Genomic DNA, 57,671 nt, shown 5'->3' with positions numbered 1-57,671 from the left:
TTAGAATGCCGCTGGGGTCGAGCAAGCGTTTGAGCTGCCACATCAACTGGTAGGCATCTCTGCCCCATTCCAGCTCAACGAATGGCGCCATGTTGCGCCCGGTGCCGTGTTCGGCCTTCAGCGAGCCGCCGAACTCGACCGCGACCAGTTGCGCCACGTCGTCCATGAATGCTTGATAGCGTGCGACTTCTTCCGGGTTGTTGAAGCCTTGGGTGAAGACGAAGTGCAAATTGCCTTCCAGTGCGTGTCCGAAAAGGATCGCCTCGTCGTAGTGATGTTTGTCGAACAACTCGATCAGGCGATTCACGCCAATGGCCAGTTGTTCCACCGGGAACGTCACGTCTTCGATGATCACCGTGGTGCCGGTTTTGCGCACCGCACCGACCGCGGGGAAGGTGTCCTTGCGGATCGCCCAGAGACGGGCGTTTTCCAATGGGTCTTCGGTGAAGTCGATTTGCTTCTCCACCGGGAACGAGGCGAGTGACGCCATGATCTGCGCCAGTTGTTCCTGCAACAAGGTGGACGATGCCGCGCGGGATTCGATCAACAAGGCGCAGGCATTGTTCGACAGGTGTTGTACGAAAGCGGGCATGCCGGGTTTGTTCTGCACCGAACGCAGGCTTCGGCGATCCAGCAACTCAACGGCCGACACGGGCTGGCTTTTCAGTACGGTGACCGCGTTGCAGCAGGTTTCCACATCCGGGAACACGATCAGCGCAGAGGCCTTGTTCGGATGGTCGATCACCGTGTCGTAAGTCACCGCGCTGATGAAGCCGAGGGTGCCTTCGGAGCCCACCAGCAAGTGGCTCAAGATATCCACAGGGTCGTCGAAATCCACCAGGGCATTGAGTGACAGGCCGGTGGTATTTTTCAGACGGTATTTGTGGCGAATCTTTGCGGCCAGTTCGGCATTGGCGCGGGTCTCACGGCCCAAGGTCGCCAGACGCTCCAGCAGTGTTGCGTGGCTTTGGCGAAACGCGGCGACACTGGCGGCATCTTCGGTATCGAGAAGGCTGCCATCGGCCAGCACCAGACGGATGCCGGCCAGCGTGTGATAAGTATTTTGCGCCGTGCCACAGCACATGCCACTGGCGTTGTTGGCGACGATGCCGCCGATCTTGCAGGCATTGATCGAGGCCGGGTCCGGTCCGATCTTGCGACCGAAAGGTGCCAGCCAGGCATTGGCCTGAGCGCCGATCACACCCGGTTGCAGACGAATCTGCGTACCCTGGCCACGGATCTCGCGACCGTTCCAGTTATCCCCAAGCACGATCAGCACCGAGTCGCTGATAGCCTGGCCGGAAAGGCTGGTGCCGGCGGCGCGGAAGGTCACTGGGACCTGATCGCGCTGCGCCAGTTTCAGTAGCGCCACCACTTCATCTTCGGACTCGACGCGAATCACCAGTTGCGGAATCAAACGATAGAAACTGGCGTCTGTGCCGAAGGCCAAGGTCGACAAGGGATCGTCGAAACGACGCTCTTGAGGAATCAGTTTTTGCGCATCACGCAGGAACGCTGCCGGTAGACTCATTGGTCCTCCAGGATCAACACAACCAGGTCCTTCGGACCGTGAGCGCCGTAGGCCAGCACTTGTTCAATGTCAGCGGTTTTCGACGGGCCCGACACCAGCAAGGCGTTGGTCGGCATGCCTTGGGCCCATTCGAACTCCTGCTGCACCTGATAGAAGTTGTCGCGGATTTCGCTGGCCTTAAGCAGGGCGAAGTGCACCGGTGGCGCCAGGCTCATCATGCGCGGCTCTTCCCTTGTCGGCCAGATAATCAGGCTGCCCGTTGCAGCGATGGCGCCGAGGGTGCCGGTCAGGCTGGCCGGGGTGTCGTTGAACAACTCGGCTTTCCATTCCTCGATCGGACGATCGTAGGATTTGAGCGTCGGCAGGTCGGGATTTTTCGCCCAGTGCTGTGCGACACGCTGCCCGTGAGATGTGGTCGGCGCGATCAGCAGGCTTGGCAACTGCCGATCCCGGAGTAATTGCGCGAGCAGTTCTGGCCAGCCTTCACCGGATGTCAGATGGATTTCCGTGTGCACCGCTTCCATCAGTTTGCGCAACTGCGGGATGCGTTGTTCGGCGGTGTAGGTGTAAGGCTGAGTCACCAGTTCGACGTCGAAGTTGTCAGCTACCGGCTTGGTGCCTGTCAGGCTTTTCCGCAGTTTTGCCATGATTTTTTGCTTGGCGCTCATCAACGATCTCCCTGTTTGGCCAGATGCTCGCGGGCCATGTCATGCAGTGAGCGGGCGGCGGGTTTCGGTGCGCTGTGGTTTTGCGTCCACGGGCCGACATTGCTCGGCGTCAGGGTGCGCAGGCGCGTGGCGAAGAAACCGAACAGGCGATACAGCGTCGGCGAGCTGTTCAGCTTCGCCCAGGCGTTCCAGATGAAGCGCTCCTTGCGCGAATACTTGCTGCCTTGGCCGCGCATCACTTGATCCGTGCTGTCGGGTGCTTTGACGTTCTCCTCACGCAAGCGGCGCAACAACGCAGGAATGGGGATTTTCACCGGGCACACTTCACCGCAGGCACCGCACAACGAAGAGGCGCTCGGATGATCCGGGACTTTCGCCAGGCCAACCATGTGCGGGGTAATGATTTTTCCGATAGGCCCTGGGTAAACCTCCCCATAGGCATGACCGCCGATTCGCGTATAGACCGGGCAATGATTCATACAAGCGCCGCAGCGGATGCAGTTCAGGGTCTGGCGCAATTCGCTGTCGGCAAAGGCCTGGCTGCGTCCGTTGTCGAGCAGCACCAGGTGCACTTCCTGCGGGCCGTCGAGTTCATGTTCCTTGCGCGGGCCGGAGATCATGTTGACGTAGGTGGTGATCGGGATGCCCAGGGCAGAGCGGGTCAACAGCGACAGCAGCGGCACCACATCGCGCAGGTTTTCCACGACTTTTTCGATGCCGGTGACGGCGATGTGCACCGGTGGCACCGTGGTGGTCATGCGTCCGTTGCCTTCGTTTTCCACCAGCAGCAAGGTGCCGGTTTCGGCCACGGCGAAGTTGACACCGGAAACGCCGATGTCCGCTTCGAAGAATTTCTGCCGCAGGACCCTGCGGCCGATCTGAATGAGTTGGTCTACGTCCTTGGTGTATTCCACGCCAAGTTTGTCGTGGAACAAGGACGCGACCTGACCGGCGTTCTTGTGGATTGCCGGCATGATTATGTGTGAAGGCTTCTCGTGGTCGAGCTGGACGATGTACTCGCCCATGTCCGATTCCAGGCATTCAATGCCCTGATCAGCAAGGACATGGTTCATCTCCATCTCTTCGCTGACCATCGATTTGCCCTTGATCACTTGCCGCCCCTCGTGAGCGCGGATGATCGAGAGGACGATGCCATTGGCCTCGTCCACCGTTTCCGCCCAGTGCACTTTCACACCGTTGCGGGTCAGGTTCTGTTCAAGTTGCTCAAGCAGGTCGGGCAACTTGGAAAGCGCGCGGGCGCGGACAGTATTGCCCAGCGCTCGCAGATGTTCTCTTTCATGGGCATCGCTGAAGGACGCTGCCCGTTTTGTCATCAGTGAATCCATCGCCTTGCGAAAGTTGCCTCGCAATTGCGTGTCACCCAAAGCCTCGTGAGCCCGAGTGCGGAAGTCTTCTTCTACGGCGACCGTAGGAATAATCTCGGCGGCGCTCATCGGGCACCCCCGGTACGCTGCCAGAGGAAACTGGCCAGATGTTGGCCGCGAAGTGCTTCCTTCTGCTTCTCCAGAGAACCGTTGATGTTCATCAGGCAACCGCAGTCGGCACTCAGTACCTTGTGTGCGCCGGATTCCTTCAACGACCGGGTCTTGTCAGCCACCATCGCGCCGGAAATGTCTGGCATACGGACGCTGAAAGTCCCACCGAAGCCACAGCATTCGCTCTCGTGGCTGTGGTCCACGCGTTCCACGTTGCTCAACTGCGCCAACAACTCGCGACCATGCAAATGGGTGTTCATTTCACGGCGTGCCGAGCACGACGTGTGTAGCGCCACTTTTACCGGCTCGCCGTCGTCCTTGAGCTGCACTTTGCAGACAAACAACAGGAACTCAGCGAGTTCGTAGGTTCTGGCCGCCAATGCCTGAACCTGTTTCAACGTGTCCGGCTCGTCCTTGAACAAGTCGGCATAGTGTTCGCGCAACATGCCCGCGCAGGAGCCCGAAGGCACCACCACCGGATAATCCCCGGCGAACAACGCCAGTTGCGAGCGCGCCACGGTCCTTGCCTGCTCGGTGTAACCCGAGGTGTAGGCCGGTTGACCGCAGCAGCTTTGCCCTTGCGGGTACTCGACGCGGATGCCTTCGCGTTCCAGCAAGTGGATCGCGTCCATTCCGGCTTCCGGGTAGAACAAATCCACTACGCAGGTTCCGAACAGGTACACCCGTTGCGGTTTCTCGCCGGGGTATTGCCGAGGCTCGGGCAGTGGCGGGGCGACACGGGTCGCATTCGGCACAGCGTTGTAAAAAAGCTCGCTCATCAGGCGTGTCTCCGGGTGGTCCCGGTTATCCGTCCGCTGAGGCCGCTGAATATAGAGGGAGATTCTTTCAGCAGCCTTGCAGACCGGGTTGTGAATAGCTGACGCCGGAATCGTGGTCCGGCGTCGGTTTTTTCCATATTGGGTGTGGCTCTTAGTGCACCAGCATGCCGGTGAACCAGTAGGCCTGAGCGAGGGTGATCAGGCCGACGATCGTTGCGAAAAACAGACTGTGCTTGAGCGTGAAGCGGAACAGATCCGACTCCTTGCCCACCAAGCCGGTCGCCGCGCAAGCCACGGCGATCGATTGAGGCGAGATCATCTTGCCGGTCACACCGCCACTGGTGTTCGCCGCCACCAGCAAGGTGTCGTTGACGCCGATCTGGTGTGCTGTGGTCGCTTGCAACGAACTGAACAGCGCGTTGGACGAGGTATCGGAACCGGTAAGGAACACGCCCAGCCAGCCGAGGAACGGCGAGAAGAACGGGAACGCAGCGCCGGTGCCGGCCAGTACCAGGGCCATGGTCGACGACATACCCGAATAGTTGGTGACGAAGGCGAAGGCCAGCACCATACCGATAGACAGGATCGGCCAGCGCAGCTCGTAGAAGGTCTCTTTCAAAGTGGTCAGACCAGTTTTGATATTGATCTTCAGGACCAGCATCGAGATCAGTGCCGAGAAGAAAATCGCCGTGCCGGTCGCGGAAATCGGATCAAGCTTGAACACGGCTGGAATGGCGGTCGGGTTGGCCACGATCGGCGCAACCTTGATCACCATTTGATCCAGGTGCGGAATGGCGAAGTTGAACACGAAGTTGTACATCGAACCGCCGGCGGCAAACATGGCCTTGAACGGTTTAAGGGTCCAGATCGTCACCAGTACAGTGAGGATTAGGAATGGCGACCAGGCTTTGAAAATTTCACCCAGGCTGTAAGGCGAAGCTACGGTGGTGCGCTTCTGGCCGAAACCACCAACGCTGGCGCTCACCACAGAGGCCGAGACGGCACCAACGATGTGTTGGCCGGCGGCGCGTTTTGGCTGCCAGACTTTCAGGAACAGCGTCAGGGAGATCAGGCTGGCCAGGGCCGAGGTGATGTCCGGCAGTTCCGGGCCGATGAAGTTTGACGTGAAGTACTGGGTGACGGCAAAGCTCAAACCGGCTACCAGCGCGGCAGGCCAGGTTTCGCGGACGCCGCGCAGGCCATCCATCATGAACACCAGCCAGAACGGCACGAACAGCGACAGCAGCGGCAGTTGGCGACCGGTCATGGCGCCGATCTTGAACGCGTCGATGCCGGTTACTTGCCCCGCAACAATGATCGGAATCCCCAGAGCGCCGAACGCCACTGGGGCGGTGTTGGCGATCAGACACAGGCCTGCGGCATAGAGCGGGTTGAAACCCAGTCCTACCAACAGCGCCGCGGTAATCGCTACCGGTGCCCCGAAACCGGCCGCACCTTCGAGGAAGGCGCCGAAGCAGAAACCGATCAGCAGCACTTGCAGGCGTTGGTCGTCGGTGATCGACAGCACCGAGCTGCGGATTACCTCGAACTGGCCGCTCTTGACCGTCAGTTTGTAGAGGAACACAGCCGCCACGATGATCCAGGCGATTGGCCACAGACCGTAGGCGAAACCATACCCGGCGGCGGCGAACGCCATGTCGACAGGCATCTGGAAGGCAAAGATCGCCACCAGAATCGACAAGGCCAGCGTGATGCTACCGGCGACGTGTCCTTTGAGGCGGAACACGGCCAGGGCCAGGAAGAAAAACACGATGGGAATAACGGCCGCGAGCGCGGACAGGCCAAGGCTGCCGAGCGGGCTGTAGAGCTGTTGCCAGGTTTGCATATGGGGTGGCCCCTAATTGTTGTTGGTCAGGCACTGATCAGCGTTCTTGGATAATTGGTAATACCAATTTACAATCGCTGTTGGCTAGGGTAAAAGCGTTGTAGGTGGTGTGTCAATTTGCCGCCCTAGAACTTTTGTCGAATGCCCGGTCCTTCAAGCCATTTTCCGGGTTTGGATAAATGTTGTGTGGCAGGTGCTGGTGCAGCATCAATAGGCCAGAATAGAGGCCCGGCGAGCGGTCGGGATCGTGGAGAAATCGAGTTATGGGGTTTGATCAAATACGTCAGCGCCGTTTGTCTGACGATATTGTCGAGCAGCTTGAGGGCATGATCCTCGAGGGCACGCTGAAGGCGGGTGAACGCTTGCCGGCCGAGCGCGTATTGGCCGAGCAGTTCGGCGTATCTCGCCCTTCGCTGCGCGAAGCCATCCAGAAATTGGCGGCCAAGGGTTTGTTGGTCAGTCGTCAGGGCGGTGGCAATTACGTGGTGGAATCCCTGGGCACGACCTTCAGTGATCCCTTGCTGCATCTACTGGAAAGCAATCCCGAGGCGCAGCGCGACCTGCTGGAATTTCGCCATACGCTGGAGGCGTCCTGCGCCTATTACGCAGCATTGCGGGCTACGGACGTTGATCGCGAGCGGCTGACCGCGGCGTTCAACGAATTGCAGGACTGCTATTCGCGCCACGACGAAGTGAGCCGGGCGGAGGAGGGTGCGGCGGATGCGAAATTTCATCTGGCAATCGCCGAAGCCAGTCACAACGCCGTGTTGTTGCACACCATTCGCGGGTTGTTCGACCTGCTTAAGCGCAACGTGGTGACCAACATTGGCGGTATGTACAAACAGCGCACCGAAACTCGCGACATGCTGATCACGCAGCACCGGGAGTTGTATCAAGCGATTATCGAGGGGCGGGCGGAGCAGGCGCGGGAAGTGTCCAGTCGACACATTCTGTATGTGCAGGAAGTGCTGGAAGAAGTGCGTCAGGAAGTGCAGCGCATGGCCCGGGCGGAGCGGCGCAAGGGGATGTGATCAGGTTTAGAAACAAAAGATCGCAGCCTGCGGCAGCTCCTACTGAGGTTCATGTGACCCTGTAGGAGCTGTCGCAGGCTGCGATCTTTTCGCTAGCGCCACGAACTCAAGCGGGAAGATTAATCTTCCTTGCCCTTGTTCCGCACCGCACGCTGCAACTCACGACCGGCATCGCGCTCGCGCTCGGTATCACGCTTGTCGTATTCCTTCTTGCCCTTGCCCAGAGCGATCTCGCACTTGACCATGTGCTTGCTCCAGTACCAGGACAGGCAGACGCAGGCATAGCCTTTCTGCTGCACGGCCGCGGCGAGCTTTTCCAGCTCGCGCCGATTGAGCAGCAATTTGCGCGTGCGGACCGGGTCGGCAATGACGTGGGTGCTGGCGGTCGTCAGAGGCGTGATGTGGCTGCCGAGCAGCCAGGCTTCGCCATCCTTGAGGAGCACGTAACTGTCGACCAGTTGCAGCTTGCTCGCCCGCAGACTTTTTACTTCCCAGCCGGCCAGGACCAGACCAGCCTCGAACTTATGCTCGATGAAGTAATCGTGTCGCGCCTTTTTATTTTGCGCGATGGTCCCTGTTGGGTGTTTCTTCTGTTTAGCCATAGGGGCGGCATTATAGGGAGTTGCAAGCGAGTCGGCTACGGTGTTGCTGCGTGCTTGAGCAGGTTGATTGAATCCCGGACAATGCGCGCTCTTTTTTGAACGGTTGGACGTGACAACGATGTCGACAGACAAGGTTTCAGTCCACGGTAGTTGGGCTAGCCGCTGGGTCTTCATACTCGCCGCGACCGGTTCGGCCGTGGGTCTGGGTAGTATCTGGAAGTTCCCGTACATGGTCGGCGTATATGGCGGCGGCGCTTTCGTGCTGATGTTCCTGGCCTGTATCGCGCTGATCGGTGTGCCGGTGATGCTGGCGGAAACCCTGATCGGTCGGCGCGCCCGGCAGAGCCCGGCCAATGCCCTGAAGGTGTTGGCGCTGGAGGCGGGGCATTCAGGTAAATGGTCCTGGGGCGCGTTTGCCGGGATGATCACTGCATTGCTGATTCTGTCTTTCTACAGTGTCGTTGGCGGCTGGTCGCTGGACTACATCATCGACATGGGGCGGGGCGACTTCCAGGGGGCGACGCCCGATCAGGTGGGCGCGTACTTCAGTAATGTGATCGCCGATCCATGGCGCCTGACACTCTGGCACACAATTTTTATGCTGCTGTCGGCGGTGGTGATCGCCAAAGGCGTGGTCGCCGGGCTTGAGCGCAGTCTGCGAATCATGATGCCGCTGCTGTTCGTGATGGTGCTGGTGTTGCTGGGCTACAGCATGACCACCGGCCACTTCATGGAGGGCGTGCATTTCATGTTCGACTTCCAGCCGGAAAAAGTCCTCGGCGGGTTGCTGCCGGCGATGGGGCATGCGTTCTTTTCCCTGAGTGTGGGCGTCGGCTCGATCATGATCTACGGCGCTTATATGCCGAAGACTTCGTCGATCTCAGGCACCATCGTCGGTGTGGCGCTGCTCGATACCTTCGTTTCCCTGGTGGCCGGCCTGGCACTGTTTCCGATTGTGTTCGCCGCGGGCCTGAACCCAAGCGAAGGCCCAGGCCTGATGTTCGTGAGCCTGCCCTTTGCCTTTGGTAACGTAGCGCTCGGACAGTTGATGGGCGTAGTGTTCTTTGTGCTGGTCGCGATTGCAGCCTGGAGTTCGGCTATTTCGCTACTGGAACCGATGGTGGCGTACCTGGTCGAGCGCACGAAGGTGAGCCGGGCCTGGGTTACGTTCTGGTTGGCGTTCACCTGCTGGTTTGTTGGCTTGGGCACCGTGTTCTCCTTCAATATCTGGAAGGAGGCGAAGTTCTTCGTGAACGAAGGCGGTTTGTTCCACCTCTACCAATGGGGCGCGACCGGCGGCCTGGATTTCTTTGGTGTGATCGATTTCTTTACCTCGCGAATCATGTTGCCACTCGGTGGTTTGTGTTTCGTGGTGTTTGCAGGCTGGGTGATGGGTCGTGATGCGGTGCGCGACGAACTGTCTATCCGCAATCCCCTGTTGTTCGCCCTGTCTTTGTTCTTGATGCGCTATGTGGCGCCCATCGGCATTCTTGTAGTGTTTGCCGCCCAGCTGTGGAAGTGACGCTTACATGACGACACACATTGCACGTTCTGCCCTGCTGCCGTATCCGGCACAAGCGCTGTACGACCTGGTCAACGACGTGGCCCGCTATCCGGAATTCCTGCCGTGGTGTTCAACGGCCGAAGTGCTCGAAAGCTCTCCTGAGCATATGCGGGCCAGCGTGGGTGTGGCCAAGGGCGGACTCAGTCAGCATTTCGTGACGCGTAATACCCTGGTTCCCGGACAGTCGATCGAGATGAATCTCGAAGAGGGGCCATTCACTCAGTTGCATGGCGTCTGGGTGTTCAAAGCGTTGACCGATAAGGCTTGCAAGATCAGCCTGGACCTTTCGTTCGATTACGCTGGGCCGATTGTTCGCGCGACCTTGGGGCCATTGTTCAATCAGGCGGCCAATACGCTGATGGATGCTTTCTGCCAGCGGGCCAAGCAAATACATGGTTGATGCGTTGATTGAGATTGAGGTGGTGTATGCCGCCGTTGATCGCCAGGTGCTTTTGCCGGTGGTGGTGCCAGCAGGGACGACCGTTCGAGGGGTGTTGCTGAAATCCGGGATAAGCCAGGCATTTCCTGAGCTGGATGTGGCCCGGTGCACGGTGGGGATCTTCGGGAAGGTAGTCGTCGATCCCGACAGTCATTTGGTTCGATCGGGGGATCGCATCGAGATTTATCGACCTTTGCTGGCCGATCCCAAAGAGATTCGCCGGTTGCGGGCGGCCAAGGCTGCCGAGGCGAAGGCGCGCAATCAATAAGTCGCCAATCACCAGGCAATAAAAAACCCGGCACGCCGGGTTTTTTATTGCGTCGCAAATTATTGCGGCGAGGTGTCCAACGGTTCTGGTGTCGGGACTGGAACGGTTTCTACGCCGTCCACGTCCTTCTGGATCTGATCCAGCAACGAACCTGGCTTGACCGGTTTTTCCGGCTTCGGCTTCTCGACGTTTTCTGCAGGAGCGGTCACTGTCGTGCCACTGTCCTTGCCGAGAATGGCTTCGTCGCGGCTCACGCCGGGCATGAAATCACCAGAGAGGCTGACAAGCTGGTCATTTGGGTTGAAGATAACGCTAATGCGTTCTTGTTGGCGTTCACCGCCACCCGGTTGCAGGCTGTACAGATAATCCCAGCGATCGGCATGGAACGTGTCAGTCAGCAGAGGGTTGCCCATGATAAACCTTACTTGCTTACGGGTCATTCCCGGGCGTAACTGGTCTATCATGTCCTGCGTGACGACATTGCCCTGCTGGATGTCGATTTTGTAAACCCCGGGGAATGAACAACCGGCGAGTGCGAGCAGTCCCACAAAGGTGAAACTGGTTAGCAAGAGCTTGGTGTTTTGCATCGGTGGGCGACTTCCACTATCTTGGCTGGGACAACGTAAACGCCGATCATACCCGCATTAAGAGAAGCTGCGAAGCAGCATCGCGAGAAAGCTGACCATGGTTGAAAATAGCGAACTACGCAAAGCCGGCCTCAAAGTGACCCTTCCACGGGTCAAAATTCTGCAAATGCTCGATTCCGCCGAGCAACGCCACATGAGTGCCGAGGATGTCTACAAGGCACTGATGGAGGCTGGCGAGGACGTCGGTCTGGCCACGGTTTACCGTGTACTGACTCAGTTCGAGGCAGCTGGGCTTGTGGTGCGGCACAACTTCGACGGAGGCCATGCGGTCTTCGAACTGGACGACGGCAAGCATCACGACCATATGGTCAACGTCGAAACCAGCGAAGTGATCGAATTCTTCGACGAAGAAATCGAGCGCCTGCAGAAAGCCATCGTCGACAAGTACGGTTTCGAGATGGTTGATCACAATCTGGTGCTGTACGTACGCAAGAAAAAGTAAGCATGTCGCGCGAACGCAAGGTTCGCGAAACGAACAAAGGCGACCTCAGGGTCGCCTTTGTGCTTTTTGCCTGATGTAGGAGCTGCCGCAGGCTGCGATCTTTTGATCTTGCTTTTTATAAGGTCAAGATCAAAAGATCGCCGCCTGCGGCAGCTCCTACAGGGGAATGCGTACCTTTGTAGGAGCCGGCTTGCTGGCGATGGTCGTTAACGATAACTCGTAGGAGCAGGTTGACCGCGGTGTAGCCATCGCCAGCAAGCCGGCTCCTGCATACACGCGTTTCACGATCCCAAAGCTTTTGCCGCCACCACCATTTTCTTGGCGTGAGCCAGGGACTCCTTGGTCAGATCGATGCCGCCCAGCATTCGCGCCACCTCTTCGACGCGATCGTTCTTGCTGAGTTTGGAGACGGCCGTACGAGTGGCATCCTCGCCGCGCACTTTATGTACAAACAAATGCTGATGTCCCTGCGCCGCCACCTGTGGCAAGTGCGTTACTGTCAGAACCTGTCCGCGCTCCCCTAGTCGACGCAGCAACTGGCCGACGATCTCGGCGGTGGGGCCGCCGATACCTACGTCCACTTCGTCGAACACCAGGGTTGGGACGCGGGAGGTTTGTGCAGTGATGACCTGGATGGCCAGGCTGATTCGCGACAGTTCGCCACCCGATGCCACCTTCGCCAGCGCTTTTAAAGGCTGCCCCGGGTTGGCACTGACCAACAGCTCTACCTGTTCAAGTCCGTTCGGTAGCAATTCATTGCTGCTGTTCGGTCGCAGTTCAATGGCAAAACGCCCGCCGGGCATGCCAAGGCGCTGGATTTCCTGTTCCACGGCGCTGGCCAGGCTGCTGGAAGCTTGGTGGCGCAGGTCGCTCAACTCCCGAGCCTTCTCCTGATAATGACGGGCGTAAGACGCCAGCTCATCACTCAGTCGCCCGATGGATTCATCGTTGGCATTCAGGGTTTCGATTTCATCCAGCAACCGCTGTTGCATCTCGGCGACCTCGGTCGGCTGGATGCGGTGCTTGCGAGCCATGGTGTAGATCGCATCGAGGCGCTCTTCCAGGTATTGAAGACGCGCCGGGTCTGCGTCGAAGTTATCCAGGAAGCGGTTCAGCTCGCCCACGGCTTCTTCAACCTGGATCTGCGCGCTGGTCAGCAAGCTGCTGGCTTCGCCAAGCGCGCCAATCGAGCTGTTCACGCTCGACAGGCGATTGAGGCTGGCAGTCAGGGCGTTCAGCACATTGCCGGAATCACTTTCGCTGCATTGCTCGACGACTTGTCGGCAGATACCCAGCAAGGTTTCAGCATTGGTCAGGTTCTTGTGTTCCTGTTCCAGCTGCTCCAGTTCGTTTTCGCCGAGGCCGAGATTTTCCAGTTCTTCAAGCTGATAGCTGAGCAACTGATGGCGCGCGCGCTGCTCATCACCGGAGTTGGAAAGCCGCTCCAGCTCCTGGTGCGTCTGGCGCCAGCGCTGGGCGGCCAGTTGCACCTGGCGAGCGAGGTCCGTAGCGCCGGCATACTCGTCGAGCAGGCGCCGATGGGTATCGGTCTTGAGCAGGGATTGGTGTTCATGCTGGCTGTGGATATCGATAAGCAGCTCGCCCAATGCCTTGAGGTCGCCAAGCGGGCAGGGCGTGCCATTGATGTAGCCGCGTGAGCGTCCTTCAGCGGTGATCACTCGCCGCAGGATGCATGGGCCGTCAATCTCGAGGTCGCGCTCGGCCAGCCAGGCGCTCGCTTCGGGAATGTCCGCCAGATCGAAGGTTGCGAGGATGTCGGCCTTGTCAGCGCCGGGACGAACCACGCCGCTGTCGGCGCGATCGCCCAGGGTCAGGCCCAGGGCGTCGAGCATGATCGACTTGCCGGCGCCGGTTTCCCCCGTGATCACGCTCATTCCGCGATCGAGTTCGAGATCGAGATGTTCAACGATGGCGTAGTTGTGTACGGACAGGTGCACCAGCATAAAGGCCGCTCCCAGGCTTTAGGTCTGGTTATTTATACAGTGTTTTGTTTCTGGCTGACAATGCCCCTCGTTAGCTCGATTGGCTTGATCCGACGAAATCCTTAGTGCGCCCTGCAATGACAATGCATGTGTTTTTTGTAGGGTTAATGCGTAGGCACCCCTTGAAGCCGGATTTTGCGGCCCCATATAGCTGGGCAGAAGCGCGAGTTGAGCTCGCGGACGATATTGAAAGGAGAATTCTATGGCTGACGAACAGACAGTGGATACGCAAAATCTAGACGCCGATCAGGCTCCCCAGGCTTCGGGTGATGATCTGGCGGCTCGTGTACAAGTGCTCGAAGAGCAACTGGCAGGCGCGCAGGATCAGGCTTTGCGTGTAGCTGCCGATCTGCAGAACGTCCGCCGTCGCGCCGAGCAGGACGTGGAAAAGGCTCACAAATTCGCGCTGGAAAAATTCGCTAGCGACTTGCTGCCGATCATCGACAGTCTCGAGCGCGGCTTGGAGTTGTCGAACCCGGATGACGAGAGCATCCGTCCGATGCGCGAAGGTATCGAGCTGACCCTGAAAATGTTCCAGGACACCCTGAAGCGTTATCAGCTGGAAGCGATCGATCCGCATGGCGAACCGTTCAACGCCGTTCTTCATCAGGCAATGGCCATGCAGGAAAGCGCTGACCTCGAGCCGAACAGCGTGCTCAAGGTGTTCCAGAAGGGCTACCAGCTCAATGGTCGCCTGCTGCGCCCGGCGATGGTCGTGGTCAGCAAGGCGCCTGCGCCAGTTTCGCCTTCGATTGATGAGCAGGCTTGAAATTAGCCGCAAGGCCCCCATTTAGAAGTCAAGCGTTTAAGTGCTACCGCAGTTAGCCACCACTGCTGCGGCAACCAAATCCAAAGTTTCGGGAGAGTGAACATGGGCAAAATTATCGGTATCGACCTGGGGACTACCAACTCCTGCGTCTCCGTACTTGAAAACGGCGTAGCCAAAGTAATCGAAAACGCCGAAGGCGCGCGTACCACGCCGTCGATCATCGCTTACGCCAACGATGGCGAAATCCTGGTTGGCCAGTCGGCCAAGCGTCAGGCGGTGACCAATCCGCACAACACCCTGTACGCGGTGAAGCGTCTGATCGGTCGTCGCTTTGAAGAAGAAGTTGTACAGAAAGACATCCAGATGGTGCCTTACAAGATCGCCAAGGCTGACAACGGCGACGCTTGGGTTGAAGTGAACGGCCAGAAAATGGCGCCGCCACAAATCTCGGCTGAAATTCTGAAGAAAATGAAGAAGACCGCCGAAGACTACCTCGGCGAGCCAGTGACCGAAGCGGTGATCACCGTTCCGGCCTACTTCAACGACAGCCAGCGTCAAGCCACCAAAGACGCCGGCCGCATCGCGGGCCTGGACGTAAAACGTATCATCAACGAACCAACCGCAGCCGCTCTGGCTTACGGTATGGACAAGGCCAAGGGCGATCACACCGTGATCGTTTATGACCTGGGTGGCGGTACTTTCGACGTTTCCGTGATCGAAATCGCTGAAGTCGATGGCGAGCACCAGTTTGAAGTGTTGGCCACCAACGGCGACACCTTCCTGGGTGGTGAAGACTTTGACATTCGTCTGATCGACTACCTCGTTGACGAATTCAAGAAAGAAAGCGGCATGAACCTCAAGGGTGATCCGCTGGCCATGCAGCGCCTGAAAGAGGCCGCTGAAAAAGCCAAGATCGAGCTGTCTTCCGCTCAGTCGACCGACGTGAACCTGCCGTACATCACTGCAGACGCCACCGGTCCTAAGCACTTGAACGTGAAGATCTCGCGCGCCAAGCTGGAAGCGCTGGTTGAAGACCTGGTTCAACGCACCATCGAGCCATGCCGCATCGCTCTGAAAGACTCCGGTATCGACGTTGGCGCAATCAACGACGTGATCCTGGTCGGCGGTCAGACCCGTATGCCACTGGTTCAAAAGCTGGTTACCGAGTTCTTCGGTAAAGAAGCTCGAAAAGACGTGAACCCGGACGAAGCCGTTGCCATGGGTGCTGCCATTCAGGGCGCTGTTCTGGCCGGTGACGTTAAAGACGTTCTGCTGCTCGACGTCAGCCCGCTGACCCTGGGTATCGAAACCATGGGTGGCGTGATGACCGCGCTGATCGAGAAAAACACCACGATTCCTACCAAGAAATCGCAAGTGTTCTCGACTGCCGACGACAACCAGGGCGCAGTGACCATTCACGTGCTGCAAGGTGAGCGTAAGCAAGCGGCGCAGAACAAGTCCTTGGGCAAGTTCGACCTGGCCGAGATTCCACCAGCACCACGTGGCGTGCCACAAATCGAAGTAACCTTCGACATCGACGCCAACGGCATTCTGCACGTAGGCGCCAAGGACAAGGCCACCGGCAAGACTCAGTCGATCGTGATCAAGGCCAACTCCGGTCTGTCCGACGAAGAGATCGAGCGCATGGTGCGTGATGCCGAGGCTAACGCCGAGGAAGACCGCAAGTTCGAAGAGCTGGCCGCTGCCCGTAACCAGGGTGATGCACTGGTTCACTCGACGCGCAAAATGGTCGCTGATGCTGGCGATAAAGTGAGCGCTGAAGAGAAGACTGCAATCGAAGCTGCTGTAGTTGCCCTGGAAGCCGCCGTAAAAGGCGACGATAAGGCCGCTATTGAAGCCAAGGTTGAGGAGCTGTCGAAGGTTTCCGCGCCAGTGGCTCAGAAGATGTACGCCGAACAGGCTCAGCCTGCTGAAGGCGCGGCACCGCACGACGAAAAAGCTGAAAAGGCTGACGACGTTGTTGATGCCGAGTTCGAAGAAGTCAAAGACCACAAGTAAGTTGTTGGTCGGCCGGTTGACTGCCTTGCGGCGGTGACTGGTAGGATGTCGCCGCGCGGGAGCTTGCTCCCGCGTTGGCGTGTCTGGAGTTAGCGAATTTTTTCAGCATGCGACAACGCTCGCGTGTTGATGGCATGGCCGGAAATGCTCCTGCTTTCCGGGCCGAAAGTGCCGATCGAATCAAAGACCAGGATCGTTGAATTGACGTGAGTTGGGTCCGGGCCTGTATTGGGGCTCAACGAGTTTGACGAGGCTCAGGAGAGGTTTGTCGAACGTCCTCAAGAGTGCAAAAGACTTATGGCAAAGCGTGACTATTACGAAGTATTGGGTGTTGAACGAGGCTCAAGCGAAGCGGACCTGAAAAAGGCCTACCGTCGCCTGGCGATGAAGCATCACCCGGACCGTAATCCCGATGACAAAGCGTCGGAAGAGATGTTCAAGGAGGCCAACGAGGCCTACGAAGTGCTGTCCGATTCCAGCAAGCGTGCGGCGTACGACCAGTACGGCCATGCCGGTGTCGACCCGAGCATGGGTGGCGGCGGTGCCGGTTTCGGTGGTCAGAACTTCTCCGACATCTTTGGCGATGTCTTCAGTGACTTCTTCGGTGGCGGTCGCGGCGGTTCTCGTGGCGGTGCCCAGCGCGGCAGCGACCTGCGTTACACCCTGGAGTTGAACCTGGAAGAAGCGGTGCGCGGCACGACCGTGAATATCCGTGTTCCGACGCTGGTCAACTGCAATCCATGCGAAGGCTCGGGAGCCAAGAAAGGTTCGTCGCCGTCCACGTGCCCGACCTGTGGCGGTATCGGCCAGGTGCGCATGCAGCAAGGGTTCTTCTCGGTGCAGCAGACCTGCCCGCGCTGCCATGGCCAAGGCAAGATCATTTCCGATCCATGCGACTCCTGCCATGGCGAAGGCCGTATCGAAGAGTACAAGACTCTGTCGGTGAAAGTGCCGGCCGGTGTCGATACCGGTGACCGCATTCGCCTGTCCGGCGAAGGCGAGGCGGGTGCTCAGGGTGGTCCGACTGGTGACCTGTACGTGGTGATCAACGTGCGCGAGCACGCGATCTTCCAGCGTGACGGCAAGCACCTGTTCTGCGAAGTGCCGATCAGCTTTGTTGATGCAGCGCTGGGTGGCGAGTTGGAGATTCCGACCCTCGATGGTCGGGTCAAGCTGAAGATCCCTGAAGGCACTCAGACCGGCAAGCAGTTCCGCGTTCGCGGTAAAGGCGTTGCGCCAGTGCGTGGTGGCGGTGCCGGTGACTTGATGTGCCGTGTGGCGGTCGAGACCCCGGTTAACCTGAGCCGTCGTCAGCGCGAAATGCTGGAAGAGTTCCGCAGCTCGCTGGCGGACGACAACAGCCATTCGCCGAAAACCACAGGCTGGTTCGAAGGCGTGAAGCGCTTCTTCGGCGATTTGTAAGGAGGCAGGCATGCGACGTATAGCTGTGATGGGCGCCGCCGGGCGCATGGGCAAAACCCTGATCGAAGCCGTTCAGCAAGCGCCGGGCGCCGGTCTGACCGCTGCGGTCGATCGTCCTGACAGTACGCTGGTCGGCGCGGATGCCGGTGAACTGGCTGCGCTGGGCCGTATTGGCGTGCCGCTGTCTGGTGATCTTGATCGTGTAGTTGACGAGTTCGACGTGCTGATCGACTTCACGCATCCGACCGTGACCCTGAAGAACCTCGCCTTCTGCCGTAAGCACAACAAGGCGATGATCATCGGAACTACCGGCTTCAGCGTTGAAGAGAAGCAGTTGCTGGCGGAAGCGGGCAAGGATATTCCGATCGTCTTCGCGGCCAACTTCAGCGTGGGTGTAAACCTGTGCCTGAAGCTGCTCGACACCGCTGCTCGCGTGCTGGGTGATGATGTCGATATCGAGATCATGGAAGCTCACCATCGGCATAAAGTCGATGCGCCGTCCGGTACGGCCGTGCGCATGGGCGAAGTGATTGCTGATGCCCTGGGGCGCGACCTGAAGAAGGTTGCGGTTTATGGTCGTGAGGGTCAGACCGGTGCTCGTGATCGCGAGACGATCGGTTTCGCCACTGTGCGTGCTGGCGACATCGTCGGTGATCATACCGTGCTGTTCGCCGCCGACGGTGAACGTGTCGAGATCACTCACAAGGCTTCCAGTCGCATGACCTTCGCCAAGGGTGCGGTACGTGCTGCATTGTGGCTGGACGGGCGCGAGCCTGGTCTTTACGACATGCAAGACGTGCTCGACCTGCGTTAAGATGCACCCGAAATCGGGCTCGCGCACAGCGTTTGAGCCCGGTTTTATTCCGCCAAGCGACGTCCTGTCGCATTCTCCAGCCTTTAAGGCTCATTGGCGGTAGACCAAAAATGCCTTTTTCTGTAAGCTACAGCTTTAGTGTGTCCACTAAAAGCGCGCAGAATAATTCAGTGAAGAAGCGGGGTGACGTGTCCATACGTCACTCCGCTTTTTTACAACCTGCGATCGCCCTTTCAGGCTTTATTTACGGGAGGTCTTCTTGACTAAGCCAGCCATACTCGCCCTTGCTGATGGCAGCATTTTTCGCGGCGAAGCCATTGGAGCCGACGGTCAAACCGTTGGTGAGGTGGTGTTCAACACCGCAATGACCGGCTATCAGGAAATCCTTACCGATCCTTCCTACGCCCAACAGATCGTTACCCTGACTTACCCGCACATCGGCAACACCGGCACTACGCCGGAAGACGCCGAGTCCAACCGTGTCTGGTCGGCTGGCCTGGTCATTCGTGACCTGCCACTGGTTGCGAGCAACTGGCGTAACACGATGTCCCTGTCCGACTACCTGAAGGCCAACAATGTTGTGGCCATCGCCGGTATCGACACCCGTCGCCTGACGCGCATCCTGCGTGAAAAAGGCGCACAGAACGGCTGCATCATGGCCGGTGACAACATTTCCGAAGAAGCCGCCATCGCCGCCGCCCAGGGTTTCCCTGGCCTGAAAGGCATGGACCTGGCCAAAGTCGTCAGCACCAAAGACACCTACGAATGGCGCTCGACTGTCTGGGATCTGAAAACCGACAGCCACGCGACCATCGAGGCTTCCGAGTTGCCGTACCACGTAGTTGCCTACGACTACGGCGTCAAAGTGAACATCCTGCGCATGCTGGTTGAGCGCGGCTGCCGCGTCACCGTGGTGCCTGCTCAGACCCCTGCTGCCGATGTACTGGCGCTGAAGCCGGACGGCGTGTTCCTGTCCAACGGCCCCGGCGATCCGGAGCCTTGCGACTACGCGATCCAGGCGATCAAGGATGTGCTGGAAACCGAGATCCCGGTATTCGGTATCTGCCTCGGTCACCAATTGTTGGCCCTGGCTTCCGGCGCCAAGACCCTGAAAATGGGTCACGGCCACCACGGTGCCAACCACCCGGTCCAGGACCTGGACACTGGCGTCGTAATGATCACCAGTCAGAATCACGGTTTCGCGGTAGACGAAGCGACCCTGCCAGCCAACGTTCGCGCGATCCACAAATCGCTGTTCGACGGCACACTGCAAGGCATCGAGCGTACCGACAAGAGCGCCTTCAGCTTCCAGGGTCACCCGGAAGCCAGCCCTGGCCCGAACGACGTAGCGCCTTTGTTCGATCGCTTCATCAACGAGATGGCCAAGCGACGCTGATCGCTCGCCCTGATGTAGCAAAGCTTGAGGGCGGTCCCGACACCGGCGACACCCTCAAGTCTTCAGAGATTGAACAAGACGGCTTGCCGACTGACCTGCGGATTTGAGTGACAAACCCATGCCAAAACGTACAGACATTAAAAGCATCCTGATTCTCGGCGCTGGCCCGATCGTTATCGGCCAGGCCTGCGAGTTCGACTACTCCGGCGCCCAGGCCTGTAAAGCCCTGCGCGAAGAGGGCTACCGCGTCATCCTGGTGAACTCCAACCCGGCTACTATCATGACCGACCCGGCCATGGCTGACGCCACCTACATCGAACCGATCAAGTGGCAGACCGTTGCCAAGATCATTGAGAAAGAGCGTCCGGACGCGCTGCTGCCGACCATGGGCGGCCAGACCGCTCTGAACTGCGCCCTGGACCTGGAGCGCGAAGGCGTTCTGGAGAAGTTCGGTGTGGAGATGATCGGTGCCAACGCCGACACCATCGACAAGGCTGAAGACCGTTCGCGTTTCGACAAGGCGATGAAATCCATCGGCCTGGCGTGCCCGCGTTCCGGCATCGCCCACAGCATGGAAGAGGCCAACGCGGTCCTCGAGAAGCTCGGCTTCCCGTGCATCATCCGTCCGTCCTTCACCATGGGCGGCACCGGTGGCGGTATTGCTTACAACCGTGAAGAATTCGAAGAAATCTGCGCCCGTGGTCTGGACCTGTCGCCGACCAAAGAGCTGCTGATCGACGAATCCCTGATCGGCTGGAAAGAGTACGAGATGGAGGTGGTCCGCGATAAGAAGGACAACTGCATCATCGTTTGCTCGATCGAAAACTTTGACCCGATGGGCGTGCACACCGGTGACTCGATCACCGTGGCTCCTGCACAAACCCTGACCGACAAGGAATACCAGATCCTGCGTAACGCCTCCCTGGCGGTACTGCGCGAGATCGGCGTGGAAACCGGTGGTTCCAACGTTCAGTTCGGCATCTGCCCGAACACCGGCCGCATGGTCGTGATCGAGATGAACCCGCGTGTATCCCGTTCCTCGGCCCTGGCTTCGAAAGCCACCGGTTTCCCGATCGCCAAGGTCGCGGCCAAACTGGCTGTGGGTTACACCCTCGACGAACTGTCGAACGACATCACCGGCGGCAAGACCCCGGCGTCCTTCGAGCCGTCCATCGACTACGTCGTCACCAAGCTGCCACGCTTCGCCTTCGAGAAATTCGCCAAGGCTGACGCGCGCCTGACCACTCAGATGAAGTCGGTCGGTGAAGTCATGGCTATCGGCCGTACTTTCCAGGAATCCCTGCAGAAAGCTTTGCGCGGTCTGGAAGTCGGTGTTTGCGGTCTGGACGAAAAAGTTGATCTGGCTAACCCGGAAAGCATGAGCGTGCTCAAGCGCGAGCTGACCGTACCGGGCGCCGAGCGTATCTGGTACGTGGCGGACGCGATGCGCGCCGGCATGAGCGTTGAAGACATCTTCGGCATGACCATGATCGATCCTTGGTTCCTGGTGCAGATGGAAGATCTGATCAAGGACGAAGAGAAGGTCAAGACCCTGGGTCTGACCAGCATCGACCGCGACCTGATGTTCCGCCTCAAGCGCAAAGGCTTCTCCGATATGCGCCTGGCCAAACTGCTGGGTGTGACCGAGAAGAGCCTGCGTGCTCACCGTCACAAACTGGAAATCTTCCCGGTCTACAAGCGCGTCGACACCTGCGCCGCCGAGTTCGCCACCGACACCGCTTACCTGTACTCGACGTACGAAGAAGAGTGCGAAGCCGCGCCATCGGGTCGCGACAAGATCATGATCCTGGGCGGCGGTCCGAACCGTATCGGCCAGGGCATCGAGTTCGACTACTGCTGTGTACACGCGGCACTGGCGCTGCGCGATGACGGTTACGAGACCATCATGGTCAACTGCAACCCGGAAACCGTTTCTACCGACTACGACACGTCCGATCGCTTGTACTTCGAACCAGTGACCCTGGAAGACGTGCTGGAAATCGTCCGCGTCGAGAAGCCAAAAGGCGTCATCGTCCAGTACGGCGGCCAGACCCCGCTGAAACTGGCTCGCGCCCTGGAAGCCGCTGGCGTGCCGATCATCGGCACCAGCCCTGACGCCATCGACCGTGCCGAAGACCGTGAGCGCTTCCAGCAGATGGTTCAGCGCCTGAATCTGCGTCAGCCGCCAAACGCCACCGTGCGCAGCGAAGACGAAGCGATTCGTGCCGCCAGCAAGATCGGTTACCCGCTGGTGGTGCGTCCGTCTTATGTATTGGGCGGCCGTGCGATGGAAATCGTTTACGAAGAAGAAGAACTCAAGCGCTACCTGCGTGAAGCGGTTCAAGTGTCCAACGACAGCCCGGTGCTGCTGGACCACTTCCTCAACTGCGCCATCGAAATGGACGTGGATGCGGTCTGCGACGGTAAAGACGTTGTCATCGGCGCAATCATGCAGCACATCGAGCAGGCCGGCGTTCACTCCGGTGACTCCGCATGCTCGCTGCCGCCGTATTCGCTGCCTGCGCACATCCAGGACGAGATGCGTGACCAGGTCAAGAAGATGGCCCTGGAACTGGGCGTGGTCGGCCTGATGAACGTTCAGTTGGCGCTGCAAGGCGACGACATCTACGTCATCGAAGTCAACCCGCGTGCTTCCCGTACCGTGCCTTTCGTGTCCAAGTGCATCGGTGTTTCCCTGGCAATGATCGCGGCTCGCGTCATGGCCGGTAAAACCCTGAAGGAAATCGGTTTCACCAAGGAAATCATTCCTAACTTCTACAGCGTGAAAGAGGCGGTGTTCCCATTCGCCAAATTCCCTGGTGTTGACCCGATCCTCGGCCCAGAGATGAAGTCCACCGGTGAAGTGATGGGCGTGGGCGACACCTTCGGTGAAGCGTTCGCCAAGGCTCAGATGGGTGCCAGCGAAGTGCTGCCGACCGGCGGTACCGCGTTCATCAGTGTGCGCGACGATGACAAGCCGCTGGTTGCAGGCGTGGCCCGTGATCTGATCAACTTGGGCTTCGAAGTGGTCGCCACTGCCGGTACTGCCAAGCTGATCGAAGCCGCAGGCCTGAAAGTGCGCCGCGTGAACAAGGTGACCGAGGGTCGTCCACACGTGGTCGACATGATCAAGAATGACGAAGTCACCCTGATCATCAACACCACCGAAGGTCGTCAATCGATCGCTGATTCGTACTCCATTCGTCGCAACGCTCTGCAGCACAAGATCTACTGCACTACCACCATTGCTGCTGGCGAAGCTATCTGCGAAGCGCTGAAGTTCGGTCCCGAGAAGACCGTGCGCCGCTTGCAGGATCTACACGCAGGATTGAAGGCATGAGCATAACGAAGTACCCAATGACCGTTCAGGGCGCTCGCGCCCTGGAAGAGGAGCACACTCACCTGACCAAAGTCGTCCGTCCGAAGCTCAGCCAGGACATCGGTACGGCTCGTGAGTTGGGTGACTTGAAGGAAAACGCCGAATACCACGCTGCTCGCGAGCAGCAGGGTATGGTTGAGGCGCGTATTCGTGACATCGAAGGCCGGATTCAGAATCAGGTCATCATTGATGTCACGACTATTCCTCACACCGGCAAAGTGATTTTCGGCACCACCGTTGAAATCGCCAACGTCGAGACTGATGAGCGCGTCACTTACCACATCGTGGGTGAGGATGAGGCGGACTTCAAACTCGGCAAGATTTCGGTGGGTTCGCCATTGGCCCGCGCCTTGATTGCCAAGGAAGAGGGTGATGTGGTTGCCGTGAAAACGCCTGGTGGCGTTATCGAGTACGAGATTGTCGAAGTTCGCCACATCTAAACGCAGGCGCCCGCTTCGTGCGGGCGCCATGCTTTGGCAACTGACTCAGATGTTATGGGTTGGCGGCCTGTGGCTGTTACATATCGGTCTGCTGCCGGTGCTTGGCCGAATTGGCCTGGCGCCGCTGCTGATCGAAGAAATTGCAGGCATGCTGGATGCGCTGATGGTGGGATTCGCCGCAGCGTGTGTGGTATTTCAGGTTTTGGTGCTGGTTCAGGCCGAGGGCCTTGCCAGTCTATGGCGGGATATTCGCGGGCAACTGCTATTGATGGCGCTGTATGCGTGTGCGATGTACTTCGCAGCGCGGATTGGCTGGCCGGAAGCGGTGCGTTGGCAGGTATTCAGCTATCTGATTCTGGGCTTTTCCGGGTTGGTGCTGGTGTTGCAGCCAGTGCCGGGATGGAGTGGCAGGGTGCGCGAAGCACACCCTTGACCCTTGCCATCACTTGAAGCGATGGACGTTCGACAGCTGCTTGTTGACGCTGAAGTTCTTGCGGTAAATCAGTGCCATCTTGCCGATGACTTGAACCAGGTCCGCTTTGCCGACCTTGCAGAGTTCTGCAATGGACGCCAGGCGGGATTCGCGATCCAGGATGTTGAGCTTGATTTTGATCAGCTCGTGATCCGCCAATGCGCGTTCAAGTTCGGCTAACACACCTTCAGTCAAACCGTTGTCAGCCACAATCAAAACCGGTTTCAGATGGTGGCCAATGGATTTGTACTGTTTCTTCTGCTCTTGAGTGAGCGGCATAATCTGACCCTTTCGTCTGGATTCTGTAAAATGGCGGCCATTTTACCCGAGGGTTCGTGGATCCGCCCAACTAATCACGACCCTTATCATCGAGGTGCCCAATGGCGCGTTCCAAGACAAGCCTTGGTTGGCTGAAAAGACATGTCAATGATCCCTATGTGAAGCAGGCGCAGAAGGATGGATACCGCTCGCGTGCGAGTTACAAACTTCTGGAGGTCCAGGAGAAATACAAGCTGATCCGTCCGGGCATGAGCGTTGTCGACCTGGGTGCAGCGCCCGGTGGCTGGTCGCAGGTCACTAGCCGGCTGATCGGTGGTCAGGGGCGTCTGATCGCCTCGGACATCCTGGAAATGGACAGCATTCCGGACGTGACTTTCATTCAGGGTGACTTCACTCAGGACGAAGTGCTGGCCCAAATCCTTGAGGCCGTCGGTAATTCGCAGGTGGACCTTGTGATTTCCGATATGGCCCCCAATATGAGTGGTACGCCTGAAGTGGACATGCCGAAAGCCATGTTTCTGTGCGAGCTGGCGCTTGATTTGGCGGAGCGGATTCTCAAGCCGGGTGGTAATTTCGTAATCAAGATTTTTCAGGGCGAAGGTTTCGATGTTTACCTGAAGGACGCTCGCAAGAAGTTCGACAAGATCCAGATGATCAAACCGGACTCCTCTCGTGGCAGCTCCCGCGAGCAGTACATGCTGGCTTGGGGCTATCGCGGTCGCAGCGAATAAAACGAGGTTTTTAGGCGGGGTGATAGGTTTTTCGTATTTCGCCTCGCGTGCATAAGCGAATATTGTGTAGAAAGTGTTTCACAAAGGGTTACAGACGGCGCCTGCCAGAGTTGTAGGTAATGTAGTAAGTTAGGCCGGTGAATATCATGCGAAGCGCGCGCCACCAGCGGCGCTTGCTTCAGAGGGTAGTTAATTGAACGATATGGCAAAGAATCTGATCCTGTGGTTGATCATCGCGGCTGTCCTGGTGACAGTGATGAACAACTTCTCCAGCCCTAACGAGCCGCAGACCCTCAACTATTCCGACTTCATCCAGCAGGTCAAGGATGGCAAGGTCGAGCGCGTGGCGGTTGATGGCTACGTGATTACCGGCAAGCGCAACGATGGCGACAGCTTCAAGACCATTCGTCCGGCAATCCAGGACAACGGCCTGATCGGCGACCTGGTGGACAACCACGTCGTGGTCGAAGGCAAGCAACCTGAACAGCAAAGCATCTGGACCCAACTCCTGGTCGCAAGCTTCCCGATCCTGGTAATTATCGCCGTATTCATGTTCTTCATGCGGCAGATGCAGGGCGGTGCTGGTGGCAAAGGTGGCCCGATGAGCTTTGGCAAGAGCAAGGCACGCCTGCTCTCCGAAGATCAGGTGAAAACCACCCTGGCTGACGTTGCCGGTTGCGACGAAGCCAAGGAAGAAGTCGGAGAACTGGTCGAGTTCCTGCGCGATCCGGGCAAGTTCCAACGCCTGGGCGGTCGCATTCCTCGTGGCGTGCTGATGGTCGGTCCTCCGGGTACCGGTAAAACCTTGCTCGCCAAGGCGATTGCAGGCGAAGCCAAAGTGCCGTTCTTCACCATTTCCGGTTCCGACTTCGTCGAAATGTTCGTCGGTGTGGGTGCCAGCCGTGTTCGCGATATGTTTGAGCAGGCCAAGAAGCACGCCCCCTGCATCATCTTCATCGACGAAATCGACGCCGTTGGTCGCCATCGTGGCGCCGGCATGGGCGGCGGTCATGACGAGCGCGAGCAGACTCTCAACCAGTTGCTGGTTGAGATGGATGGCTTCGAAATGAACGATGGCATCATCGTGATTGCCGCGACCAACCGTCCAGACGTACTCGACCCTGCGCTGCTGCGTCCGGGGCGTTTCGACCGTCAGGTTGTGGTGGGTCTGCCGGATATCCGCGGTCGCGAACAGATTCTCAAGGTCCACATGCGCAAAGTGCCAATGGGTGACGACGTCGCTCCGGCAGTGATCGCTCGTGGTACGCCTGGCTTCTCCGGTGCCGACCTGGCCAACCTGGTCAACGAAGCGTCGCTGTTCGCTGCTCGTGCCGGCAAACGCATCGTCGAGATGAAAGAGTTCGAACTGGCGAAAGACAAGATCATGATGGGCGCCGAGCGCAAATCCATGGTGATGTCCGAGAAAGAAAAACAGAACACCGCTTACCACGAGGCGGGCCACGCTATCGTTGGTCGCGTCGTGCCTGAGCATGATCCGGTTTACAAGGTATCGATCATCCCGCGCGGTCGTGCGCTGGGTGTGACCATGTTCCTCCCGGAAGAAGATCGCTACAGCCTGTCCAAGCGTGCGTTGATCAGCCAGATCTGCTCGCTGTACGGTGGTCGTATCGCTGAAGAAATGACCCTGGGCTTCGATGGTGTCACCACCGGTGCATCCAACGACATCATGCGTGCCAGCCAGATTGCGCGGAACATGGTGACCAAGTGGGGCCTGTCCGAGAAACTCGGTCCGTTGATGTACGCCGAAGAAGAGGGTGAAGTGTTCCTCGGTCGCGGCGGCGGTGGTCAGAGTGCGAGCTTCTCTGGTGAGACAGCCAAGCTGATCGACTCCGAAGTGCGCAGCATCATCGATCAGTGCTACGGCACGGCCAAGCAGATTCTCACGGACAACCGTGACAAGCTCGATGCCATGGCTGATGCCCTGATGAAGTATGAAACCATTGATGCCGAGCAGATCGACGACATCATGGCTGGACGTACACCTCGCGAACCTCGCGACTGGTCTGGTGGCACTGGTACATCCGGTACACCTCCAGCAGTACAGGATGAGCGTCCGGAAACACCTATCGGCGGTCCCGCTGCTGACGTTTAAGGTTTGAAATGACTTCTGTTCAGTCCTCGACCCGGTTGCCTTGCGGCAACCGGGTTCTTGATTTGGCCCAGACGCATGTCATGGGCATTCTCAATGTCACTCCCGATTCCTTTTCCGACGGTGGCCAGTACAGCCAGCTTGATGCAGCCTTGCGTCATGCTGAAGCAATGGTGGCGGCTGGCGCGACGCTGATTGATGTCGGCGGAGAGTCGACACGGCCAGGCGCCAGGGCAGTGTCGCCGCTTGAGGAGCTTGAGCGTGTAGCGCCGATCGTCGAGCGGATTAACCGCGAATTGGATGTGATTATATCGGTTGATACTTCCACGCCAGCCGTCATGCGCGAAACTGCGCGGCTGGGAGCCGGGTTGATCAACGACGTGCGTGCACTGCGTCGCGACGGCGCTCTGGATGCGGCAGCGGCAACAGGGCTGCCCGTCTGTCTGATGCACATGCTCGGTGAGCCGGGCGATATGCAGGATAATCCGCACTACCAGGACGTTACGAAAGAGGTGGCTGAGTTTCTTGCCGAACGTATGGCTCAGTGCGCGTCAGCAGGTATTCCGGCTGAGCGGATCATCCTCGATCCGGGCTTTGGCTTCGCTAAAACCCTGCAGCACAATTTAAGCTTGTTCAAACATATGGAAGCCTTGCATGTCTTTGGGCGTCCCCTGTTGGTCGGGGTTTCGCGAAAGAGCATGATAGGTCAGGCACTGAATCGCCCGGTGGATGAGCGCTTGTATGGCGGTCTCGCTCTCGCAGCGCTGGCATCACAAAAGGGTGCGCGTATATTGCGCGTCCACGATGTTGCTGAAACAGTCGATGTGGTGAGGATGATTGCCGCAGTGGAATCAGCCGAATAAGAATGATGGAGTACCTATGACTAAGAAATACTTTGGCACCGACGGCATTCGTGGTCGGGTCGGTGAGTACCCGATTACTCCTGATTTCATGCTCAAGCTCGGTTGGGCTGCTGGCATGGCGTTCCGCAAAATGGGCGCATGCAAGGTGCTGGTGGGCAAGGACACTCGAATCTCGGGGTACATGTTCGAATCGGCACTTGAGGCTGGGTTAACGTCGGCCGGCGCTGACGTAATGCTTCTGGGCCCGATGCCGACACCCGCCATCGCCTACCTGACGCGTACTTTTCATGCCGAAGCCGGCATTGTGATCAGTGCCTCGCACAATCCACATGACGATAACGGCATCAAGTTTTTCTCCGGCAAGGGAACCAAGCTTCCGGATGAAATCGAGCACATGATCGAAGAGCTGCTCGACACGCCGATGACCGTGGTCGAGTCGAGCAAGATTGGCAAGGTCTCGCGAATCAACGACGCCTCGGGTCGTTATATTGAATTCTGCAAAAGTAGTGTGCCAACCGGCACCAGCTTTTCGGGTTTGAAGATCGTCATCGACTGCGCCCATGGTGCAACGTACAAGGTGGCGCCTAGCGTATTCCGTGAGCTGGGGGCCGATGTCGTAGTCCTGTCCGCGCAGCCTAACGGATTGAACATCAACGACAACTGCGGTTCGACTCACATGGGGCAGCTGCAGGCTGCTGTTCTGGCTGAGCACGCTGATCTGGGTATCGCATTCGATGGTGATGGCGACCGTGTCCTGATGGTTGATCACACCGGTGTCATTGTTGATGGTGATGAGTTGTTGTTCATCATTGCTCGCGATCTGCACGAGCAGGGCAAGTTGCAGGGTGGTGTAGTCGGTACGCTGATGAGTAACCTGGGCCTGGAGCTGGCCTTGGCGGATCTGGCGATTCCATTTGTCCGCGCCAATGTCGGTGATCGTTATGTGATCGCTGAGCTGTTGGAGCGCAACTGGTTGGTAGGTGGTGAGAACTCGGGTCATATCGTTTGTTTCAACCACACCACTACCGGTGATGCGATCATCGCTGCGCTTCAAGTGCTGTTAGCGCTGAAAACGCGCTCAGAAGGGTTGGCTCAAACGCGTCAGGCGTTGCGCAAGTGCCCGCAGGTGTTGATCAATGTGCGCTTCGGCGGTGGTGCAAGCCCCCTTGATAATCCATCGGTCAAGGAGGCGAGCGAGCGCGTGACCAAGGCTATGGCGGGTCGCGGGCGCGTGCTCTTGCGCAAGTCCGGAACAGAGCCGTTGGTACGCGTGATGGTTGAAGGCGAAGACGAAACACAGGTTCGCGGCTACGCCGAAGAGCTGGCAAAACTGGTTACTGAAGTTTCTGCCTGAATTCGGCTTGCCAGCCATGATTGTGTTGGGTAACATCTGCGCCCACTTTGACCGACGAGGTACAGCATGCGTCGCCCTATGGTAGCTGGTAACTGGAAGATGCACGGTACCCGCGCCAGCGTCGCTGAGCTGATCAACGGCCTTAGTCGTTTGGCGTTGCCGAGCGGTGTTGATGTCGCGGTATTCCCGCCTTGCCTGCATATCAATCAAGTGATTGATAGCTTGAAAGGAAAGTCGATTTCGGTCGGCGCGCAGAACTCTGCGGTGGAATCCGGGCAAGGTGCATTGACCGGTGAGGTTTCTCCGAGTCAGTTGGTGGATGCAGGTTGTTCCCTGGTGCTTGTCGGGCACTCTGAGCGCCGCCAGATAATGGGCGAGCAAGATGAGATGCTGATCCGCAAGTTCGCAGCGGCACAGGCAGGCGGCTTGATTCCGGTGTTGTGTATTGGGGAGACCCTTGAGCAGCGTGAAGCCGGTAAGACTCTTGAGGTTGTCTCGCGTCAGCTGGGCAGTATCATGGGCGAGTTGGGTGTCGAGGCATTCGCCAATGCAGTAATTGCTTACGAGCCGGTCTGGGCCATTGGCACCGGGCTGACTGCTTCGCCGCAACAAGCGCAGGATGTGCATGCAGCCATTCGCGCACAGTTGGCGGAAAAGAATTCTGAAGTCGCACAAGGTGTGCGGCTTCTATACGGCGGCAGCGTGAAGGCGGCCAATGCGGTCGAACTGTTCGGCATGCCGGATATCGATGGGGGGCTCATTGGTGGAGCTTCCCTGAATGCAGATGAGTTCGGTGCGATCATTCGCGCCGCGGGAAACTGAAAAAATGCTGGAAACAGTCGTAGTCGTTTTTCATCTGCTGGGTGCATTGGGCGTAGTAGCTCTCGTATTGCTGCAGCAGGGTAAAGGTGCGGACGCTGGCGCGTCTTTCGGAGCAGGTGCTTCAAATACTGTATTCGGAAGCCAAGGTTCTGCTACCTTTCTTAGTAAGTTTACTGCTATACTTGCCGCAGGTTTCTTCATAACCAGCTTAGGGTTAGGTTACTTTGCTAAAGAGAAAGCTCATCAGCTGACTCAAGTAGGTCTCCCAAATCCAGCAGTGTTGGAAGTTCCAAAGCAACAACCGGCTTCTGATGATGTTCCGGTGCTTCAAGAGCAAAAGTCGGCTACTCCAGCGACTGACGTGCCTCCAGCTCAAGAGCAGAAGTAAGAAGGGTTTCAAACGTAGTATGCCGAGGTGGTGGAATTGGTAGACACGCAACCTTGAGGTGGTTGTGCCCATAGGGTGTAGGGGTTCGAGTCCCCTTCTCGGTACCAATTAGTCAGGAGAGCCCGCTGTTGCGGGCTTTCTTGCAGGTGGAAGGTTACATTGACCCTGTAGGGGATCGGTCGTATACTTCCGCCCCAGCTTTGTCGCGGGGTGGAGCAGTCTGGTAGCTCGTCGGGCTCATAACCCGAAGGTCGTCGGTTCAAATCCGGCCCCCGCAACCAGTTTAAGGAGCCCCTTTTAAGGGGCTTTTTGTTAGCTGGACACTTTCAACGCCGCTGTTCGACGGCGTTTCAAGGATGGGCGTTTCGCCCATTTTTTTATTTTGCATAGCATGCACATACATGCACGAGGGGGTTCAGGTGTCGAGCAAGCTAGAAGAGTTGCAGGCCTTGCTGGCCCCGGTGGTCGTGGCCCTAGGCTATGAATGCTGGGGTATTGAGTTTTCGGCTCAAGGTCGCCACTCAATGTTGCGCGTTTATATCGATAAAGAGGGCGGCGTGCTGGTGGACGATTGCGCCATTGTCAGCCGTCAGATCAGCGGTGTGCTGGATGTTGAAGATCCAATTTCCGTTGAATACACCCTTGAAGTTTCCTCGCCTGGCATGGAACGCCCGCTGTTCACTCTTGAGCAGTTTGCAAAATTTGCCGGTGAACAAGTGAAGATCAAGCTGCGCTCGCCTTTTGAAGGTCGACGCAACTTTCAGGGCCTTCTGCGCGGTGTAGAAGAGCAGGATGTCGTGGTGCAGGTAGAAGACCATGAGTTCCTGTTGCCGATCGATATGATCGACAAGGCCAACATTATTCCCAGTTTTGACTGAGACGCGGATCCCGCGGATCCAATGGCTTGCGAAAGGCGAGGCGTACGATGAGCAAAGAAGTACTGCTGGTTGTTGAGTCGGTATCCAATGAAAAGGGCGTACCGGCAAACGTGATTTTTGAAGCGCTGGAGCTGGCTCTGGCCACTGCTACCAAAAAGCGTTTCGAGGACGAAGTTGATCTGCGTGTGGAAATTAACCGCCACACCGGTGCTTACGAGACCTTCCGTCGCTGGACGGTCGTCGAAGAGGCAGACCTGGACGATCCGGCCATCGAAACCTGGCCGAGCAAGGTTGCCGAAACGCATCCTGGCGCCAAGGTTGGCGATGTTGTCGAAGAGAAAATCGAGTCCATCGAATTCGGCCGTATCGCTGCACAGACTGCCAAGCAAGTCATCGTGCAGAAAGTTCGCGAAGCCGAGCGCGCTCAGGTTGTTGACGCTTACCGCGAGCGCCTGGGTGAAATCATCTCCGGCACCGTGAAGAAAGTGACCCGCGACAACGTGATCGTTGATCTGGGCAACAACGCCGAAGCGTTGCTGGCCCGTGAAGACATCATTTCTCGCGAAACCTTCCGGGTTGGCGTGCGTCTGCGTGCGCTGCTCAAGGAAATCCGCACCGAGAACCGCGGCCCGCAGCTGATCCTGTCGCGTACCGCGCCGGAAATGCTGATCGAGTTGTTCCGCATCGAAGTGCCGGAAATTGCTGAAGGCCTGATCGAAGTAATGGCTGCGTCCCGTGATCCGGGTTCGCGCGCCAAGATCGCCGTCCGCTCCAAGGACAAACGCATCGACCCGCAGGGCGCTTGCATCGGTATGCGCGGTTCGCGCGTCCAGGCAGTGTCGGGTGAGTTGGGCGGTGAGCGTGTTGATATCGTCCTGTGGGACGACAACCCGGCTCAGTTCGTGATCAACGCCATGTCCCCGGCTGAGGTTGCGGCAATTATCGTTGACGAAGATGCCCATGCAATGGACATCGCCGTTGGCGCAGACAATCTGGCTCAGGCCATTGGTCGCGGTGGTCAGAACGTGCGTCTGGCTAGCCAGTTGACTGGCTGGACCCTGAACGTGATGACCGAATCGGACATCCAGGCTAAGCAGCAAGCAGAAACCGGCGACATCCTGCGCAACTTCATCGACGAGCTGGAAGTCGACGAAGATTTGGCTCAGGTGCTGGTAGATGAAGGCTTCACCAGCCTGGAAGAGATTGCCTACGTACCGTTGGAAGAAATGCTCAACATCGACGGCTTTGACGAAGAAACCGTCAACGAGCTTCGCGCTCGTGCCAAGGATCGTTTGTTGACCAAAGCCATCGCTACTGAGGAAAAGCTGGCAGACGCCCATCCGGCCGAAGACCTGCTCTCGCTTGAGGGTATGGACAAGGATTTGGCGATGGAACTGGCGGTGCGCGGCGTAATTACCCGCGAAGACCTGGCCGAGCAGTCTATTGACGACCTGCTCGACATCGACGGCATTGACGATGATCGTGCCGGCAAGTTGATCATGGCCGCCCGAGCCCACTGGTTCGAGTAATTAGGCGCGGCCTGAGGAGAGAAGTGCATGACGCAAGTCACGGTGAAACAACTGGCCGATGAGGTCAAAACACCGGTAGAGCGCCTGTTGCAGCAGATGCGTGAGGCAGGTCTGCCGCACACCGCCGCCGAAGAAAGTGTGACTGACAGTGAGAAGCAATCGTTGCTGACTCACTTGAAAAGCAGCCACAAGGCGAAAGTGGAAGAACCACGCAAGATTACGCTGCAGCGTAAAACCACCAGCACCCTGCGTGTTGCTGGCAGCAAAAGCATCAGCGTTGAAGTACGCAAGAAGAAAGTCTTCGTACAGCGCAGCCCGGAAGAAATCGAAGCCGAGCGCAAGCGTGAACTGGATGAGCGTCGCGCAGTAGAAAATGCTGCACGTCAAAAGGCTGAAGAAGAAGCCAAGCGTCGCGCCGAAGAAGAAGCGCGTCGCCAGCCTGCTGCTGCGCCGACCGCTCAAGCCGAATCTGTTGCAGCGCCTGCTGCGGTGGCCGAGCCAGTTCGCGAAAGCGCACCGGTTGTGGCGGCTGCTCCAGCTCCTGCGGCGGACACTCGCAAGCGTGACGAACAACGCCGTCCGGACAAGCCACGTGCCGACGATAACAATCGTCGCGGTAGCGGCGATGGCGAGCGCAAAAACGCTCCGCATCGTGCGTCGGTCAAGGAAAAAGCGCCTGCTCCACGCGTTGCCCCACGTACTACCGACGAAGAAAGCGATGGCTTCCGTCGTGGTGGTCGCGGCAAGGCCAAGCTGAAAAAGCGCAACGCCCACGGTTTCCAGAGCCCAACCGGCCCTGTCGTGCGCGAAGTGAAAATCGGCGAGACCATCACTGTGGGCGATCTCGCTCAACAGATGTCGGTCAAGGCTGCTGAAATCATCAAGTTCATGTTCAAACTGGGTACTCCAGCGACCATCAACCAGGTACTCGATCAGGAAACTGCTCAACTGGTAGCTGAAGAGCTGGGCCATAAAGTGACCCTGGTCAGCGACACCGCCCTGGAAGATTCCCTGGCCGAGTCCCTGAAGTTTGAAGGTGAGGCTGTTTCCCGTGCACCAGTCGTGACCGTAATGGGCCACGTTGACCACGGTAAAACTTCCCTGCTCGACTACATCCGTCGTGCCAAGGTAGCTGCTGGCGAAGCCGGTGGTATTACCCAGCACATCGGCGCATACCACGTTGAAACCGACCGTGGCATGGTTACGTTCCTCGACACCCCTGGTCACGCCGCGTTTACCGCAATGCGTGCCCGTGGTGCCAAGGCGACCGACATCGTGATCCTGGTGGTTGCAGCGGACGACGGCGTGATGCCGCAAACCATCGAAGCTGTTCAGCACGCTAAGGCTGCTGGGGTTCCGTTGGTTGTCGCAGTGAACAAGATCGACAAGCCGGGCGCTGATCTCGATCGCATCCGTAGCGAACTGTCGGTTCACGGCGTGACGTCGGAAGAGTGGGGTGGTGACACGCCATTCGTACCGGTCTCGGCGAAGATGGGTACTGGCGTCGACGAACTGCTCGAAGCCGTATTGCTGCAGGCCGAAGTTCTGGAACTGACTGCTACTCCGTCGGCTCCTGGCCGTGGTGTCGTGGTTGAATCGCGTCTGGACAAGGGCCGCGGCCCGGTAGCGACCGTTCTGGTTCAAGACGGTACCCTGCGCCAAGGCGACATGGTACTGGTCGGTTCGAACTATGGTCGCGTTCGCGCCATGCTCGACGAGAACGGCAAGCCAATCAAGGAAGCGGGTCCTGCCATCCCTGTCGAGATTCTCGGCCTGGACGGTACCCCGGACGCTGGCGACGAGATGAGCGTGGTTGCCGACGAGAAGAAAGCCCGTGAAGTGGCTCTGTTCCGTCAAGGCAAGTTCCGCGAAGTCAAGTTGGCCCGCGCTCACGCCGGCAAGCTGGAAAACATCTTCGAAAACATGGGCCAGGAAGAGAAGAAGACGCTCAACATCGTCCTCAAATCCGACGTCCGTGGTTCGCTGGAAGCGTTGAACGGTGCCTTGAACGGCCTGGGTAACGATGAAGTGCAAGTGCGCGTGGTCGGTGGCGGTGTCGGTGGTATCACCGAATCCGACGCCAACCTGGCACTGGCCTCCAACGCTGTACTGTTCGGCTTCAACGTGCGTGCCGATGCTGGCGCTCGCAAGATCGTCGAGCAGGAAGGTCTGGATATGCGTTACTACAACGTGATCTACGACATCATCGAAGACGTCAAGAAAGCCCTGACCGGTATGCTCGGCAGCGATGTTCGCGAGAACATCCTGGGTATCGCCGAAGTGCGTGACGTGTTCCGTTCGCCGAAGTTTGGCGCGATCGCCGGTTGCATGGTTGTCGAAGGTGTTGTTCACCGTAACCGTCCAATCCGTGTACTGCGTGAAGACATCGTTATCTTCGAAGGCGAGCTGGAATCCCTGCGCCGCTTCAAGGATGACGCTTCCGAAGTACGTGCCGGCATGGAATGCGGTATCGGCGTGAAGAGCTACAACGACGTCAAAGTCGGTGACAAGATCGAAGTCTTCGAGAAGGTTCAGGTTGCTCGCAGCCTCTAACTCGCGCACTTCAAGAGCCGTGATGGGCAGCCGCATGAAAATGCACGGCGCATCAGTCGAACTCTAAACGCAACGCCCGGTCTGGCTTCTGTCAGGCCGGGCGTTTGCCGCTTTCAGACCTCACGGGTTTCGCCGTGGGGCAGTAACAGGTAACAAGACATGGCAAAAGAATATAGCCGTACCCAACGCATTGGCGATCAGATGCAGCGCGAGCTGGCACAACTGATCCGTCGTGAAGTCAAAGACCCGCGCGTCGGCCTGGTCACCATTACCGCTGTGGAAGTCAGCCGTGACGTCGGTCACGCGAAGATTTTCATCACCGTGATGGGTCAGGACAGCGCTGAAGACATCGCACAGAGCATCAAGGTGCTCAACTCTGCCGCTGGTTTCCTGCGCATGCAGTTGGCCCGCGAGATGAAGCTGCGCAGCGTTCCACAGTTGCACTTCCACTACGACGAAAGCGTCGTGCGTGGTGCGCACCTGTCGGCATTGATCGAGCGTGCAGTGGCTGAAGACAATCAGCATCCGGTTGCGGCAGAAGCCGAAGACACCAAGGAGTAATCGGTGGCTCAGGTCAAACGTATCCGTCGTAACGTCAGCGGCATCATCCTGCTCGACAAGCCGCTGGGGTTCACCTCCAACGCCGCGTTGCAGAAGGTTCGCTGGTTGCTCAACGCCGAGAAGGCCGGTCACACCGGCAGTCTCGATCCGCTGGCCACCGGCGTGCTGCCGCTGTGCTTCGGTGAGGCCACCAAGTTCTCGCAATACCTGCTCGATTCCGACAAGGGTTACGAAACCCTGGCGCAACTGGGCAAGACCACCACCACGGCAGATGCCGAGGGTGAAGTTTTGCAGGAACGCCCGGTGACCGTTGGTCGCGCCGATGTCGAAGCGGTTTTGCCGAAATTTCGTGGGCAAATCAGTCAGATACCACCGATGTACTCGGCACTCAAGCGTGACGGGCAGCCGCTGTACAAGCTGGCCCGTGCTGGCGAAGTAGTGGAGCGCGAACCGCGTTCTGTTACTATTGCGCGCTTGGAATTGCTGGCCTTCGAAGGCGATACTGCGCGGCTGGCGGTGGATTGCAGCAAAGGCACCTATATCCGTACCCTGGTGGAGGATATTGGTGAGCAACTCGGTTGTGGCGCTTACGTTGCAGAACTGCGACGTACCCAGGCCGGGCCTTTCACGCTGGCGCAGACGGTCACCCTGGAAGAGTTGGAAGCGGTACATGCCGAAGGCGGCAACGAAGCGGTTGATCGCTTCCTGATGCCATCGGACAGCGGCCTGCTGGATTGGCCACTGTTGCAGTTCTCGGAGCACAGCTCGTTCTACTGGCTCAACGGCCAGCCGGTACGCGCCCCGGATGCACCGAAGTTTGGCATGGTACGGGTACAGGATCACAATGGTCGCTTCATCGGTATCGGTGAAGTGAGCGAAGACGGGCGCATCGCGCCACGTCGACTGATTCGGTCAGAATGACCGGACGAGGGTGGCTGTTAACAGGCACGGTCACTACTCATTTTTAGATACAGGGATTTGTCCCTGGCCTGTTGAAGCTGTTTTTCTGAAACAGTTTCCTGATAAAAGGATTGCCTCATGGCTCTCGACGTTCAAGAAAAAGCTCAAATCGTAGCTGACTACCAGCAAGCTGTTGGTGACACTGGTTCGCCAGAAGTGCAAGTTGCACTGCTGACCCACAACATCAACAAGCTGCAAGGTCACTTCAAGGCCAACGGTAAAGATCACCACTCCCGTCGTGGTCTGATCCGCATGGTAAACCAGCGTCGTAAGCTGCTGGACTACCTGAAAGGCAAGGACGTGAGCCGTTACAGCGCTCTGATCGCTCGCCTGGGTCTGCGTCGCTAATAAGCGATTGCGCTAGAGGTTGGTTGTCTGTCGTGCGCCAGTGGGTTTCCCGCTGGCGCATGGCAGGCTCCCAGCCTCAAGTTTTATCTGGATACACGTTTTACCCTGGACAATCCTGTCGGGCCGATTCCCGGCGTTGCCCAAGAATTTCGCAAGAAACCAGTTTCCCCAAGAGCCACAAAAGAAGGTAGGACACCGTGAACCCGGTAATCAAAAAATTCCAGTTCGGTCAGTCGACCGTTACCCTCGAGACTGGCCGTATCGCCCGTCAAGCCTCCGGCGCAGTATTGGTCACCGTTGACGACGACGTCAGCGTATTGGTGACCGTAGTCGGTGCCAAGCAAGCCGATCCAGGCAAGGGCTTCTTCCCTCTGTCTGTTCACTACCAGGAAAAGACTTACGCTGCCGGTAAGATCCCTGGCGGTTTCTTCAAGCGTGAAGGCCGTCCTTCCGAGAAAGAAACCCTGACTTCCCGACTGATCGACCGTCCGATCCGTCCGCTGTTCCCAGAAGGTTTCATGAACGAAGTGCAGGTTGTCTGCACCGTCGTTTCCACCAGCAAGAAGACCGATCCGGACATCGCTGCGATGATCGGTACCTCGGCTGCCCTGGCGATCTCCGGCATTCCTTTCGATGGCCCGATCGGCGCTGCCCGCGTTGCGTTCCACGAAAGCACCGGCTACCTGCTGAACCCGACTTACGAACAACAGAAAGCTTCGAGCCTGGACATGGTCGTTGCCGGTACTTCGGAAGCCGTTCTGATGGTTGAATCGGAAGCCAAAGAGCTGACCGAAGACCAGATGCTGGGCGCGGTACTGTTTGCTCACGACGAGTTCCAGGTTGTGATCAACGCTGTTAAAGAACTGGCTGCCGAAGCTGCCAAGCCGACCTGGACCTGGGCTCCACAGCCAGAGGCCACTGCTCTGCTGGGCGCTATCCGTGCCGAGTTCGGCGAAGCAATCTCCCAGGCTTACACCATCACCATCAAGGCCGACCGTTACGCTCGCCTGGGTGAGCTGAAGGATCAGGTTGTTGCCAAGCTGTCCGGCGAAGAAGGTCAACCGACTTCCGCTGAAGTCAAAGCTGCTTTCGGCGAAATCGAATACCGCACCGTTCGCGAAAACATTGTAAACGGCAAGCCACGTATCGACGGTCGCGACACCAAGACCGTACGTCCTCTGAACATCGAAGTCGGTGTTCTGCCAAAGACCCACGGTTCGGCCCTGTTCACCCGTGGCGAAACCCAGGCTCTGGTAGTCGCAACTCTGGGTACTGCCCGTGACGCACAGTTGCTGGACACTCTCGAAGGCGAGAAAAAAGACCCGTTCATGCTGCACTACAACTTCCCGCCGTTCTCGGTAGGTGAGTGTGGTCGCATGGGTGGCGCTGGTCGTCGCGAAATCGGTCACGGCCGTCTGGCCCGTCGTTCGATTTCAGCCATGCTGCCAGCCGCTGACGTGTTCCCGTACACCATCCGCGTTGTATCGGAAATCACCGAGTCCAACGGTTCGAGCTCCATGGCTTCGGTCTGCGGCGCTTCCCTGGCACTGATGGATGCCGGCGTTCCGATGAAGGCACCGGTTGCCGGTATCGCCATGGGTCTGGTTAAAGAGGGCGAGAAATTCGCCATCCTGACCGACATCCTGGGTGACGAAGACCACCTGGGCGACATGGACTTCAAAGTAGCCGGTACCGCCAAAGGTGTGACCGCGCTGCAGATGGACATCAAGATCAAAGGCATCACCGAAGAAATCATGGAAATCGCTCTGGGCCAAGCCCTGGAAGCGCGCCTGAACATCCTCGGTCAGATGAACCAGATCATTGGCCAGTCGCGTACCGAGCTGTCGGAAAACGCTCCGACCATGATCGCGATGAAAATCGACACCGACAAAATCCGTGATGTCATCGGTAAAGGCGGCGCGACCATTCGTGCGATCTGTGAAGAGACCAAGGCTTCGATCGACATCGAAGACGACGGCTCGATCAAGATCTTCGGCGAAACCAAGGAAGCAGCTGAAGCTGCCCGTCAGCGCGTTCTGGGTATCACCGCTGAAGCCGAGATCGGCAAGATCTACGTCGGTAAGGTTGAGCGCATCGTCGACTTCGGCGCATTCGTCAACATCCTGCCGGGCAAGGACGGTCTGGTTCACATCTCCATGCTGAGCGACGCTCGCGTTGAGAAAGTGACCGACATCCTGAAAGAAGGCCAGGAAGTGGAAGTGCTGGTACTGGACGTGGACAACCGCGGCCGTATCAAGCTGTCCATCAAAGACGTAGCAGCAGCCAAGGCTTCGGGCGTTTAATCACCCCCTGGCTTTAGCGCAATAAAAATGCCCCGCCGTGAAAACGGCGGGGCATTTTTTTTGGTTCCCTCTAGGAGCCGGCTTGCTGGCGATGGATTCAAATGCGCCGCATTCGACCTGCCTGCCCGCGTTATCGTTAACGACCATCGCCCGCAAGCCGGCTCCTACAGAGGTACGCGGCACTCTCGCGTCGAGGGCTGGAGCTGCGTTGGGACGATCTTCTGATTTAGCGGTGTTCGAAGTTGCCTGACTCCATGGTCAGTGCTAGGTTTAGCCCACCGCCCGTGTAGCTCAGTTGGTAGAGCAGCGCACTCGTAACGCGAAGGTCGCAGGTTCGACTCCTGTCTCGGGCACCAGCGATACGTTGTTTTCAGATGATCCCGAATGGTTCTGAAGGCCAGACAAACCGGGCAGTAAACGGTTTTTTGCGTCAGAGAGATCCTTGATGATCCAGATCCATCTTCCATTCCTCAGATCAAAGAGAACGCCATGACCGTTAAAGAATTGACCCAAGAAGCCAGACACGAAGAAGCGCTCAAGAAGTATTTGCTGGATTCGCCCCAGCTAGCGGATGAGATCAAGGACCTGCCGGCCGATGATCAGAAAGACCAGATTCAGTGGGCCTTCGAAGACGAGGCAGAAGCCCAGGGCTTACAGCCGTGGGAGCTGACACTCAAGTACACCTCGACTCCGGAAGAGTTCGAGGCCGCGCGCCTGGTATTACACAAGGAAGCGGCGGAAGTGTTGGGTGTCGAGTGGGAAGAGTACTGCGAGATGAACAATCTGGTGGTCTGACAGCAACGCTCTTGTAGGAGCCTGGCTTGCCGGCGATAGCGTCCTTGAGATCGCCATCGCCGGCAAGCCGGGCTCCTACAGGTTTGTGATGCGGATCAGAGACTGAGACGCATCGATAGATCCACAGCCTTCACATCCTTGGTCATCGCACCGATCGAAATGTAATCCACCCCGGTTTCGGCAATCGGCAGCAACGTGCTTTCGTTGATACCGCCGCTGGCCTCCAGCTTTGCCTTGCCGTTGTTCAGGCGCACGGCTTCGCGCATGTCATCCAGGCTCAGTTCGTCGAGCATGATGATGTCGGCCCCAGCCGCCAACGCTTCTTTCAGCTCATCCAGGCTTTCCACTTCAATCTCGACCGGTTTACCCGGTGCGATCTTGTGCGCGGCAGCGATCGCCTGCGGGATACCCCCACTGGCGGCGATATGGTTTTCCTTGATCAGGAAAGCGTCATACAGACCGATGCGGTGATTGTGGCAGCCGCCGCAGGTCACCGCGTACTTCTGCGCCAGGCGCAGCCCCGGCAGGGTCTTGCGGGTGTCGAGCAACTTCACTTGAGTCTGGGCAACGTAATCCGCCAGGTATCGCGCACGAGTGGCCACGCCGGACAGCAGTTGCAGGAAATTCAGGGCGCTACGTTCGCCCGTCAGCAGCGAGCGGGCCGGGCCTTCGAGGTGGAACAACACCTGGTTGGGTTTGACGCGTTCGCCGTCGGCGACCTGCCAATGCACCGCGACCCGAGGGTCCAGTTGCCGAAACACATTATCCACCCACGCCGTGCCGCAGATGACGGCCGCATCGCGGGTGATGATGGTGGCTTTAGCCAGGCGTTCGGCCGGGATCAGCTGCGCGGTGATGTCGCCGCTACCGATGTCTTCGAGCAACGCACGGCGCACGTTGGCTTCGATTTCGGCGGTCAAATCGGCGAGACGTAGATTCGGCATAACGGACTCCACAAACAAAGTGCTCCGATTATAGGGCCATGGTGCTGGCCAACCCAAGGCGCCTGAAGTGATCCCATCGCTCTCGGGCCTGCATTTGGTCGATCTCGCAAGTGATCGGGGCAATTGGAAAACGAGGTGCAGAGTCTTCTGGCACAAGCGGGACGTTTTACAAGATAATTCGCCTTGTAATTGACGTCATGGCGTTGACGGATCGAAGAATATTTTTCAGGAGGCTGGATGCACAACGACGGGAATGTAGTGCCTTTGCGCAGGGCGACTACCGACCAGGCGATTCATACGCCGCTCGCCCGCCTGCCTGTGATTCTGCTTCAGGTCCGCGACAAGGCCACCCAGCAGCTCAGGCAGGCTCTGCAGGCACTGTTCGATAACGCCGACGACACCCTCTTTGAAATGGCCGACGAGGCTCGCACCGGCGCCGATCAGAGCATTTTCTTTCAAGCCATGCGCGACTTGCGCCTCAAGCGCAAAAGTATCGAGCGGGTCTTTTTCGAGCAATTCTTCGAAGCTTTTGTCAGCCTGACCCAGTACAGCGCCACGCACACGGTCCTGCCTCAGCCTTTGCCTGTCGACACCCGCAAAGCGCTGACCGATGACGAGGTGGAGCGCACCGTAGCGGTGGAAGCGATGGTCAACAAGGTGCTGAACCGTGATGGTTACGCACTCGACCAACTCACCGCCCGCCTCAGTACACTGCTGGGCAGATCGCTGATGGAGCAGCACAACCCCATGGGGCCGACGATGCTCTGCGCGTTTTTCTTGCAGGCCGGGCGCAACCTGGGGGTGGAGATCCAGGTCAAGTTGATCGTCCTCAAGCTGTTCGAGCGCTATGTGCTCAGCGATGCTGGTCGACTCTACACCGACGCCAACCAGCTGCTGATCGCTACCGGTGTGCTGTCTGGTCTCACGTCCGCTCCGATAGGCCAGATAGCGGATGACGCGGCCAGTGTTCCTTCGCAAGCGCACAGTCAGGCGCAGGTGCCGGCGATCGACGTGGCCGATGAGGACGTGATCAATCTGATCGCTATGCTCTTCGACTACTTTCATGATGACCGCACTTTGCCAGGATCCTTCAAGCCATTGATCGCCCGGCTACAGATTCCACTGGTGAAAGTGGCGGTGCTCGACAAGAGCTTCTTCAGTCGTAGCAGCCATCCCGCGCGGCGTCTGCTTAATGAGATCGCCAATGCGACGTTGGGCTGGAGTGAGGGTGATGACCCTCAGCGCGACGGACTTTACCTGTGCGTTGAACAGGTCGTGCAGCGCCTCTTGACCGAATTTGTTGATGACCCGGCGATATTTTCCGAGTCGCTGGCCGATTTCCTGGCGTTCACCAGTGATGAACGTCGTCGCAGTGAATCGTTGGAGCAACGTATCCGCGATGCTGAAGAGGGTCGTGCCAGAGCTGGTTTGGCCCGCCAGCGCGTCGAGCAGGCGTTGAATCACGCCATGCGCGGAAAAGTCCTGCCTCAGGGTGTGGTGCTGTTTGTCCTGCAGGCCTGGAGCAAGGTGTTGCTGCTGACTTGCCTCAAGCACGGCGACCAATCGACGCAGTGGCATGCCGCGGTGCAAACCATGGAGCAGTTGATCTGGAGCGTCCAACGCCATGACGAACCCGATGCACGGTCGCACTTGTTGGCGCTGGTGCCGGGTTTGCTCAAGGCGTTGCGCGAGGGCTTGAGCGGTTCGGCGTTCGATCCGTTCGCCACGGCCGGGTTTTTCAGTGAACTGGAAGGCTTGCACGTTCAATTGTTTGAACACGGCACCCAAGCCACACCGCTTGCAGGGGCGCCGATGATGATCGAAGTGCTGGAAGAAGTGGTTTTGCCGAGGGCCGATGAATCCCCGGTCGATACAGTTTCGGTGCGTTTGCCGGCGGACGATGCGGGCTTGCGTCAATTCGATCAATTGAGCGTTGGTAGCTGGGTCGAGTTTCAGGAAAACCCTCAGCGCTGCAAACTGGCGGCGATCAACGAAACCAGCGGTCAGTACATTTTCGTCAACCGCTCGGGTATGAAGGTGCTGGAGCGCAGCCGCACCCAGCTCGCCATCGAATTTCGTCATGGCGTGGTACAAGCTCTGGATGACACCTTGCTGTTTGATCGGGCTCTGGAGTCGGTGATCGGTAAGCTGCAGCGCCTCGATCGCGGCAAGTGATCGCATGCCGAGGGTCTATCGCGGCATACTGGGCACCAACACAGTCGTCGTTGAAGGAATTTGTATGCAGTTGGACCCCGCAAGCGGTTGGTGTCAGGACGTGCATTTATGCCCCTCGCCCAACTTCAATGCGCGCCCCTCGGGCGAAATCTCCCTGCTGGTGATCCACAACATCAGCCTGCCGCCGGCGCAGTTCGCCACAGGCAAGGTGCAGGAGTTTTTCCAGAATCGCCTGGATGTCACGGAACACCCGTACTTTGAGGGGATTGCCGATCTGCGGGTGTCTGCGCATTTTCTGATTGAGCGTGACGGCACCGTCACTCAGTTTGTCTCTTGCCTGGAGCGCGCCTGGCACGCCGGTGTTTCGATTTTCGAGGGACGGGAAACCTGTAACGATTTTTCCGTGGGCATCGAGTTGGAAGGCACGGATGATCTGCCGTTCACCGATGCTCAATATGACGCATTGACGGTGTTGACCCGGCAGCTGCAAAACACCTTTCCGGCCATCACCGCACAGCGCATCTGCGGGCACAGCGACATCGCGCCCGGGCGCAAGACCGATCCGGGCCCTGCGTTCGACTGGGCACGCTATCGCACGGCCCTGCTACGAGAGGAAGGACAATGAGTTTTCTGGTGTTGCTGTTGGCGGTGTGGATCGAGAAATTCTCGGCCCTGCGCCACCAGATTCAACGTGATGGCGGTTGGGTGCGCGAGTTGCACAAGCTTGAATCCAGCCCGCGTCTGACGAAGCGTCCGTGGCTGGTTCTGGTCGTGATGGTGTTGTTGCCCGTGGCGTTGCTGGGCTTGCTGTTGGTGGTCCTGGATCCGGTGGCCTACGGTTTGTTGGCGTTGCCGGTGCACCTGCTGGTGGTGATTTACAGCCTGGGACGCGGTGACCTGCTGGGCGGTCTCGGGCCTTTTCGCGATGCCTGGCGTCGCGAAGACCTGCAAGCTGCGGCCCATGTCGCCAAGCGTGACCTCGACATCTGCGCCGACAGTGGCGAGCAACTGCTGGAACGGGTCGAAGCTCATCTGTTGTGGGAGGCTTACCAGAGCTTTTTTGCGGTGATTTTCTGGTATTTCCTGTTGGGACCGGTCGCGGCGCTGGCCTATCGACTGCTGGCCCTGGCCGAAGAACACGGGCAAAATCCGACTGTGGTCGAGCGCGCAGGACAATTGCGCCATGCCTTCGACTGGCTGCCGGTACGCCTGCTGGCGGCCAGTTTTGCCCTGGTGGGTAATTTCGTCGCGGTCAGTCGGGTGATGTTGCACGAATTGTTGAACTGGAACATCAGCGCGGCCCAATTGATCGAGAAGGCCGGACTGGTGGCCGGTGAAATTCCGGCTCCGGTGGTCGGGCCTGAAGGCATCAACAACCTTGACCGGATCTGGGAGTTGCTGCTGCGGGCGGCAGTGCTCTGGTATGCGGGTTTTGCGTTGTGGACCGTGATGCCCTGATCCGGGATTAAAAATCAAAAGATCGCAGCCTGCGGCAGCTCCTACATGGATCGCGTACTACCGATAATCGGATGCACGCACCCCTGTAGGAGCTGCCGGAGGCTGCGATCTTTTTGCCATTAACCTTAAGTTACAAAACTTCCCGCCGATTTAAGTTATACAGAGACAGCGCCCAATAGTGGCTATCTGCTGTCGGTCTGCGCCTGCCAATAAAAATAAGAAATCCAAGGGAGACTTCCAGTGAAGAGCTTGCTCTATCCCGCCGTCGCACTGATGAATCGCCTGAGCTTCGGCATGAAGTTCAGCCTGATCAGCGTACTGTTTCTGGTGCCGATGCTGGTGACCAACTTCTACCTGGTGCGTGATTCCTATCGCGAATTCCAGGGCACCCGGGTTGAACTCCAGAGCCTGGACCTGTTGGGCAGCAGCCTGACGTTGCGGCGCGATCTGGAAACCCTGAACAACCTGGTGCAGATCAACGTCTCCCTCGGTCAATCCGGCAAGGCCGGGAATGTCGAGTCACAGATCAATACTTTGGGGCAAAGTGTGCTGAGCCGTATGCAAGGGTCGACGGCGATGAGCACCGACCCAGAACAGATTGCGGTCTTCGATGCCAAGCGCGATGAAATGATCGCCGCCTTCAAGGCTCAGCAAGCCGAAAGCTCGCTGCAAAGCAAAAGCGGCATGATCGGCAAGTTGCTCGGCAGCGCGCAGGTGTTCAGCCAGATCATTGCCAGTCAGGCCGGCCTCAGTCGTGATACGCAAAGCGACATGCGCCAGCTGAGCGAACTGATCACCAATGTCACCCCGCCGGTCACTCAGCTGCTGGGCGAAGGCCGGGCGATGGGCTCTTTTTCCTTGGGGCAGGGCTTTATCAATTCGTCATCGAGCACGCGTTTCGATGAGTTGTTGGCACAGATCGAAAAGCTGCAGGGCGAATACGGGGTGAAACTGCAGGATGCGCTGGGCTCCAGCTCTGCCGCACGGGAAACGCTTGCCGCCAAGGCTGATAGCAGCCGGGCGTCGTTGAAGAAAGCCAGTGAATTGTTCGAAGAACAAGTGGTGATGGCTGACACCCTCGATAGGCCATGGCAGGGCTTTTACGATCAGGTCACGGGCCTGATGGACCAGACCTACCAACTCAACGAAGCCACCCTGAAATTTCTCGGCACCCAGTTGCAGCAGCGTCTGGAGCAGAACCGCACGCACATGGTCTTGCAGGCCGTGGCGCTGTCGGTGGTGTTTGTGTTGATTTTTTATCTCTACGGCGGCTTCTACGCCTCGACCCGCACCACCCTCAAACGTCTTGGCGGGGTGATGGACAAAGTGGCGGCCGGCGACATGACCGTAACCTTCAGCGCCAATAGCCGCGATGAGTTGGGCGAGTTGGGCGAGGTGTTCAACGGCACGGTGAAAAAAATCCATGACCTGATCGAGCGCGTGGGACAGACCGTCAGCGAGGTCGAGCGTCAGGCCGGGCAAGTGGAACATGTCTCGGCGCAAAGCAATCAGGCAGTGGCCGGGCAACGCACGCAGATCGAGCAGGTCGCGACGGCGATGAACCAGATGTCCGCCACTTCACTGGAGGTCGCACGCAGTGCCGCTGCGGCGGTCAGCAGCGCCCACAGTGTCAACGACGAGACCGTCAGCGGTCGGGGACTGGTGCAGTCCCAGCAGGGCAGCATCGCGGCATTGGCCAACGAGATTGATCAATCGGTGCTGGTCATCAATCAACTGGCCAGCGACAGCCAGTCCATCAGCCGCGTGCTGGAAGTGATCAAGAGCATTGCCGAACAGACCAATCTGTTGGCGCTCAACGCTGCAATCGAAGCGGCCCGCGCCGGTGAACAGGGGCGTGGTTTCGCGGTGGTGGCGGACGAGGTCCGGACCCTGGCCAAGCGCACTCAGCAATCAACCGAAGAAATCGAGCAGATGATCGCCAAGCTCCACGGCGGTGTTGGCGCAGCGGTGAAGGCGATGGGCGTCAGCCACGAAATGGCGAATGGCACCGTGGGGCAGTCGGAAAAAGTCCAACTGGCACTGGAAAACATCCTTGGCGCCGTGGGCATGATCGTCGATCAGAACCAACAGATCGCCGCCGCCGTGGAGCAGCAAACCGCCGTGGCCCACGACATCGATCAGAACATCGTCGAGATCAACCGCGCCGGCGAGCGCACCGCCGAAGGTGCGCACCAGACCGAGGACGCCAGCCGTGCGTTGTCGGCTCAGGTGGTGGAGTTGAAGCAGTTGATCAGCGCGTTCCGGGTCTAACGAACACTGTGCCCCCTGTGGGAGCGAGCCTGCTCGCGATGACGGATTAACAGTCGAGAATTATGTCGACTGACACTCCGCTATCGCGAGCAGGCTCGCTCCCACAATTGTTTTGGTTTGTCTGTTACCAGTTGAACAGCTCACAGGCATTGGCGGTGCTGTTGGTAGCCAGTTGCTCGGGGCTGATCGCCATGATGGCGGCCAGTGCCGCGCAGATCGCCGGCAAGTGCGCGGGGCTGTTGCGTTGACCTGGGAACATGGCGGGCGCCATGTCCGGTGAGTCGGTTTCCAGGACCACTGAATCCAGCGGCAGCTCGGCGAGGACGCGGTGCATACGCAGCGCTTGTGGCCAGGTCGCGGCGCCGCCGAGGCCGAGTTTGAACCCGAGCTTGATGTACTCGCGGGCTTCTTCCTTGCTGCCAGCGAAGGCGTGGATGATGCCGGCTCGTTTCAATTTGAAGCGTTTGAGCGTGGCAATCACCGCCGCATGGCTGCGCCGCACATGGATCAACGCCGGTAAATTGAAGTCCGCCGCCAGTTGCAGTTGTGCGTCGAACAACGCTTGCTGGCGATCGCGGTCCAGTGTTTCGATGAAGTAATCCAGGCCGATCTCGCCCACCGCGCACAACTGTCGGTGACCGGCCAAACGGCTTAGCCAATCAGCGAGTTCGGTTAAATCTTCCGGACGATGATCGTCCAGATACACCGGATGCAAACCGAAGGCCGCATGCAGGTCGGAATCGCTTTGCACCAGCTCCCAGACCCGCTGCCAATTGCCCTGATAAACCCCCAGCACCACCATTCGCCGCACCCCGAGGACCCGGCTTTCGGCCATCAGCGCCTGACGATCCGCGTCGAAGTCGGGGAAGTCCAGGTGCGTGTGGGTGTCGATCAGGTCCATGGCTCAGTCCTGACGAATACGTTGTTTGAACGTCCGTGCGATGGCCTGCACGCCGGGTTGATAATCGGACTGCTCGATGGCGGCCAGCGCCAGGGCCAGGGCTTTGTCGGCAATCAGCTGGTGTTGTTGGGCCATGGCATTGACCGGCAGCGGCAGGAAGTCGAGTAACTGGGTGTCGCCGAAGGTGCCGAGTCGCAGCGGTCGGGATTTCAGCGGGAAGTCGTGCAAGGCATCGAACACGCCCTGTAGCAGAACGTAGGACGTGGTCACCAGCGCATCCGGCAAATGCCCCAAGCGCTGTAGCATTTCTTCCATCAACTGCTTGCCGCACTCGCGGCTGAATGATTCCCCGTGCTCGATCAGCACTTCGCCTTTGAACCCGGTCAGCGCCTCTTTGAACCCGGCGGCCCGTTCCTGGCTGATGCTCAACTCGGGGCGGGCGCCGATCAGGGCGATCTGCTTGGGCAACGGCTCGAGCAGGCTGCGTGTCAGTTGCAGGCTGGCTTCGCGATCGTCGCTGATGACCGAGCAGAAATGCTCGGGCGCCATGACCCGGTCGATGGCGATGATCGGAATGCCCTTGGCCTGCAATTGGAGATAGCTGTCGTCGCCGGGCGGCAGGCAACTGGCGACAATCAGCGCATCACAGCGCCGGGCGCGGAACAGTTGCAGCAATTGCCGTTCGCTGTCCGGTGCATCGTCGGAGCTGGCGATCAGCAACTGATAGCCGCGAGCGCGCGCACCTTGTTCCAGCAGTTTGGCGATTCGCGCGTAACTGGGGTTTTCCAGGTCCGGCAGAATGAACCCCAGCGTGCGGGTGTGCCGACTGCGCAGCCCGGCCGCCTGCGGGTTAGGCGTAAAGCCATGAAGATCGACCACCGCGCGCACGCGCTCGACGGTGGCGCTGCTGATGCGTTGCTGTTCGGCCTTGCCATTGATGACGTAGCTGGCGGTGGTAACGGACACACCGGCCAACTGGGCTATATCACTGAGTTTCAACCCGCAATTCCTTGTTTTCTCGAGCTTGCCTCGACATTTTCGCCAATCCTACCCGATTCGGGCAGTCGACCATGGTCACAACGCATCCGACAAGTTGGACTTCAAGGATGGGACATTATCGAGTAACGTGCCAATCGATCTAGATTAAACGTTTCAGCAAGCGTATTTTCTACGTTAAAGGTGCCTTTGGCCGGTTCTGCCGCGAAACCGACAAAGACTGTGACAATACAAGCGCCTAAGCTGAAATCATTCAAAACAATACCTGGTGCCAACCGGTGCCAAAAAGGAGAAAGCATGCTCGAGCTCACCATAGAGCAGATATCCATGGCCCAGTCGGCTGTGGATAAGTCCGCAGCGTTGCAATTACTCGCCGGGCATCTGGTCGCCGACGGTCTTGTGGCCGACGGTTACCTCGCCGGGTTGCAGGCGCGCGAAGCCCAGGGCTCGACCTTTCTCGGCCAAGGTATTGCCATCCCCCACGGTACACCGGAAACCCGCGACCAGGTGTTTTCCACCGGCGTCCGGCTGATGCAATTCCCCGACGGCGTTGATTGGGGCGACGGCCAGATCGTCTACCTGGCGATAGGTATTGCTGCCAAATCCGATGAGCACTTGCGCCTCTTGCAACTGCTGACCCGTGCCCTCGGCGAGACCGATCTGGGCCAGGCCCTGCGCCGCGCCAGTACCGCCGAGGCCTTGCTGAAACTGCTGCAAGGCGCGCCGCAAGAACTGGCGCTGGATGCGCAGATGATTGGCTTGGGCGTTGCCGCTGAAGATTTCGAAGAACTGGTTTGGCGTGGTGCACGTTTGTTGCGCCAGGCCGACTGCGTGAGCAACGGTTTTTCTGCGGTATTGCAGCAAGTCGAAGCGTTGCCGCTGGGCGATGGGTTGTGGTGGCTGCACAGCGAACAAACCGTCAAGCGTCCGGGCCTGGCCTTCGTCACGCCGGACAAACCGTTGCGATATCTCGGCCAGCCGCTGAGCGGGTTGTTCTGTTTGGCCAGTCTGGGCGAGGCCCATCAAGCATTGCTCGAACGCCTGTGCGCGTTGCTGATTGAAGGGCGCGGCCATGAATTGGGTCGCGCCACCAGTTGCCGCGCGGTGCTTGAAGTGCTCGGCGGTGAGTTGCCGGCGGACTGGCCGAGCGCGCGGATTGCCCTGGCCAACGCCCACGGTTTGCATGCGCGCCCGGCGAAAATCCTCGCGCAATTGGCAAAAAGTTTTGAAGGCGAAATACGCATCCGCATCGTCGACGGCCAGGACAGCGCCGTGTCGGTGAAGAGCTTGAGCAAACTGCTCAGCCTTGGCGCTCGTCGCGGTCAGGTGCTGGAAATCATCGCCGAGCCGAGCATCGCCGCCGATGCATTGCCTGCGTTATTGGCCGCCATCGAAGAAGGCCTCGGTGAAGAAGTCGAGCCGTTGCCTGCGGTGAGCCAACAACGCGAAGAGATTGTCGAGGTCGCCGCGGTGCTGCTCGCGCCGGCATCAGGCAGCCTGGTTCAGGCCATCGCCGCCGCACCGGGGATCGCCATTGGCCCGGCGCATATTCAAGTGCTGCAAACCATCGATTACCCGCTGCGTGGTGAGTCGGCCGCCATCGAGCGCGAGCGTCTCAAGCAAGCGCTGGCGGATGTGCGGCGTGACATTGGCGGTTTGATCGAACGCAGCAAGGCCAAGGCCATTCGCGAGATTTTCGTCACCCACCAGGAAATGCTCGACGACCCGGAATTGACCGATGAAGTCGACACCCGCCTCAAACAAGGCGAGAGCGCGGAAGCGGCGTGGATGTCGGTGATTGAAGCCGCAGCGCGGCAACAGGAATCGTTGCAGGACGCCTTGCTCGCCGAGCGCGCCGCTGACTTGCGCGACATTGGCCGTCGGGTGCTGGCGCAACTCAGCGGTGTCGAAACCCCGAGTGAGCCGGAGCAGCCGTACATTCTGGTGATGGACGAAGTCGGTCCGTCCGACGTGGCACGTCTCGATCCGGCGCGTGTCGCCGGCATTCTCACTGCCCGTGGCGGCGCCACAGCACACAGCGCCATTGTTGCGCGGGCCTTGGGCATTCCGGCGCTGGTTGGTGCCGGTCCGGCGGTGTTGCTGTTGGCACCAGGTACGCCGCTGTTGATCGATGGTCAGCGCGGGCGTTTGCATGTGGACGCCGACGCGGCGACCTTGCAGCGTGCCACGCAAGAGCGCGACACCCGCGAACAACGCTTGAAGGCGGCCGCCGAGCAACGTCATCAACCGGCATTGACCACTGACGGTCATGCCGTCGAAGTGTTCGCCAACATCGGTGAAAGCGCCGGTGTGACCGCTGCGGTGGAGCAGGGTGCCGAAGGCATCGGCTTGCTGCGTACTGAACTGATTTTCATGGCTCACCCACAAGCGCCGGACGAGGCGACCCAGGAAGCTGAATACCGTCGTGTCCTCGATGGCTTGGCCGGGCGACCGCTGGTGGTGCGTACCCTTGATGTTGGCGGTGACAAACCGCTGCCGTATTGGCCGATCGCCAAGGAAGAAAACCCGTTCCTCGGTGTGCGCGGCATTCGCCTGACCTTGCAGCGGCCGCAGATCATGGAAGCGCAGATTCGCGCCTTGCTGCGCGCCGCCGACAACCGTCCGCTGCGGATCATGTTCCCGATGGTCGGCAGCGTCGATGAGTGGCGTCAGGCGCGGGACATGACCGAACGCCTGCGCCTGGAAATCCCGGTCGCGGACCTGCAACTGGGGATCATGATCGAAGTGCCGTCGGCGGCCTTGCTGGCGCCGGTCCTGGCCAAGGAAGTCGACTTCTTCAGCGTCGGCACCAACGACCTGACCCAATACACCCTGGCCATCGACCGTGGTCATCCGACCCTGTCGGCGCAGGCCGACGGTTTGCATCCGGCGGTGCTGCAACTGATCGACATCACCGTGCGCGCGGCCCATGCCCATGGCAAGTGGGTCGGCGTGTGCGGTGAGTTGGCGGCCGATCCGCTGGCGGTGCCGGTGCTGGTCGGGCTCGGTGTGGATGAGCTGAGCGTCGGCGGGCGCAGCATCGCCGAGGTCAAGGCGCGGATTCGCGAACTCAGCCTGGCCCAGGCTCAAACCCTTGCCCAACAGGCTCTGGCCGTGGGCAGCGCCAACGAAGTGCGCGCATTAGTGGAGGCCCTGTAATGGCCAAGATCTTAACCCTGACCCTCAACCCGGCACTGGACCTCACCGTGCAGTTGCCGCGCCTCGAGCCCGGTCAGGTCAACCGCAGCGACGTGATGCACACCCACGCCGCCGGCAAAGGCGTGAACGTGGCGCAGGTGCTGGCGGACCTTGGGCATCAACTGACCGTCAGCGGTTTCCTTGGTGAAGACAATCCGCAAGCGTTCGAAACGCTGTTCGCCAAACGCGGCTTTGTCGATGCGTTCATTCGTGTTCCCGGCGAGACCCGTAGCAACATCAAACTCGCTGAAAGCGATGGGCGTATCACTGACCTCAATGGTCCGGGGCCGCTGGTCAGTGCGGCGGCGCAGCAGGCCTTGCTTGATCGTCTCGATCAGATTGCGCCGGGACATGACGCCGTCGTTGTCGCTGGCAGCCTGCCGCAAGGCATCAGCCCGCAGTGGTTGCAGGCGTTGATCCTGCGCTTGAAAAAGCTCGGTTTGAAAGTGGCCCTGGACACCAGCGGCGATGCGCTACGGGCCGCGCTCAAGGCCGGCCCGTGGCTGATCAAACCCAACACCGAAGAGCTGGCGGAAGTGCTCGATTGCGAAGTGGTTTCCGTTAACGCACAAGCCGAAGCGGCGAGCCGTTTGCACGCGCAAGGGATCGAACACGTGGTGATTTCCCACGGTGCCGACGGCGTGAACTGGTTCAGCGTCGGCTCGGCGCTGCATGCCACGCCGCCCAGGGTCAGTGTCGCCAGTACGGTGGGCGCGGGCGACTCGTTGCTGGCGGGCATGCTCCACGGTTTGCTCAGCGCCGATACGCCTGAACAAACCTTGCGCACCGCCACGGCGATTGCCGCGATGGCGGTCACCCAGATCGGTTTCGGCATTGGCGATGCGGCGCACCTGGCGCAGCTCGAACAGGGTGTGCGCGTGCGTCCCCTGACAGAACAATAAGAGGGTTGGTCATGAAGTTAGCCATTGTTACTGCCTGCCCGAATGGCATGGTCACCAGTGTGCTGTGCGCCCGTTTGCTCGACGCAGCGGCCCAGCGTCAGGGCTGGAGCACCGTTGTCGAAATCACCGATGCGGCGCATCCCGAGCGGCAATTGTCGGCGGCCACGATCGACGCGGCGGAGTGGGTGTTGCTGGTGACCAGCGCACCGGTGGATATGTCGCGATTCGTTGGCAAGCGTGTATTCCAGAGCACTCCGGCGCAGGCCCTGCAGGACGTCGAAGCGGTGCTGCGCCGTGGGGCGCAAGAGGCTCAGGTGTATGTCGCGCCTGAAGCCGTTGCCGAACCGATCACCGTCGCCCAAAACGCCCCGCGTCTGGTGGCGATCACCGCATGCCCGACCGGTGTCGCCCATACCTTCATGGCCGCCGAAGCCTTGCAGCAAGCGGCCAAGCGTTTGGGCTACGACCTGCAAGTGGAAACCCAGGGCTCGGTCGGTGCGCGCAATCCGCTGAGCGAGCAAGCGATTGCCGAGGCTGACGTGGTGTTGCTGGCCTGCGATATTGAAGTCGCGACCGAGCGTTTTGCCGGCAAGAAAATTTACCGTTGCGGCACCGGCATTGCCCTCAAGCAAGCTGAAGCAACGCTGAAAAAAGCGCTGGCCGAAGGCACCCAGGAAACTGCGTCCACGGGCGCAAAAGGTCCGGCCAAAAAAGAAAAAACCGGCGTCTACAAACACCTGCTGACCGGCGTGTCGTTCATGTTGCCGATGGTGGTGGCTGGCGGCCTGATGATCGCCCTGTCGTTCGTGTTCGGCATCACCGCGTTCAAGGAAGAGGGGACGCTGGCGGCGGCGCTGATGCAGATCGGCGGCGAGACCGCGTTCAAACTGATGGTGCCGTTGCTGGCGGGCTACATCGCCTACTCCATCGCGGACCGTCCGGGCCTCGCACCGGGGATGATCGGCGGTCTGTTGGCGAGCACGTTGGGCGCCGGTTTTATCGGCGGGATCATCGCCGGTTTCATTGCCGGTTACGCGGCGCAGGCGATCAATCGATATGCGCGTTTGCCGCAGAGTCTTGAAGCGCTGAAACCGATCCTGATCATCCCGTTGCTGGCCAGTCTGTTCACCGGCCTGGTGATGATCTACGTGGTCGGCAAACCGGTGGCGGGCATGCTTGCCGGGCTCACGCATTTCCTCGACAGCATGGGCACCACCAACGCGATTCTGCTCGGCGTGCTGCTGGGCGGGATGATGTGCGTCGACCTCGGCGGGCCGATCAATAAGGCGGCGTATGCGTTCTCGGTCGGGCTGCTGGCGTCGCAGAGTTATGCGCCGATGGCCGCGACCATGGCGGCCGGCATGGTGCCGCCGATTGGCCTCGGCATCGCCACGTTCATCGCCCGGCGCAAGTTCGCCCAGACTGAGCGCGAGGCCGGTAAAGCGGCGCTGGTGTTGGGCTTGTGCTTTATCTCGGAAGGGGCGATTCCGTTTGCTGCGAAAGACCCGCTGCGGGTGATCCCGGCGAGCATCGCCGGCGGAGCGCTGACCGGCGCGTTGTCGATGTATTTCGGCTGCAAGTTGATGGCGCCCCACGGTGGCTTGTTCGTGTTGGCGATCCCGAATGCGATCAACCATGCGTTGCTGTATTTGCTGGCGATTGTTGCCGGGAGTTTGTTGACGGCGGTGGTGTATGCGCTGGTGAAGCGGCCTGAGACAGTTGAGTTGGCGGTAGAGCCCGTGAGCGCGTAATCCCTTGTAGGAGCCGGCTTGCTGGCGATGGCGATTTCATGACCGCTATCGCCAGCAAGCCGGCTCCTACAAAGCCGATGTCACCTTCAGGTCATGTTTTCCATTTTCAGGGAGAACACCATGAGCGAATTCGACCTCGGCCGCCGTCGTGTCTTGCAAGCGGTGGGCGCCGGGTTGTTGTTGCCGGGGCTGGCGCCGGTGGTGATTGCGTCGATCAAGGATCGTCCGCAACTCACCGATGGCGTGCAGTCCGGCGACGTGCTGGGTGATCGGGCGATCATCTGGAGCCGCACCGATCGCCCGGCGCGCATGGTGGTGGAGTGGGACACCCGCAGTCTGTTTCCCTACCCCCGACGCTTCGTTTCGGCCCTGGCCGATGCCCGCTCCGATTTCACCGCCCGGGTCGAGCTCAGCGGGCTGCCCGCCGATCAGGCGATTTTCTATCGCGTACAGTTCGAAGATGCCCAAAGCGGCGTCACCAGCGAGCCGTGGTTCGGCCATCTGCGCAGCGTGCCGCAGACGAGGCGCGACATCCGTTTCGTCTGGAGCGGTGACACTGCCGGCCAGGGCTTCGGCATCAATCCGGACATCGGCGGCATGCGCATCTATGACGCGATGCGTTTGCGGCTGCCCGACTTCTTTATCCACTGCGGCGACAGCATCTACGCCGACGGTCCCATACCGGCGCAACTCACCACAGAAAGCGGTCGCGTGTGGCGCAACATCACCAGCGAAGCCAAGAGCAAAGTCGCCGAAACCCTCGACGATTACCGGGGCAATTACCGCTACAACCTGATGGACGAAAACGTCCGCCGCTTCAACGCCGAAGTGCCGCAGGTCTGGCTATGGGATGACCACGAAGTGGTGAATAACTGGTCGCCGGGCACGTCTCTGGATGCGCGCTACACCGACAAAGATATCCACAGCCTGGTGCGGCGCGGACGTCAGGCCTGGCTTGAATATGCGCCGATGCGTTGGCAGAGCGCCGAAGCTGGTCAGCGGATTTATCGTCAACTCAGTTATGGGCCATTGCTCGATGTGTTCGTGCTCGACATGCGCAGTTATCGCGGGGCCAACGACGACAACTTGGGTGCCGCCAAACCCTTCCTGGGTCGTGAACAACTGGATTGGTTGAAGGCTTCGTTGAAAGGCTCGAATGCCCAATGGAAAGTCATCGTCGCTGACATGCCGATCGGCCTTGGTGCACCGGATGGTCAGGTCAGCCCCGGCTTGATGCGCTGGGAATCGGTGGCCAATGGCGACCCGGGACCGGCGCAGGGGCGTGAGCTGGAAATCGCCGAGTTGTTGGGTTTTCTGCGGGCGCATCAGGTGCGCAATTTCCTCTGGCTGACGGCGGATGTGCATTATTGCGCGGCGCATCATTACCACCCGGACCGCGCCGCGTTTCAGGACTTTGAACCGTTCTGGGAGTTCGTCGCGGGGCCGCTGAATGCCGGGAGTTTCGGCCCGGACAAACTGGATAAAACCTTTGGCCCTGAAGTGGTGTTCGAGAAAGCACCACCCGTGCAGAACATGTCGCCGTTTGCCGGGTTTCAGTTTTTTGGCGAGGTGAACATCGATGGCCAGACAGGGGAGTTGAGCGTGGTGTTGCGAGATCTGGATGGGGTGGCGGTGTTCGAGCAAAATTTGCAGCCAGCCTGACCACACATCCCCTGTAGGAGCTGCCGAAGGCTGCGATCTTTTGATTTTGATTTTTGAAAGATCAAGATCAAAAGATCGCAGCCTTCGGCAGCTCCTACAGAGGCGGGGTGGGTCAGTAGACGTCGCGGCGGTAGCGGCCCTGTTCGATCAGTCGCTGGACTTCGGCGGCGCCCAGTACGTCGTTGAGCACTTGATCCACGCCTGCGGCCATCCCCTGAAGGCTGCCGCAGATGTAAATCACCGCGCCATCCGCCAGCCATTTTTTCAGCTCATCGGCTGATTCGCGCAGGCGATCCTGGACGTAGATCTTCTCGGCCTGATCCCGCGAGAACGCCAGGTCCAGACGTTCCAGGTCACCCGAAATCAACCACTCTTCCAGCTCATCTCGACACAGGTAGTCATGCTCGCGATTACGTTCGCCGAACAACAGCCATTGACGCTGTTGGCCATCGGCAATCCGCGCCTTGAGCAAACTGCGCAGCCCGGCCAGACCGGTACCGTTGCCCAGCAGGATCATCGGCACCGGCTCGGTCGGCAGATGGAAACCGCTGTTGCGCCGTACGCGCAGGCTGATGGTGCCGCCCACTGGCGCGTGTTCGGTCAGCCAGCCGGAACCGATCCCGAGGCTGCCATCGGGGTGCAGTTCCTGGCGCACGATCAGTTCCAGGACACCGTCGGCGGCAATCGAGGCAATCGAGTATTCACGCGTGGCCAACGGCACCAGCGCCTCCGCCAGCGCCTGGGCATGCAGGCCGACCAGGTGCGCGCGGTTCTCCGGCAATTGGCGGCTGGCGAGGGCTTGTTCCAGCGGTTGCGACAGGCCATCGAATTCAATCGTCGCCCGGCCATCAATCCCCAGGCCATCAAGGAAATGTTCGATGGCCCATGGGCAATTGCGTGGCAACACTTCTA

General features: G+C 58.9%; 48 protein-coding genes and 3 tRNA genes (2 of these 51 cut by a window edge). 38 read left to right on the top strand and 13 right to left on the bottom strand.

Going from position 1 to position 57,671, the window contains the following annotated elements; all coding sequences use genetic code 11:
- The 5 genes from NL64_RS12370 to NL64_RS12350 all read right to left on the bottom strand — a co-directional run.
- Positions 1 to 1,531: the 5' portion of an FAD-binding and (Fe-S)-binding domain-containing protein gene (locus NL64_RS12370; RefSeq protein WP_034148357.1), read on the bottom strand. The gene continues 1,280 nt to the left of window position 1, outside the view; 1,531 of the gene's 2,811 nt are visible here — the first part of the coding sequence; its start codon is at positions 1,529 to 1,531; its stop codon lies off the left edge, out of view.
- Positions 1,528 to 2,199 (bottom strand): LutC/YkgG family protein, encoded by a 672-nt coding sequence (locus NL64_RS12365; RefSeq protein WP_034148356.1) that lies wholly within the window; start codon positions 2,197 to 2,199, stop codon positions 1,528 to 1,530. Before NL64_RS12365 ends, NL64_RS12370 begins: the two co-directional genes overlap by 4 nt.
- Positions 2,199 to 3,653 carry a LutB/LldF family L-lactate oxidation iron-sulfur protein gene (locus tag NL64_RS12360; protein ID WP_034148355.1) on the bottom strand — a complete coding sequence of 485 codons (1,455 nt, stop codon included), beginning with the start codon at positions 3,651 to 3,653 and terminating at the stop codon, positions 2,199 to 2,201. The genes NL64_RS12365 and NL64_RS12360 overlap by 1 nt, the downstream gene beginning before the upstream one ends.
- On the bottom strand, positions 3,650 to 4,474 hold the full coding sequence (locus NL64_RS12355) for a (Fe-S)-binding protein (protein ID WP_034148354.1): 825 nt from the start codon (positions 4,472 to 4,474) through the stop codon (positions 3,650 to 3,652). The genes NL64_RS12360 and NL64_RS12355 overlap by 4 nt, the downstream gene beginning before the upstream one ends.
- 151 nt (positions 4,475 to 4,625) lie before the next feature.
- Positions 4,626 to 6,320, bottom strand: coding sequence for a lactate permease LctP family transporter (locus tag NL64_RS12350; RefSeq protein WP_034148353.1), 1,695 nt, complete (start codon positions 6,318 to 6,320; stop codon positions 4,626 to 4,628).
- A gap of 263 nt (positions 6,321 to 6,583) precedes the next feature.
- On the opposite strand from NL64_RS12350, the gene NL64_RS12345 reads away from it, so the two are divergent.
- Entirely contained in the window at positions 6,584 to 7,351 is a 768-nt protein-coding gene (locus NL64_RS12345; RefSeq protein ID WP_034148352.1) for an FCD domain-containing protein, read from the top strand.
- A gap of 119 nt (positions 7,352 to 7,470) precedes the next feature.
- Here NL64_RS12345 and smpB read toward each other — a convergent pair whose 3' ends face one another.
- Positions 7,471 to 7,953 carry an SsrA-binding protein SmpB gene (gene smpB / locus NL64_RS12340; protein ID WP_007933497.1) on the bottom strand — a complete coding sequence of 161 codons (483 nt, stop codon included), beginning with the start codon at positions 7,951 to 7,953 and terminating at the stop codon, positions 7,471 to 7,473.
- Between the two features lie 118 nt (positions 7,954 to 8,071).
- Here smpB and NL64_RS12335 point away from each other — a divergent pair, with 118 nt between their 5' ends.
- Genes NL64_RS12335 through NL64_RS12325 form a run of 3 tightly spaced genes read left to right on the top strand, consistent with a single transcriptional unit; the run spans position 8,072 to position 10,224 of the window.
- Positions 8,072 to 9,475 (top strand): sodium-dependent transporter, encoded by a 1,404-nt coding sequence (locus NL64_RS12335; protein ID WP_034148351.1) that lies wholly within the window; start codon positions 8,072 to 8,074, stop codon positions 9,473 to 9,475.
- Positions 9,476 to 9,482: 7 nt separating this feature from the next.
- Positions 9,483 to 9,917, top strand: coding sequence for a type II toxin-antitoxin system RatA family toxin (locus NL64_RS12330; RefSeq protein WP_034148350.1), 435 nt, complete (start codon positions 9,483 to 9,485; stop codon positions 9,915 to 9,917).
- Complete coding sequence (locus tag NL64_RS12325) at positions 9,910 to 10,224, top strand: RnfH family protein (protein WP_034148349.1); 315 nt, start codon at positions 9,910 to 9,912, stop codon at positions 10,222 to 10,224. The genes NL64_RS12330 and NL64_RS12325 overlap by 8 nt, the downstream gene beginning before the upstream one ends.
- 59 nt (positions 10,225 to 10,283) lie before the next feature.
- Here the strand turns inward: NL64_RS12325 and NL64_RS12320 are convergent, their stop codons facing one another.
- On the bottom strand, positions 10,284 to 10,811 hold the full coding sequence (locus NL64_RS12320; protein ID WP_034148348.1) for an outer membrane protein assembly factor BamE: 528 nt from the start codon (positions 10,809 to 10,811) through the stop codon (positions 10,284 to 10,286).
- A 97-nt stretch (positions 10,812 to 10,908) separates the two neighbouring features.
- On the opposite strand from NL64_RS12320, the gene fur reads away from it, so the two are divergent.
- Positions 10,909 to 11,313, top strand: a complete 405-nt coding sequence (fur, locus tag NL64_RS12315) for a ferric iron uptake transcriptional regulator (protein WP_003197684.1) — start codon at positions 10,909 to 10,911, stop codon at positions 11,311 to 11,313.
- A gap of 281 nt (positions 11,314 to 11,594) precedes the next feature.
- Here fur and recN read toward each other — a convergent pair whose 3' ends face one another.
- On the bottom strand, positions 11,595 to 13,277 hold the full coding sequence (recN, locus tag NL64_RS12310) for a DNA repair protein RecN (protein ID WP_034148347.1): 1,683 nt from the start codon (positions 13,275 to 13,277) through the stop codon (positions 11,595 to 11,597).
- A gap of 241 nt (positions 13,278 to 13,518) precedes the next feature.
- Here recN and grpE point away from each other — a divergent pair, with 241 nt between their 5' ends.
- From grpE to NL64_RS12270, 8 genes are all read left to right on the top strand, one after another.
- Entirely contained in the window at positions 13,519 to 14,085 is a 567-nt protein-coding gene (gene grpE / locus NL64_RS12305) for a nucleotide exchange factor GrpE (RefSeq protein ID WP_034148346.1), read from the top strand.
- Positions 14,086 to 14,187: 102 nt separating this feature from the next.
- Complete coding sequence (dnaK, locus tag NL64_RS12300; RefSeq protein ID WP_034148345.1) at positions 14,188 to 16,104, top strand: molecular chaperone DnaK; 1,917 nt, start codon at positions 14,188 to 14,190, stop codon at positions 16,102 to 16,104.
- 297 nt (positions 16,105 to 16,401) lie between these two features.
- On the top strand, positions 16,402 to 17,526 hold the full coding sequence (gene dnaJ / locus NL64_RS12295; RefSeq protein WP_034148344.1) for a molecular chaperone DnaJ: 1,125 nt from the start codon (positions 16,402 to 16,404) through the stop codon (positions 17,524 to 17,526).
- A gap of 10 nt (positions 17,527 to 17,536) precedes the next feature.
- Positions 17,537 to 18,340, top strand: coding sequence for a 4-hydroxy-tetrahydrodipicolinate reductase (gene dapB, locus NL64_RS12290; protein ID WP_034148343.1), 804 nt, complete (start codon positions 17,537 to 17,539; stop codon positions 18,338 to 18,340).
- Positions 18,341 to 18,599: 259 nt separating this feature from the next.
- Positions 18,600 to 19,736 carry a glutamine-hydrolyzing carbamoyl-phosphate synthase small subunit gene (carA, locus tag NL64_RS12285; protein WP_034148342.1) on the top strand — a complete coding sequence of 379 codons (1,137 nt, stop codon included), beginning with the start codon at positions 18,600 to 18,602 and terminating at the stop codon, positions 19,734 to 19,736.
- Positions 19,737 to 19,854: 118 nt separating this feature from the next.
- A complete protein-coding gene (gene carB / locus NL64_RS12280) occupies positions 19,855 to 23,076 on the top strand; it encodes a carbamoyl-phosphate synthase large subunit (RefSeq protein ID WP_034148341.1) in 3,222 nt (1,073 codons plus the stop codon).
- A gap of 2 nt (positions 23,077 to 23,078) precedes the next feature.
- Entirely contained in the window at positions 23,079 to 23,555 is a 477-nt protein-coding gene (greA, locus tag NL64_RS12275; protein ID WP_034148383.1) for a transcription elongation factor GreA, read from the top strand.
- A gap of 28 nt (positions 23,556 to 23,583) precedes the next feature.
- The gene (locus NL64_RS12270; protein WP_034148340.1) at positions 23,584 to 23,988 is read left to right on the top strand and encodes a hypothetical protein; all 405 of its coding nucleotides are present in this window, start codon (positions 23,584 to 23,586) and stop codon (positions 23,986 to 23,988) included.
- 9 nt (positions 23,989 to 23,997) lie between these two features.
- On the opposite strand, the gene NL64_RS12265 is transcribed toward NL64_RS12270, so the two are convergent.
- Positions 23,998 to 24,306: a YhbY family RNA-binding protein gene (locus NL64_RS12265; protein ID WP_007942889.1), complete on the bottom strand. Its 309-nt coding sequence runs from the start codon at positions 24,304 to 24,306 to the stop codon at positions 23,998 to 24,000.
- A 101-nt stretch (positions 24,307 to 24,407) separates the two neighbouring features.
- On the opposite strand from NL64_RS12265, the gene rlmE reads away from it, so the two are divergent.
- The 17 genes from rlmE (at position 24,408) to NL64_RS12180 (ending at position 40,501) form a co-directional block, all read left to right on the top strand.
- Positions 24,408 to 25,037: a 23S rRNA (uridine(2552)-2'-O)-methyltransferase RlmE gene (rlmE, locus tag NL64_RS12260; protein WP_034148339.1), complete on the top strand. Its 630-nt coding sequence runs from the start codon at positions 24,408 to 24,410 to the stop codon at positions 25,035 to 25,037.
- 202 nt (positions 25,038 to 25,239) lie between these two features.
- Positions 25,240 to 27,150, top strand: coding sequence for an ATP-dependent zinc metalloprotease FtsH (ftsH, locus tag NL64_RS12255; protein ID WP_034148338.1), 1,911 nt, complete (start codon positions 25,240 to 25,242; stop codon positions 27,148 to 27,150).
- A gap of 8 nt (positions 27,151 to 27,158) precedes the next feature.
- On the top strand, positions 27,159 to 28,010 hold the full coding sequence (gene folP / locus NL64_RS12250; protein ID WP_034148337.1) for a dihydropteroate synthase: 852 nt from the start codon (positions 27,159 to 27,161) through the stop codon (positions 28,008 to 28,010).
- Positions 28,011 to 28,026: 16 nt separating this feature from the next.
- Positions 28,027 to 29,364, top strand: coding sequence for a phosphoglucosamine mutase (glmM, locus tag NL64_RS12245; protein ID WP_034148336.1), 1,338 nt, complete (start codon positions 28,027 to 28,029; stop codon positions 29,362 to 29,364).
- Positions 29,365 to 29,430: 66 nt separating this feature from the next.
- Complete coding sequence (tpiA, locus tag NL64_RS12240) at positions 29,431 to 30,186, top strand: triose-phosphate isomerase (protein WP_034148335.1); 756 nt, start codon at positions 29,431 to 29,433, stop codon at positions 30,184 to 30,186.
- Positions 30,187 to 30,190: 4 nt separating this feature from the next.
- Positions 30,191 to 30,574, top strand: a complete 384-nt coding sequence (gene secG, locus NL64_RS12235; RefSeq protein ID WP_034148334.1) for a preprotein translocase subunit SecG — start codon at positions 30,191 to 30,193, stop codon at positions 30,572 to 30,574.
- Between the two features lie 21 nt (positions 30,575 to 30,595).
- Positions 30,596 to 30,681, top strand: a tRNA-Leu gene (locus NL64_RS12230).
- A gap of 97 nt (positions 30,682 to 30,778) precedes the next feature.
- Positions 30,779 to 30,855, top strand: a tRNA-Met gene (locus tag NL64_RS12225).
- A gap of 138 nt (positions 30,856 to 30,993) precedes the next feature.
- Positions 30,994 to 31,452: a ribosome maturation factor RimP gene (rimP, locus tag NL64_RS12220; RefSeq protein ID WP_007973115.1), complete on the top strand. Its 459-nt coding sequence runs from the start codon at positions 30,994 to 30,996 to the stop codon at positions 31,450 to 31,452.
- 47 nt (positions 31,453 to 31,499) lie between these two features.
- On the top strand, positions 31,500 to 32,981 hold the full coding sequence (nusA, locus tag NL64_RS12215; RefSeq protein WP_007900474.1) for a transcription termination factor NusA: 1,482 nt from the start codon (positions 31,500 to 31,502) through the stop codon (positions 32,979 to 32,981).
- 27 nt (positions 32,982 to 33,008) lie between these two features.
- Complete coding sequence (gene infB, locus NL64_RS12210) at positions 33,009 to 35,534, top strand: translation initiation factor IF-2 (protein ID WP_034148333.1); 2,526 nt, start codon at positions 33,009 to 33,011, stop codon at positions 35,532 to 35,534.
- A gap of 159 nt (positions 35,535 to 35,693) precedes the next feature.
- Complete coding sequence (gene rbfA / locus NL64_RS12205) at positions 35,694 to 36,095, top strand: 30S ribosome-binding factor RbfA (protein WP_034148332.1); 402 nt, start codon at positions 35,694 to 35,696, stop codon at positions 36,093 to 36,095.
- 3 nt (positions 36,096 to 36,098) lie between these two features.
- Entirely contained in the window at positions 36,099 to 37,016 is a 918-nt protein-coding gene (truB, locus tag NL64_RS12200) for a tRNA pseudouridine(55) synthase TruB (RefSeq protein WP_034148331.1), read from the top strand.
- A gap of 117 nt (positions 37,017 to 37,133) precedes the next feature.
- Complete coding sequence (gene rpsO, locus NL64_RS12195; protein ID WP_003197723.1) at positions 37,134 to 37,403, top strand: 30S ribosomal protein S15; 270 nt, start codon at positions 37,134 to 37,136, stop codon at positions 37,401 to 37,403.
- Positions 37,404 to 37,600: 197 nt separating this feature from the next.
- Entirely contained in the window at positions 37,601 to 39,706 is a 2,106-nt protein-coding gene (pnp, locus tag NL64_RS12190) for a polyribonucleotide nucleotidyltransferase (RefSeq protein ID WP_034148330.1), read from the top strand.
- 280 nt (positions 39,707 to 39,986) lie between these two features.
- Positions 39,987 to 40,062 (top strand) — tRNA-Thr (locus tag NL64_RS12185).
- Positions 40,063 to 40,195: 133 nt separating this feature from the next.
- Positions 40,196 to 40,501 (top strand): DUF6388 family protein, encoded by a 306-nt coding sequence (locus NL64_RS12180; RefSeq protein WP_034148329.1) that lies wholly within the window; start codon positions 40,196 to 40,198, stop codon positions 40,499 to 40,501.
- Positions 40,502 to 40,596: 95 nt separating this feature from the next.
- On the opposite strand, the gene nadC is transcribed toward NL64_RS12180, so the two are convergent.
- Positions 40,597 to 41,445: a carboxylating nicotinate-nucleotide diphosphorylase gene (gene nadC / locus NL64_RS12175; protein ID WP_034148328.1), complete on the bottom strand. Its 849-nt coding sequence runs from the start codon at positions 41,443 to 41,445 to the stop codon at positions 40,597 to 40,599.
- 237 nt (positions 41,446 to 41,682) lie between these two features.
- On the opposite strand from nadC, the gene NL64_RS12170 reads away from it, so the two are divergent.
- The 4 genes from NL64_RS12170 to NL64_RS12155 all read left to right on the top strand — a co-directional run bounded on the left by NL64_RS12170 (position 41,683) and on the right by NL64_RS12155 (position 47,349).
- Positions 41,683 to 43,620: a DUF1631 domain-containing protein gene (locus NL64_RS12170; RefSeq protein WP_034148327.1), complete on the top strand. Its 1,938-nt coding sequence runs from the start codon at positions 41,683 to 41,685 to the stop codon at positions 43,618 to 43,620.
- Positions 43,621 to 43,684: 64 nt separating this feature from the next.
- Positions 43,685 to 44,245 (top strand): 1,6-anhydro-N-acetylmuramyl-L-alanine amidase AmpD, encoded by a 561-nt coding sequence (gene ampD, locus NL64_RS12165; RefSeq protein WP_034148326.1) that lies wholly within the window; start codon positions 43,685 to 43,687, stop codon positions 44,243 to 44,245.
- Positions 44,242 to 45,078, top strand: coding sequence for a regulatory signaling modulator protein AmpE (ampE, locus tag NL64_RS12160; RefSeq protein ID WP_034148325.1), 837 nt, complete (start codon positions 44,242 to 44,244; stop codon positions 45,076 to 45,078). Before ampD ends, ampE begins: the two co-directional genes overlap by 4 nt.
- Positions 45,079 to 45,318: 240 nt before the next feature.
- On the top strand, positions 45,319 to 47,349 hold the full coding sequence (locus NL64_RS12155; protein ID WP_034148324.1) for a methyl-accepting chemotaxis protein: 2,031 nt from the start codon (positions 45,319 to 45,321) through the stop codon (positions 47,347 to 47,349).
- Positions 47,350 to 47,473: 124 nt separating this feature from the next.
- On the opposite strand, the gene NL64_RS12150 is transcribed toward NL64_RS12155, so the two are convergent.
- Positions 47,474 to 48,250, bottom strand: a complete 777-nt coding sequence (locus NL64_RS12150; RefSeq protein WP_034148323.1) for a TatD family hydrolase — start codon at positions 48,248 to 48,250, stop codon at positions 47,474 to 47,476.
- 3 nt (positions 48,251 to 48,253) lie between these two features.
- Positions 48,254 to 49,249 carry a catabolite repressor/activator gene (gene cra / locus NL64_RS12145; protein ID WP_034148322.1) on the bottom strand — a complete coding sequence of 332 codons (996 nt, stop codon included), beginning with the start codon at positions 49,247 to 49,249 and terminating at the stop codon, positions 48,254 to 48,256.
- A 294-nt stretch (positions 49,250 to 49,543) separates the two neighbouring features.
- Here cra and ptsP point away from each other — a divergent pair, with 294 nt between their 5' ends.
- The 4 genes from ptsP to NL64_RS12125 all read left to right on the top strand — a co-directional run bounded on the left by ptsP (position 49,544) and on the right by NL64_RS12125 (position 56,759).
- Complete coding sequence (gene ptsP / locus NL64_RS12140) at positions 49,544 to 52,405, top strand: phosphoenolpyruvate--protein phosphotransferase (RefSeq protein WP_034148321.1); 2,862 nt, start codon at positions 49,544 to 49,546, stop codon at positions 52,403 to 52,405.
- Positions 52,405 to 53,346, top strand: coding sequence for a 1-phosphofructokinase (pfkB, locus tag NL64_RS12135; protein WP_034148320.1), 942 nt, complete (start codon positions 52,405 to 52,407; stop codon positions 53,344 to 53,346). The genes ptsP and pfkB overlap by 1 nt, the downstream gene beginning before the upstream one ends.
- Before the next feature lie 11 nt (positions 53,347 to 53,357).
- Positions 53,358 to 55,097, top strand: a complete 1,740-nt coding sequence (locus tag NL64_RS12130; RefSeq protein ID WP_034148319.1) for a PTS fructose-like transporter subunit IIB — start codon at positions 53,358 to 53,360, stop codon at positions 55,095 to 55,097.
- 120 nt (positions 55,098 to 55,217) lie between these two features.
- The gene (locus tag NL64_RS12125; protein ID WP_034148318.1) at positions 55,218 to 56,759 is read left to right on the top strand and encodes an alkaline phosphatase D family protein; all 1,542 of its coding nucleotides are present in this window, start codon (positions 55,218 to 55,220) and stop codon (positions 56,757 to 56,759) included.
- A gap of 112 nt (positions 56,760 to 56,871) precedes the next feature.
- Here the strand turns inward: NL64_RS12125 and NL64_RS12120 are convergent, their stop codons facing one another.
- Positions 56,872 to 57,671, bottom strand: the 3' portion of a protein-coding gene (locus NL64_RS12120) for a PepSY domain-containing protein (protein ID WP_034148317.1). It continues 1,729 nt past the right edge of the window; only the last 800 of its 2,529 coding nucleotides appear in the window; the start codon falls outside the window, past its right edge — the gene reads right to left on this strand; it ends in the stop codon at positions 56,872 to 56,874.

Source organism: Pseudomonas fluorescens (assembly GCF_000802965.1).
Classification (GTDB): domain Bacteria; phylum Pseudomonadota; class Gammaproteobacteria; order Pseudomonadales; family Pseudomonadaceae; genus Aquipseudomonas; species Aquipseudomonas fluorescens_A.
This window is presented reverse-complemented; position numbering and strand designations above follow the sequence as displayed.

Excerpts from the sequence above, each read along its gene's own strand:
- NL64_RS12180 (WP_034148329.1), top strand. The coding sequence starts at position 40,196 with ATGACCGTTAAAGAATTGACCCAAGAAGCCAGACACGAAGAAGCGCTC.
- NL64_RS12360 (WP_034148355.1), bottom strand. The coding sequence starts at position 3,653 with ATGAGCGCCGCCGAGATTATTCCTACGGTCGCCGTAGAAGAAGACTTC.
- glmM (WP_034148336.1), top strand. The coding sequence starts at position 28,027 with ATGACTAAGAAATACTTTGGCACCGACGGCATTCGTGGTCGGGTCGGT.
- recN (WP_034148347.1), bottom strand. The coding sequence starts at position 13,277 with ATGCTGGTGCACCTGTCCGTACACAACTACGCCATCGTTGAACATCTC.
- ampD (WP_034148326.1), top strand. The coding sequence starts at position 43,685 with ATGCAGTTGGACCCCGCAAGCGGTTGGTGTCAGGACGTGCATTTATGC.
- NL64_RS12345 (WP_034148352.1), top strand. The coding sequence starts at position 6,584 with ATGGGGTTTGATCAAATACGTCAGCGCCGTTTGTCTGACGATATTGTC.
- folP (WP_034148337.1), top strand. The coding sequence starts at position 27,159 with ATGACTTCTGTTCAGTCCTCGACCCGGTTGCCTTGCGGCAACCGGGTT.
- NL64_RS12330 (WP_034148350.1), top strand. The coding sequence starts at position 9,483 with ATGACGACACACATTGCACGTTCTGCCCTGCTGCCGTATCCGGCACAA.
- dnaK (WP_034148345.1), top strand. The coding sequence starts at position 14,188 with ATGGGCAAAATTATCGGTATCGACCTGGGGACTACCAACTCCTGCGTC.
- NL64_RS12320 (WP_034148348.1), bottom strand. The coding sequence starts at position 10,811 with ATGCAAAACACCAAGCTCTTGCTAACCAGTTTCACCTTTGTGGGACTG.
- nadC (WP_034148328.1), bottom strand. The coding sequence starts at position 41,445 with ATGCCGAATCTACGTCTCGCCGATTTGACCGCCGAAATCGAAGCCAAC.
- NL64_RS12125 (WP_034148318.1), top strand. The coding sequence starts at position 55,218 with ATGAGCGAATTCGACCTCGGCCGCCGTCGTGTCTTGCAAGCGGTGGGC.
- tpiA (WP_034148335.1), top strand. The coding sequence starts at position 29,431 with ATGCGTCGCCCTATGGTAGCTGGTAACTGGAAGATGCACGGTACCCGC.
- NL64_RS12350 (WP_034148353.1), bottom strand. The coding sequence starts at position 6,320 with ATGCAAACCTGGCAACAGCTCTACAGCCCGCTCGGCAGCCTTGGCCTG.
- NL64_RS12265 (WP_007942889.1), bottom strand. The coding sequence starts at position 24,306 with ATGCCGCTCACTCAAGAGCAGAAGAAACAGTACAAATCCATTGGCCAC.
- NL64_RS12270 (WP_034148340.1), top strand. The coding sequence starts at position 23,584 with ATGCTTTGGCAACTGACTCAGATGTTATGGGTTGGCGGCCTGTGGCTG.
- ptsP (WP_034148321.1), top strand. The coding sequence starts at position 49,544 with ATGCTCGAGCTCACCATAGAGCAGATATCCATGGCCCAGTCGGCTGTG.
- ampE (WP_034148325.1), top strand. The coding sequence starts at position 44,242 with ATGAGTTTTCTGGTGTTGCTGTTGGCGGTGTGGATCGAGAAATTCTCG.
- NL64_RS12130 (WP_034148319.1), top strand. The coding sequence starts at position 53,358 with ATGAAGTTAGCCATTGTTACTGCCTGCCCGAATGGCATGGTCACCAGT.
- carB (WP_034148341.1), top strand. The coding sequence starts at position 19,855 with ATGCCAAAACGTACAGACATTAAAAGCATCCTGATTCTCGGCGCTGGC.
- secG (WP_034148334.1), top strand. The coding sequence starts at position 30,191 with ATGCTGGAAACAGTCGTAGTCGTTTTTCATCTGCTGGGTGCATTGGGC.
- grpE (WP_034148346.1), top strand. The coding sequence starts at position 13,519 with ATGGCTGACGAACAGACAGTGGATACGCAAAATCTAGACGCCGATCAG.
- rlmE (WP_034148339.1), top strand. The coding sequence starts at position 24,408 with ATGGCGCGTTCCAAGACAAGCCTTGGTTGGCTGAAAAGACATGTCAAT.
- infB (WP_034148333.1), top strand. The coding sequence starts at position 33,009 with ATGACGCAAGTCACGGTGAAACAACTGGCCGATGAGGTCAAAACACCG.
- smpB (WP_007933497.1), bottom strand. The coding sequence starts at position 7,953 with ATGGCTAAACAGAAGAAACACCCAACAGGGACCATCGCGCAAAATAAA.
- dapB (WP_034148343.1), top strand. The coding sequence starts at position 17,537 with ATGCGACGTATAGCTGTGATGGGCGCCGCCGGGCGCATGGGCAAAACC.
- NL64_RS12365 (WP_034148356.1), bottom strand. The coding sequence starts at position 2,199 with ATGAGCGCCAAGCAAAAAATCATGGCAAAACTGCGGAAAAGCCTGACA.
- fur (WP_003197684.1), top strand. The coding sequence starts at position 10,909 with ATGGTTGAAAATAGCGAACTACGCAAAGCCGGCCTCAAAGTGACCCTT.
- rpsO (WP_003197723.1), top strand. The coding sequence starts at position 37,134 with ATGGCTCTCGACGTTCAAGAAAAAGCTCAAATCGTAGCTGACTACCAG.
- nusA (WP_007900474.1), top strand. The coding sequence starts at position 31,500 with ATGAGCAAAGAAGTACTGCTGGTTGTTGAGTCGGTATCCAATGAAAAG.
- NL64_RS12335 (WP_034148351.1), top strand. The coding sequence starts at position 8,072 with ATGTCGACAGACAAGGTTTCAGTCCACGGTAGTTGGGCTAGCCGCTGG.
- pfkB (WP_034148320.1), top strand. The coding sequence starts at position 52,405 with ATGGCCAAGATCTTAACCCTGACCCTCAACCCGGCACTGGACCTCACC.
- NL64_RS12170 (WP_034148327.1), top strand. The coding sequence starts at position 41,683 with ATGCACAACGACGGGAATGTAGTGCCTTTGCGCAGGGCGACTACCGAC.
- dnaJ (WP_034148344.1), top strand. The coding sequence starts at position 16,402 with ATGGCAAAGCGTGACTATTACGAAGTATTGGGTGTTGAACGAGGCTCA.
- NL64_RS12150 (WP_034148323.1), bottom strand. The coding sequence starts at position 48,250 with ATGGACCTGATCGACACCCACACGCACCTGGACTTCCCCGACTTCGAC.
- rbfA (WP_034148332.1), top strand. The coding sequence starts at position 35,694 with ATGGCAAAAGAATATAGCCGTACCCAACGCATTGGCGATCAGATGCAG.
- NL64_RS12355 (WP_034148354.1), bottom strand. The coding sequence starts at position 4,474 with ATGAGCGAGCTTTTTTACAACGCTGTGCCGAATGCGACCCGTGTCGCC.
- NL64_RS12325 (WP_034148349.1), top strand. The coding sequence starts at position 9,910 with ATGGTTGATGCGTTGATTGAGATTGAGGTGGTGTATGCCGCCGTTGAT.
- ftsH (WP_034148338.1), top strand. The coding sequence starts at position 25,240 with ATGGCAAAGAATCTGATCCTGTGGTTGATCATCGCGGCTGTCCTGGTG.